Raw genomic sequence first — 49,041 nt, forward strand, 5'->3', positions numbered from 1 at the left:
ACGGCCGAGACCGCCTTCATCGTGCGCCACGCGGTCCAGGCCGTCGCGTCACGGGCACCGGCTTCTTCCAGTCCCTCCTCGATGGACGTGCGGTTCGGACTCCCGCTCCGCGATAGGGCACCGGTGCGCGAAGCCCCGGCCGAGTCGGCCGGGGCTTCGCCTCAGAACCGAACCGGGGCCGGTCGGCCCCGGTCACCGGGCCGTGCTCAGACGCCGGTCATCTCGTTGGCGGGCGCGGGCAGGTCCCCTTCGGCGAGGACGTCGCCCGAAGCGAGGTCCACCGCGAGGATCTTCGAGGCCGCCGGGTCGTTCACGTAGGCGGTCCCGCCGCGCACGAAGACGGAGGGGCGGGGCTCCTGCCATTCGATCGGCTCCTCCCAGGCGGCGGTCACCGGGATCGTCTCGGTGATCTCGGCGCTCGCCATGTCGATGACGCGGAGCGCGCCGTCGGTGCCCAGCACGATGCCCTCGCCCTCGGGGCCGCGGGCCAGCGAGCGGAAGCTGTAGCTGGCGCCGATGTCGAGCAGGCGCATCTCGGCCGTCTCGGTGTCGATGATCGACACCCGCTCGGGGCGCTCGAGCTCGGCCTCGGGGTCGACCTTGTAGTCGCCGAGGATGAACGGCGAGTCGTCGTGCCCGCGGGTGTTGCCGATGCGGCCGTACTCGTCGGGGCTGGCGGCCTTGGTGATCGCGCCGTCGCGGTAGACCAGGACGCCGTCTTCGCAGCCGACGACGATCGTGTCGTCCGCGGCGGCCGACTCGCCGTGGACGCCGGGGCAGTCCTCGCTGCGGGCGACCTCGTCGCGGTCGGCGTCGAGGACCTGGATGCCGGAGCGGGTCTCCGCGTCGCCGAGGCTCACCACCAGTTCGCCGGTCTCCGTCCGCACGGCCACGCCGTGGTGCGGCTGCTCGGTGGTGAAGGTCTCGGCCTCCGGCAGTCCGTCGCCGAGGTCCTGCGGGTCGAAGAGGGTGACCTCGCCGCTGCCGTCGGCGAAGAGGACGGTGGTGCCGGCGTGGTTGACGACGTGGCCGGGTTCGGCGGCGGCGAACTCGTCCCCGGTCAGGTCGGCCGCCGCCGCGTCCAGGACCCGGAACCCGGTCGAAGTGGACACGAGGACGTGGCGGTCGTCCCCGGCGGGGTTGAGCCGGTTGAAGCCCTCCAGGGGCAGGTCCGCCGCGATCTCGAGCGTCGTGCCGTCGAGCACGTAGAGGCCGCCGTCGTAGGTGACGACGAGGGCGTCGTCGACCTCGACGGCGTCGTCTTCCGCGGTGTCCTCGGCGGGCCCGCCGCACGCGGCGAGCAGAAGACCGGTGGTGAGCAGCGAGGGCACCCATAGTGCGCGCGTTTTCATGTGCATCCTTTTCTCGGTGTCGGGGCCCGTCGGGCCCCTGATGGGCGGGGTGTCGGTTCAGTGCCGCCCCAGGCCGTCCGCGATGGCCTGGGCGTTGCTCGCGGCCATGTCGAGGTAGGTCCCGGCGCCTTGCCCGGGCTCGGTGAGCGATTCGGTGAACAGGGGGACGATCGCGATGTCCAGGCCGGTCTCCTCTGCCATGGCCTCGATCAGCCGCTCCGGCTGCGAGGAGTCCGCGAACACCACGGGGACGCCGGATTCGGCGACGGCGTCGGCCAGGTCCTTCAGGTCGGAGCCGCTGGGCGAGGCCAGCGTGGTGCCGCTGGGGATGACCGCGCCGACGACCTCGAAGCCGTACCGCTCGGCCAGGTAGCCGAAGACGTGGTGGTTGGTGACGAGTCTGCGGCGCTCCTCGGGGATCGCGTCGAACAGCTCGGTGGTGCGCTCGTGCAGCTCGTCGACCTGCGCGCGGTACGCCTCGGCGTTGGCGCGGACCTGCTCGGCGTCGATCCCCGAGACGTGCTCGACCACCTGCTCGGCGATGATCCCCACCGCTTCGCCGACGCGGACCGGGTCGGTCCAGAAGTGCGGGTCGGGCTGCCCGGCGGTCTCGTCGGCGGTGTACTCGATGGGGTCGACGCGCTCACCGACGGCGAGGTCGGGCACGCCCGCGGCCGCGGCCGCCTCGACGTGGGCGAGCACGCCCTCCTCGAGGCCGAGTCCGTTGTGGATCAGGAGTTCCGCCCGCTCCAGCGAGGCCGCCTGCCTGGCGGAGACGCCGAAGGAGTGCGGGTCGGCGCCGGCCGCCATCAGCACCGTCACGTCGGCCTGGCCGCCGATGACGTTGCGGGCGAGGTCGCCCAGGATGTTCGTGGTGACGACGACGCCGGACCGGCCGGAGCCGCCGGTGCAGCCCGCCATCGCGGCGACGAGCGGCAGCGACACCAGCGCGCGTCGCGTGAGCGCGGCTACCATCCCGTCTCCACCATGGCGTCGGGGCGGAAGTCGAGTTCGAAGGTCCGGGCCGGGCGCAGGTCGTCGCGGTAGTCGATCTCGTGGACGGCCGCGCCGTCCGGGTCGTTGAGGTAGGCGCGGGCGGTGTCGACCTGGATCGTCGGGGCGGCGCCGTCGGCGATGGCCATGACCTCGACCTGCGCGAGTTCGGCGCCGGTGGCGGGGTCGTAGGAGCGCAGCACGCCGTCCCACCCGAGCACGAGGACGGGCGAGTCCTCGCCGGTCGCGCTGACCGCCACCGCTTCCGGGCCGTCGAGCGTGAGCCACCGGCGCGCCTTGACGTCCAGCACCAGCGCCTCGCCGGTCAGGCTGCGGGCGGCCAGGACCGCGGTGCCGGGGCGGTGGTGGAAACCGCCGTCGACGCCCTCGCCCTCGGGGTAGGGGATCTTCTCCGCCGCCAGTTCACCGCCGTCGCCGGAGACCAGCAGCGCCCCGTCCTCGCAGGCGAACACGGCGCCGCGGCGGGTGGCGGCGGCCGCCTGCGGCTGCGGGCAGGGCTCGGCGAGTTCGGCCTCCGGTCGCCCGCCGCGGTCCAGCACCTGGACGGTGCCGTCCTCGACGGCGAGCAGCCGCTGATCGTAGGGGAGCGCGGCCTGCGCGTCGAGCTCCGCGACCGGTCGGATCTCGCCCGCCTCCAGGGCCTCGCGGTCGAGCGGCACCGTGCCCTGCCCGGAGTTCAGGACCGTCACGGCCGGATCGCCGACCGCGGTGAACCCGGCCCCCTCGACCTCGCCGACGGTTCCCGGCTCGGTCCTGTAGTAGTGCACGTGGTCGCCGTGGTCGACGGTCCAGACCCCGCTGTCGACGACGTGGGTGCGCGAGCCGTCGGACAGGTAGACGAAGCGGCCGTCGGTCGTCGGCGACCCGGCGCCGTCGACGGTGGCGAGCCTGGTCGGCTCCTCCGTGACCGGGTCCAGCAGGTAGACGTCTCCGGAGTCGGCTTCGGTGACGACGAGGCGCCATTGGGCCTCGGCGGTCTCCTCGGCGCCCTCGACGAAGCCGTGCGGCGTGGGCAGGGCGTCGTCTTGCGGGGCGGCGGGTCCGCTGGAGCAGCTCGCGAGCAGTGCGCATCCCGCGAGCGCGGCGGCGGCTCGTGCTCGGATAGGCGGCGGCATTCAGTGTCCTTTCAGGGCGGGGAGGCGGTCGCGCAGCAGCGCGGCCAGTGCGGAGGCGAAGAAGCAGGCGACCGCGAGCCCGGCGATGGTGGCGCCCGCGGCCGTCCCGAGGTGCCAGGAGACGAGGAGCCCGCCCGCGGTCGCGGCCGCGCCGAGCGCGGCGGCGCCGACCATGATGACGGGGATCCGGTCGGCCCACAGCGACATCGCCGCGGGCGGGGCTATCAGCAGGCCGAAGACGAGCAGGGTGCCGACGACGTGGAACGAGGCCGCGATCGCCAGCGTCAGCAGACCGATCATGACTCCTTGGGCCAGGCCGGGGCGCATGCCGAGGGTGGCGGCCTTGCGCCGGTCGAACGCCAGCGCCACGAAGGGTCGGTGGAACGCGACCGCGAGCAGGAGCGCCGCCGCCAGCGCGCCGGCGAGCACCGCCAGGTCGACGTCCCTGACCGCCAGCACGTCGCCGAAGAGGAACCCGGTGAGGTCCACGGCGAACGACTGGGAGCGGGAGACGATGACGACGCCCGCCGCGAGCATGCCGACGAACAGCAGCCCGATGCCGGTGTCGTGGGAGAGGCGGCGGGAGCGCGACAGCGCCGTGACGCCGAGGGCCATCGCGGCCGCGCTGATCGCGGCCCCGAGCAGGAGGTTCCCGCCCAGGAGCGCGGCGACCGCGACGCCCGGCAGCATGCCGTGCGACATCGCGTCGCTCATGAACGCCATGCCGCGCAGGACGACCCAGGTGCCCGCGAGGCCGCAGAGCGCCGAGACGAGCAGGCCGCCCCACAGCGCCCGGGCCACGAATCCGACCTCGAAGGGTTCGGTCAACCATTCCACCGGCAGAACTATAATGATAATCGTTTTCAATTCCAAGGATGAAAGGTTGTGATCCGACCCATGCCGAACGCGATCGAACTGGAGCGGGCGAGCGCGCGCCACGGACCGGCCACGGTACTGCGCGAGGTGACCGTCTCGGTTCCGGCGCATCAGGTCACGGCGGTGACCGGGCCCAACGGGTCGGGGAAGTCGACGCTGCTCGGCCTCCTCTCGGGCACGCACCCGCTGGCGTCCGGATCGCTGCGGCGGTTCCACGAGTCGCGGGCGGCGCTGGTCGTCCAACGCAGCGAGGTGCCTGACGCGCTGCCCGTCACCGTCGCGCAGGCCGTGGCCATGGGCCGGTGGGCGCACCGCGGGGCGTGGCGGCGGCTCACCCGCGACGACCGCTCCGTCGTCGAGCGGTGCATGGACCGCCTCGGCGTCGCCGACCTCGCCTCCCGCCGGCTCGGCTCCCTCTCAGGCGGTCAGCGCCAACGCGTCCTGCTGGCCCAGGGGCTCGCGCAGCAGTCGGATCTGCTCCTGCTCGACGAGCCCGCCACCGGGCTCGACGCCGAGGCGAAACGGCGGATCGCCGCCGTCCTCGCCGAGGAGAGCGCACGCGGCGTGACGGTCGTCCACGCCACCCACGACCCCGAGGACGCGGCCGAGGCAGGGCACCGCATCGCGCTGTCCGGCGGCCGGCTCCTGGCTGACGCCCCGTGAACGCGGCGGCGGGGACGCCGGGGGTCCGCCCGGTCCCGACCGACGCGCTCACTGCGTCCCTGAGGCCCTCAGTCCCCTGCGCCGCTTGGGGAATCGACGGCGCCGCGGGAGTGCGGCAAGGGTGCGATGAGGGCGGCCGCGGCGACGAGGAGCGGGACGATGGTCGAGAGCCACAGCACGAGCCGGAACGACCCGGTCCAGTCGTGGAACAGCGAGTACAGCAGCGGCGCGAAGGCGACCGCGGCGATGGTCACGGACGAGACGACGCCGCGGATGGCGCCGATGTGGGCGGTCCCGAACAGGCGCGGGGTCATGGCGCTCTCGATGGAGCGCAGGGCGTTCCCGGCGGCGCCGATGGCGAGGCCGAAGCCGAGGGCGGACCAGCCGGGGGCGACGGCGGTGCCCCAGGCGACGGCGAGGGCGAAGCCGAGCATGGAGGCGGCCAGCAGCAGCCGGGGGCGGCCCTTGTCGACGAGGTAGCCCAGCAGGAGCGTGGCGAGGGTGCCGGCGACGGTCTGGGGCAGGAAGTTCGCGGCGGCCTCGGTGGCCGAGAGGCCCTGCTCGCCGAGGAGGGCGATCTGGTGGAAGCCGATGGCGGTGCCGAAGAACCCGGCGGTGCCCACGGTGGCGGTCAGGACCCAGAAGTAGGGGTGGCGCACGGCCTCGCGGCGGCTCATCCCCCATTCGGGACGGTGGTGCTCGCTGCCCGCGGGGTGGCCGTCGACGAACTGGCCGATGTCGGCGGGCCGGTTGCGCACCAGCAGGATCGAGACCGGGATGAGGACGAGGGCGACGACGGCCGCTTCGAGGTGCATGGCGGTGCGCCAGTCGGTGGCGGTGATGAGGCGCTCGAGCAGGACCGGGGACAGGGAGATGATCCCGCCGCCGATGGCGCCCTGGAGGCCCAGGACGGTGCCGCGGCGCCGGTCGTACCAGCGCGAGACGAGGGTGGCCGCGCACAGGCCCAGGGCGCCCTGGCCGAGCATCCGGATGCCGATGAACCCGGCGCCGAGGCCGATGACGTCCTGGGCGAAGGAGAGTCCGACGAGGGCGAGGCCGAAGGCGGCGGCCACGATCGTCATGGTGACGCGGGTGCCGTAGCGGTCGACGGCGCGGCCGATCCACGGCAGGGCGAGGGCCCCGGTGAGGGTGCCGACCATGTAGGCGGTGGAGACGGCGGTGCGCGAGACGCCGAGCTCGGCGATCATCGGGTCGAGGAACACCGAGATCGAGGCGGTCTGGCCGGGCGCGGTCAGGCCCAGGGCGAGGGTCGCGACGACGACCATGCGGGGGCCGGCGAAGCGGGCCGGGGCGGTGCGGGGCGCGGTGGTGGTCACGGCGTTGGAGCTCCAGGAGGTGCGGGCTGCTGTGGCTTACCGGTCGGCAGGCAGATGCTGCGCCCAGCCTAGAGCGCGGCAGGAGACGGGCGCCTCCCCGAATCCCGCAGACTGGTCCGCGCGACCGCACCGTGCGCGGAATGCGGTACCCGCATCGATCAACCCTTCCGCAGCGTCATTGTTAAACGCCACACCAACAGACACGATAACCACGGACACCCTCCAGTGGCGCAGTAGTATCGGTGCCGTCCTCCGGCACCGTCCCAACCCCGTCTCGGTGCGAGTCCGACGCCTCTCATGAACGGTGCCGTATGTCCTCTGCCGCCCTGCCCGTGCTCCGCCGCGCCCGCTTCACCCTGCCCCGACCGCTCGTGCCGTTCCTGCGGACCGAGCTGCTCGCGGGGCTGCTGGTCGCGCTCGCGCTGATCCCCGAGGCCATCGCGTTCTCGATCATCGCCGGCGTCGACCCCCGGGTCGGACTGTTCGCCTCGTTCGTCATGGCCTGCTCGATCGCGTTCCTGGGCGGGCGTCCGGCCATGATCTCGGCCGCGACCGGCGCGATGGCCCTGGTCGTCGCGCCCCTGGTCGCCTCCCACGGGGTCGGGTACCTGATCGCGGCCACCATCCTCGCGGGCCTGTTCCAGGTGGTGCTGGCGTTCACCGGCATCGCCAAGCTGATGCGGTTCATCCCCCGCAGCGTCCTCACCGGGTTCATCAACGCCCTCGCGATCCTCATCTTCATGGCGCAGATCCCGCACTTCTGGGGCGCCGACTGGACGGTGTGGGCCCTGATCGGCGCCGGACTCGCCGTCATCTGGGGCCTGCCCCTGGTGTTCAAGGCCGTCCCCTCGCCGCTGGTCGCCATCGTGACGCTCACCGCGGCGACCGTGTCCTTCGGCATCGCGGTGCCGAACGTGGGCGACATGGGCGAGCTGCCCTCGGGGCTGCCGTTCCTCGCGCTGCCGGACGTCCCGTTCGACCTCGACACGCTCGGGGTGATCGCCCCGTACGCGATCGGCCTCGCCGCGGTCGGGCTCCTGGAGTCGCTCATGACCGCCAAGGTCGTGGACGACGCCACCGACACCCGCTCCAACAAGACCCGCGAAGCCGCGGGCCAAGGCATCGGGAACGTCCTGGTCGGGTTCTTCGGCGGCATGGCCGGGTGCGCGATGATCGGCCAGACCATGATCAACGTCAAGTCCGGGGCCCGCTCGCGCCTCTCGACCTTCTCGGCCGGGTTCTTCCTGCTGATCCTCATCGTGGTCCTCGGCGACCTGGTCGCGCGGATCCCCATGGCGGCGCTGGTCGCGGTGATGGTCTTCGTGTCGGCGGTGACCTTCGACTGGCACTCGATCCGCCCCAGGACCCTGAAGAGGATGCCGGTCTCCGAGACCGTCGTCATGGTCGCCACCGTCGCCGCGACCGTGGCCACCCACAACCTCGCCATCGGCGTCGGCGCGGGCGTCATCGTCGCCATGGTCGCCTTCGCCCGCAAGGTCGCCCACGTCGTCGAGGTCACCGGCGTCACCGACCCGGACGGCTCGACCGCGGTCTACGCCGTCACGGGGCAGCTGTTCTTCGCCTCCTCGAACGACCTGGTCCACTGCTTCGACTACGAGAACGACCCGGCCGAGGTCGTCATCGACCTCTCCGACGCCCACGTGTGGGACGCCTCCACCGTCTCGTCGCTGGACGCGATCGAGGCGAAGTACGCCGCCCGGGGCAAGACCGTCGAGTTCGTCGGCCTCAACCGGTCCAGCGCGAAGCTCCACGGGGAGCTCTCGGGGAGCCTCACCTCGGCGCACTGACCGGCTCCGCTCATCTCACCGGCCTCGGGCGCTCCGATTCGGACGTCCGGGGCCGGTCGCTTCGCCGCCCCGTTCGCGGGCGGCCGGTCAGGACCCGTCCGCGGCGGGTTCGAGGGCGGCGATCCGGTCGGCCACATCGGCGGCGAACTCCTCCGCGCCGACCAGCTGCTCCCGCATCAGCGCGCACCGGGCCCGGGCGATCGCGTGGAACGCGGCCAGCGACGACCGCAACGCGGCGGCCTCGTCGGGGGCGATGTCGGCGGCACCGGAGCGGTCGAGGGCGGCGAGCAGGTCGCGGATCTGGTCGAGCGAGAGATCCAGCGGTTTGAGCTTGCGGATCAGCCACAGGCGGCGCACGTCGGCCTCGGAGTAGAGCCGGAACCGGCCCTGGCTGCGCCCCGAGGGCACCACCAGGCCGACCTCCTCGTAGTAGCGGATCGTCCGCAGGCTCAAGGAGGTCCGGTCGGCCACCTCGCCGATCTGCATGAACTCGCCCTCGCCCATCGCCGCCCCCTCCGCGTCCGGGACCGCAACCTTACCGGGGCGCGTTCCGGGCGCGCCCGGTCCTTCGGCGGGCGGCGGTCACAGGGACGACGGGGAGGGGGCGCCGGTGAGGTCGGCGGCGACCGACCAGAGCGACGCGGCGTAGTCGGGGCCGCGGCGGGCGCTGCGCGGGAGGTCGATCCGCTTGGTCGGGCCGGTGAGCATGCGCCGCGGGCCGTAGTAGGCGCCCTGGGCGGCGGCCGGGTCGGCGGCGGCGAACAGGATCGGCTCGGCGCCCTGCGCGACGTCCTGGGAGGGCAGGAGGGTCCGCTGGATCGGCGGTTTGGCGGCCTCGGGGCTGCGGGCGAGGTTCACGCCCGCCGTCTGGAGGTTGGTGCGGGTGTACCCGGGGTGCGCGAGGGTGCTCAGCAGGGGCCAGCCGCGCGCCCCGGCGATCTGGGCGAGCCGGATCGCCATCAGCATGTTCCCGAGCTTGGACTGGCCGTAGGCCGCGAACGGCCGGTAGGAGGCGCGCCATTGCAGGTCCGCGAAGCGGATCGCGGCGCCGTGGGCGACGCCGCTGGTCATGGTGGCGACCCGCCCGCCGCCCGACTCGACGAGGCGGCGCAGGAGCAGGTTGGTGAGCAGGAACGGGCCGAGGAAGTTGGTGCCGAACTGGAGCTCGAAGCCGTCGGCGGTCTCCAGTCGCTTGGGCGGGCGCATCACCCCGGCGTTGTTGACCAGGGTGTGGATCGGTTCGCCGTCGGCGAGCAGGTCTTCGGCGAAGAGCCGCACCGAGGCAAGGTCGGCGAGGTCGAGGCGGCGGACGTCGAGGCGCGCGTCCGGGACGGCCGCGGCGATCTCGGCCCGGGCGGCCTCGCCTCGCTCGGGCGAGCGCACGGCCATGACGACCTCGGCCCCGGCGGCGGCGAGCCGCTTGGCCGCCTCCTTGCCGGTGCCGCTGTTGGCGCCGGTGACGACGATCCGCCTGCCCGACTGGTCCGGTACCTGATACATGGGCCGCTCCCTGCGGTAGATTAAGAGACCAACGGTCTGCTATCCCGAAGATAACAGACCGCCGGTCTCTTAACAAGCGAACGCAGCGAGGAGCGCAGTGAACGGCGAATTCCGACGCGCCCGGACCGAAGGGCAGCGGGCCGAGCGACGCGAGGCCATCGTCGCGGCGGCGCTCGAACTGCTCGACGAGGTGCGCGTGACCGACCTGACGCTCACCGAACTGGCCCGGCGCTCGGGCCTGGCGAAGTCGAACGTGCTGCGCTACTTCGAGTCCCGCGAGGCGGTCCTCCTGGACGTCTACAACCGCGAGTTCCGCGACTGGCTCGACGAACTGGAACATGCACTGCCGCCGGCCGGGGCCGACATCGAGTCGGTCGCCGCGGCGCTGGCCGACACCGCCGCCGGGCGGCCGCGCCTGTGCGAGCTGGCCGCGACCTCGCAGGCGGTGCTCGAACGGAACCTCTCCGCCGGGGTCGCCGCGACCTACAAGCTCGCGTTCGCCGCCAACGCCCGCCGCTTCGCCGAGATCGTCGGCGACCGCCTCGGCGGTTTCAGCGAGAACGCGTCGATCACCTTGGCGGGCATGGTCATCCTCGGCATCGGGGGCATCTGGGCCGGGACCCGGCCCTCCCCCGGCATGGAGGCCGCCTACGAACTCCTCCCCGAACTCGCGGCCATGCGCCACGACCTGAGGACGTCGCTGCACGAGTACGTGGCGACCACCCTGACCGGCCTGGCCCACCGCGAACCGAACCCGATCGCCGCCGAAGCAAAGAAGACGACCTGACCGGGGAGTCCGGGCGCCGGACCTGATCCGGGCTCGGCGGCCGGCGCCTTCCCAGGCGTGCCGCCGAGTGCCGCCGTCACGGTTTCAGGCGGTGGTGAAGGAGAACCGCCGCACGAGGGGCAGCCAGCCGCGGTACGCGGTGAGGTCGGAGGGCACCTGCTCGGCGGTGCTGAGGTGCCGCAGCTCGGGAGTGCCGAGGTGCGGCAGGTCCTCGAGCAGGCTGCGCCACGTGGCGTGTCCGGAGGCGTGCTCGATGGCGTGGAACAAGGCCGAGGCGTCCGTCGGGCTCGCCATGAGGGCCAGGAGGGGGATCGCCGCCCGGTACCCGGGTTCGCGGCCCTCCAGGAAAGCGGCGAGCTGGTCGTCCTGTAGGCGGGCCCGGAGGAGGCGGTAGAGGTTGATCAGCCGCTTCGCGCTGCGAGGGGAGCGGACCAGGGGCGCGAGGCCGGCGATGTAGTCGAGTTCGTCCTGGGTGATCTCGAGCTGACGGGGCCGCAGGCGCGGTTCGGGCGGGGCGGCCCAGGGCGTCTCGGCGGCATCGGGGGCAGGGGCGGGTCCCGTACCGGCGAGAGGCCGGTTGGCGAGACCGGGCTCCGGAGGCGCGGCGGCCGGCATGTCGGGAGCGACCGCTGTCGGCTCGTTCCGGCCGAGGTCGGCGATGAGCGTCGCGAAGCCCGCCCCGGTCATGGGGGCGAGGGCGAGCGGTATCTGGAAGATCTTCTCCAGGTATCGCAGCGCGCTCTTGGGGTCGCCGGGAGCGGCGTCCTCGGCGAGCACGGGGCCGTAGTGCTGGGCGAGCGAGCGCATCAGCCAGTTGACGTCGGCGCCGACCACGATGGCGAAGACCGGCTGGGCCAGAAGCAAGTGGACCGCCTCGAGAACCTTGACCACCACGTCGGGCGGGCACCGATCGAGGTCGTCGATGTACAGCACGATCCGCTCGGGTCCGGCGGTCTCCCCTGCGCCGTGCCGGTCGCGGGCCAGCATCGCCGCGAACACCTCGAGGTCGCGGCGGAGGAGCGACACGACGCTGAGGTGTCGCCGGTAGTCCGGGCTGCGGTCGCGGGCGAAGGCGGCGAGGTCCTGCGCCGGAGCGAGGTCGGCGAGCGCCTGCTCGAGCCGGGTCTGCTCGGTGTCGAGCTCGGCCAGCCTGGCACGGGCGGGCTCCTCGGCGCGGGCGGTCAGCCGATCGGCGGTGCTGCGGATACGTCGCACGCTCGCCCGCACGGCACTCAGCGCGGGGGTCAACGAGACCGCCCCGGTGAGCACGAGGACCACCGACGGCCAGAGCACGGAGTTGGCGAGCAGGAAGACCAGCGCCGCGGTCGCGACCCCGAGGCCGACGACGATCCCGGTCGTGCGGGTGCCCGCCAGGCGGCGCCAGAGGTTGCGCAGACCGGAGGCCAGGCCGGTGGCCTCGTCCGCGAACGCCCGGACCTGGTCGAGGGTCTCCTGGGGCAGGCCGGCCGCGTCGGTGACCCAGTTCTCGTCGGCCATGACCTGTCCGAGCGCTCTGGCGACCTCGGACGGCGAAGGCGTCCTCCGGGCCTCGCGCTCCAACCGCGCGCTCATCAGCATCCGTTCCACCCGTATCGAACTGAGCTGGTCGAGCAGCGACTTCTGATGGCGGCGCCGCTCGGCCAGGTCGTTCGCGTGGCGCTCCAGGTCGTCCTCCGATCCGCTGGAGGCGAGATTGTCGAGCAGGTGGGTCGCCAGGCTCGCCCACAGGTTCGACTCCGCGTAATGCCATGCGTTGAAGGTGATCTGACGTATGGACGAGCAGTACCCCGAGACGGCCGGGCCGCTGCGCCGGGCGGCCTGCTCGGCGCGGGCGGTGGCGGCGGCGAGTTCGCGCACCCGCATCCGCATGCGGCGCATGAAGAAGCTCTTGCCCGAACCCCAGTCGCCGAACAACCCCACCGACAGCGGCGGCGTGATGTGCCGAGAGGCGACCAGGTCGGCGAGCATGTGCACGTCGGCGGTGATGCCGAGGCGGTCTTCACCGGTGTCGGTATCCGGATGGTATCCGGCGCTGTATTCGCCAGGCTCCTGGAAGAACAGGCCGTCGGGGAGGTCAACGCGGCCCGCTGGGCCGTCTCCCTCCGAGTCGCCCTGCGGAACGGCATTGCGCTCGACCGCGCCGTAGACCGCGGCCACCGTCTGGAGTGCGTCGTCCAGCCCGCGCTCGGCCAGCCCCGATCGCTCGTCCGAGGTGAGATTGGACCGGATGCGCACCGTGTGCGGTAGCGGGATCGGCAGTGACGTGTCGAGGCGGCCTTCATGCGAGACGCTGAGGTCGTCCACACTGGTGATGGCCATGACCCACCGCGCTACCGAGTCCTGCTGCCAGATCCGCAGCCGCTCGAATTCACGACGCAGGGCCTCCCGTTCGCGGTCGTGGTAGTCGACCCACAGAACCGCGGCATCAGTGTCCTCGAAGGTCCCCCCGTCGTGCGAGACGAGCAGGGCGTCCGGCAGATTCCGCAGCAGCGCCTCGTAGGCCGATCGCCGCGCACCGGCGAACGATTCGGCCTGGACCAGCACGAAGCCCGGTGAGGCCAGGGCCCGATCGAGTTCCTCGTCGACCTTTCTCGGCAGGTACGGCTGCAGTTGCGTCGTCAAGGGCGGCATCAGCAGCAGCGACCGGGGATCGACCTCCCCGACCGGTGTCGGTCGGGGCACGCGCAGGGCGGTCATGAGAGCAACCTCGATCCGTGGACGTCATTGTCGGGGCAGGTCATCGGCGGGCAAGGCGATCGGTGCCGATTCTAGCGCCCGGTCCCGCTTGTCAGGGTTCGCCGAGAGGACCAGGCTCCTGGACAAGATGACCAAGCGGCACACCGCTGGGGCTTACCCTCACAGGGAACCGACAAGGGCCCAACCCGCCTCGCCAGTAGCCCTGCACCGCAATGCGTTAAGGGCTTCAAGGGGCTTGCTTGCGGGTACTCACCGATGAGCGGTCCAGCGGCGCACGTGTCAAGTTCGCACGCCAGCGCGGGGTTTGCCTACCGGAGTGGTCCGCTCAGGTTCGAAACCGGTGGCTGCGACCGCTGCGGTGACTAGGCGGGTTCGAACGGTGGACGCGTACTCCTCTCGCGTGAGAGTCAGTCGCGAGTGCAATTGGCATCATCATGAGAATTGCCGCGCTGCAACACCATTCAGTGAATTATGCGGTGCGAGTGATGACCTTTGCCAGCGGCATGGGAGCCGTGAAGGGCACACGAGTTCACCCATGCGACCGTCCCCGCGGACACGTGGGGCGCGACCGCCAACGCCCGGCCACGTGCCCGTTGGAGCCTGTCGTGACCTCACGCCTATGACCGGTTCGCGTCACTGGGGACCGCCGCGACACCATCGACACCGACCAAGTCGCAGCGTTGCTGCTGCGGGAGGAGGCCGGTGCCGCGTTCTTCCGCCATGTGCTCCGAATGCCAGGCACCGCGCGAGTGACACGAGTACGCGCTGTCGCTGTGCTTGTTCCGCGGCCGGCCCGCGCCTGGTTCACGTGCAGAACGGCCCGCGGGCATCCTGCCCGAATGGTGGACGGAATGTTCCGCATCCACTCCGTATCGCATGGAGCACCGCTGGGGCGGCGCTGGGACACTTCCCAACTTCGATCACTCCCAGTGCATGCCCGCAGGCCTGCGAGCGATTTTCGGACTGCAGCCAGTGAAGCCCGAACCTGAGTGCGAGGTCGCGCCACCGCCGACGCCGCTGGCAGTCATCAAGCCGGGACCGATCGACGACGTCATGCAGCGCCTCGAGGAGGCTCGATCGGCGTACCCGAATGCCGAGCTCCACAAGGGCAAACGTGGAACCTGGGAACTGTGGCCATCCTGACGAGGTCATTCGTCTGACCGTCGCGGCTGAGCCCTGCATGTCGGTGAGCCCGGTCCCGGCGCAAAGCAGGTTCGACCCGAGGCCACTGCGGCGCTCGCCGACATGGCCCGCACCGATCGAGCGACACCAATATGCGCAGCGATGCACGATCGTTCATGACGGCATGACGCGGCGACTATGCGAACCCTGTAGCCATTGGGCGACCCCGCTCGGCGGGCCGGTACGGGTCGCGGCGGCCGATCCTACGCCATCAGAACCTGAAGCAGTGCAGTTTCCTCGCGTCGCTGTCGAGGAGGTTCCGAAGGAGTTCATCGGCTCGCTGCGGGACCGGTCCCCGGTTCGGTGTGCGTGACTGTCGGTCAGTTCGCGTGACCGAGCCTCAACGGAACGGGAGGCAACAGCAATGGCATCGCAGTGGACGACCGAGGACTACCCGGATCCGTTGTTCTACCTGAAGTACCTGGCGCTTTGCGCGGTGGTCACCGCCGCTTGCGGTTGGCTCCTGTACGGCATGGCGGCAGGTGGCGTGGAAGCGTACCGCGCCTCGCACGGCGAGATCGGAATCCCTGGCACGGTCACGATCGAACGGGAGTACGACGCGGGCATGGGCATGATGGCCTGCGAAGGCACCTTCACGCCCGACGACGGTGGAGCTGCAGTGGAGGCCGCGATCGAGACCGGCGGTCCCTGCGCGAAGGGACGGACCCTGGACGCGTGGCTTGTGGAGAACGAACCGATCGTCGGCCTGGAACGGCGACCTACGGCTTGGGGCGACGATTCTCGGGAGTGGATTGGATACGTCATTGCACTGGCGCTCATTGGACTCGTCGCGCTGCTGGTCGGCGTGAGCTTCGGTGTCGCCGCGGTCGCACTGCTCTATGCCTTCCTGCGGGACCTCGCCAGACTCGTCGTCGGCTTCCGCCGGCCGTGATCGGGTTGCTGACGCATGATGTGCATGCCGTCCGTGGTCTCCTCATTGCCGCTGCTCTGTTGCCTCAAGCATGCGTTCGAGTTCGAACGCGCACCAGATCGCGTCGGCGACGTCGCCGTACGCTGCGACCGGCAGTTCCCGGGCTCGCGCCCAATCGCGCGCGGCCGCTTGCGCTTCCCCGCGCGACGCGAACGTGACCGCTGGGAGGCAGATTTCGGGTTCGTCAAGATGGACCAGGCCGACGCGGCGGGCCTGCTCGCGGTACGACGCGAGCAGGTCGTACAAGTCGGCGGCGTGGTCGACGGAGAGCCGGATGCGGTAGAGGACGCCGTCGATGCCGAACGTGATTCCCAGATCGGCTTCACGGCCGTCGAGGTCGTCCTTGCATGCGTCCACGCGTTCGAGGGTACGACGCCCGCGAACCGCAGGCAGTAACACCTCAAGCGGTTCAAGGCATCGTCGTTGACGGCGGGCCCGAGAGCCGACGCTACGCGTGGGAAGCGAGGGCGTTCACAGGTGCGGACGCGGCGATGAGGTCCGCGGCGCCTTGCTCGAGCAAGCCAATGCCGAGGTCTTCGCCGAGCGTTGACGGACCCAGGGGCGACCCGATCCCGTGCGAGATGACGAACGCGCTGCCGTCTGCGGCGTACACGGCGGCCGTCATGACGAGCCTGCCGCAGTCGATGCGGGCATGAGCGGCGATCGGGGATCCCCAGTGGCCGCGCAGGGTTTGCAAGCACGCATGTTCGACGAGCGCTCCGGTGCGCGTGGCGGCGTGATCGAGACGGCGGAGCGCGTCCCATGTTGCCGTGTCACGCTCCCGGCAGGCCACAGGGATGGCACCGGCGCCCGCGGCACCCTCATCCCGATCGACAAGGCCCACATCGAGGGCCCCACGAAAGGCGTCGACCTGTGGTGGTCGGGCAAGCACCAGACCCACGGCGGGAGCCTCCAGGTCGTCTCCGCACCCGATGGGTACCCGATGTGGATCTCCGAGGTCCGCCCGGGCCGCGAGCACGACTCGACCGTCTCATCGCCGCAGGCCTGGACACCTGGTTCGCCGGCCTCAACTGTTCAACGGTCCGGCGAGCGACGGGTACATGTTCTACCTGCATGAAGGGCCCGCACCGGAAGTGGTTGCCGCGGCGGCCGCGGCGTTCGGGTTGGCCGAGGGCGAATGGGTGCTGGTGACCCCTGAAGGCGGCCATGGCATTGTCGCGTTGCGTGCTGAACCTGACAATGGCGTTGATGGCGAGCCAGGTTGGGATATCGCGTTTGCGTTCGACGCGATTCCTGGTGCACCTGAGTTGCAGGTCGTCGCGGAGCCGTCCCGATGGGATGAGGTCGAACAGGACTGGGCACCGGCTCCGCCCTCGTCCGTGAGGCCGGAACGGTCGTAACCGGTCAGTGGTCGGACGCCGCACCGACACCCAAGATCATTTGCTTGCGTGATCGTCACGTTACTCGTAGCGTGGGTGCGTCAACGGTCCACCCCGCGTATTGGGCCGATCACCTTCCCTGGCAAGGAGCACCGCCGTGGCCGCACCCACCGCCCGCTACCAGAACGTGTTCATGGACAACGCCCGCTGGGACCGCGTCGAACTTCGCGAAGGCGACATCGTCGTCTCCACCCCCGCCAAATGCGGCACCACCTGGACTCAGATCATCTGCGGCCTCCTGGTGTTCGGGCAGCCCGAGCTGCCGCGACCGCTCGACGACCTCTCCATCTGGGTGGACGCGTCCTTCCGATCCGAAGAGGACACGCTCGCGCTCCTGGCGGCGCAAGGCCACCGCCGATTCATGAAGTCCCACACGCCTCTGGACGGCCTCCCCCGCGACGAGCGCGTCACCTACATCAGCATCGGACGCGACCCCCGCGACGTGGGCATCTCGGCGGACCACCACTTCGCCAACATGGACATGGAGAAGCTCATGCGGCTGCGCGCGAACGCCCTCGGCCCAGACACGGTCGACCTTGAGGTGACGATGACGCCGCCGGCGCCGACCCGGTACGAACGGTTCTGGAACTGGGTCGAGACCGACGACAATCTCATCGGCCTGGACGCGATGCTGCGCCATGTGGAGGGCTTCTGGGAGCGGCGCGACGACCCCAACGTCGTGCTGCTGCACTTCGACGACCTCAAGACCGACCTCGACGGCCAGATGCGCGCGCTCGCCGCGACGCTGGGTATCACGGTCAACGAAGCGGTCTGGCCGGAGCTGGTCCGCGCCGCCACCTTCGACGAAGTGCGCGGCAGGGCCGCGACGCTCGCGCCCGAGAACACGATCTGGAAGGACCGGGCCGCCTTCTTCAACAAGGGAACGACCGGACAGTGGAAGGACCTCCTTGACGACGCCGACTTGGAGCGGTACCGGGCCCGCATCGCCGAGCTCACGACCCCCGAGATCGCCGCCTGGTTGCACCGGGACGGCGTCTAAGCGTTGTCCCGCAAGCTTGTTGAAGTTGAGGGTGACGGCGGGGTTCGGAGGGATTCAGCCTGCGAGTTCGCGGTTGTAGAGATGAGCGATGCCGGCCACGGCTTCGGCGGAGGCGGCAATCGCGAAGCACTTTCCAGGCTTTCAGTTTCGCGAAGGCGGGGCCGATGCGGGCGCGGACGTGGCGGTAGGAGGCATTGTGGGCTTCCTTCCACTCCACCAGTGACTCGTCCTTCCTCCGGCGCCGGTGCGGGATGACCGCTCGGGCGCGAAGCGCTGCCGTGGACGAAGCGCGAGTTTGGGGCGAGGTCGTTGATGACCCCGGTCCGCGGCCGACTTCGGAGTGCCGAATAGCGCCGCGATCTGGCGCACGGTCAGGTTCGTGCACCAGTAGGCGGTGACCGGCAGGACCCGGTCCTCGAATGCGAGGCCCCAGGGGCGGCCCTTGAGCGTGGGATCGGCGCCCTCGGCGCGCAGTTGCCGAACGAGCTTGGCGAACTGCCGCGCAGTCAGGCCGCTGAACATCTCGATCATCGTCTTGTCCGCTGCATTGACCACGCCTGTCACGCAGGCGTGATTACATGCGCCCCGACATTATCCGGGGACGTCGCTCAGGGCGCTTCCAGGACGAGGAACAGGAAGCACAGAAACGCCGAGTCGGGGGTCTTGACCTCGTCGGGGAACCGCTCATGCGCACCGGGCGCCGGGGGCGGCTCGCTGACGACCGTGATCCGGAATCCGGCTTCGATGAATGCCGAGGTGATCGCGTGCAGTGGCCGGTGCCATTGCGAGAGCAGGACGTTCTGACCGTTGAAATTGCACTCCAAGCCGTATTCATGGGTCGCGAAGTAGTCGCGTTCGGGGTTGAAGAACTTGTAGTTGAAGGGGTGGTTGACGGCCACGATGAGGCGACCGCCCGGTGCCAGGACACGCCGCAGCTCGGCGAGTGGTGCCGACCAGTCTTCCAGGTAGTGCAGGACCAGGCACGCGACGGCATCGTCGAACGCGTTGTCGGGGAACGGCAGGGGATCGTTGAGGTCTGCCTGCTGGAGTGCGGCGTCCTCGCCGAGCCGCCGCCGGGCCAGCTCGAGCATCTTGATGCTGGGGTCGACGCCGGTTACGATGGCGCCCCGGTCACGGAGCTCCTCAAAAATGGGTCCGGCGCCGCAACCGACGTCGAGGATCCGTCGCCCGGCCACGTCCCCGGCCAGATCGAGGATCGCGGGCCGCGCATAGTAGGCGTTGAGGAGACTGGATTCGTTCTCGGCGGCGTACGCCTCGGCGAAGGCGTCGTAGTCGCCGGTCGGCGTCTGGTCGGCGAACCCGGAGGAGGTTTGGTGATCAGCAGACATGCGGCTCATCCTGGCATGGCGCGCCCAACTTGCGCATGGGGCTTGCGCGACGCAACGCCGGAACGGGCCACCATGCAACGAGAGGACATCGCACCCTCGATACGCCCACCTGGCATGAGGACACCCGCTGATACCGCCGGCTCATGCTGCCATCATCCGCATGTTACTGAGGCAGCCACTGCACGAAGTCGGTGAGCGGGATCTGTTTCGTGTACGCCAGCCACGTCAGCGACCCGACGATGAGCAGCAGCGTCATCAAACGAGTGGTCTTGTCCGTGAGGTCGACGACGCCGGGGAACCGCTCGCTCCACGGCCGCCGCGCCGGTGCTTGCACGACATCACCGGCCGAGTCCGACAGACGGGCTTCGCATTCGCGGAGGAACCCGAGCCGATCGGAATGAATACCGCAGCGCGTAAGCGGCCCGCAGCAACCATAGTGCTCGCCGCCGTAGTCCTCGCGGCCTTGTCGACTGTCATCGCCGCGACCGCCGCACCCGCACCGTCCGGCACCGCCGACGTCGGCACGTTCGCCAACGACAACCCGATCGATTGGACTCAAGTCGACTGGTTCATCAACTACCAGGGCGACTATTTCCCGCTGCGCGTCGACCAGCACGAGGACGGCGCGAGCGACGGCTTCGGCCAGCGGCACATCATTGACGGGCACGGCGTCGTCCCCGACAGAGACGGCATCAAGAAGCCGTCGCTGACCCCAGCGCCTGCTGGTACACGATCCTTGACGAACGCTGGCGCTGCTTCAGTGGTGAATCGCTCGTGTTCGTCGTGTACAGCACGCAAATCGACGACCGTTCCGGCGACAGTGAACCGTTCGGCATCATCACCGCCTGCCACAAGCTGCCGCCGGGAACCTGCGGCCCGATGGCAGCGGCCGACGTCCAGGCCCAATGCGGCACGGAACCGCTGGAAACCAGCACGGACTACCGCGGGCCCGACCGAGTCGTGAACGGCGACGACCTGGAAGTGTCAGCGCAACTGGGCGACGACCTCGGCATCCCGAAAACGGCGCAACCGCTCACGTTCCGTCTGGGTACGGGAGCCGCCCTGCAAACGTGCGAAGCCGAGGCCACAAGCACTGGTGTCGCCACGTGCACGATCAACGAGGTAACCCAACCGGTGGCCGCCAGCGTCCCCTTGACCGTCGACTACGCCGGCAACACGGTGCTGCAACGCTCCAGCATCACCGTTGACCTCGCGTTGCAAACACCGACGACCATCTCGTTCGCCGGCCCGGCGTTCATCGCCAACGGCGAGCCCACCACGTTGACAGCAGTCCTCACCGACTTCCGCGACCACCCGGTGCAAGGCGCGCCGGTCACGTTGACCATGGGCGCGGGCGCCAACGCTCAGACATGCACGGGCACGACGGACACGACAGGAACCGCAGCCTGCACGGTCGCGGTCGCGAGCCAGCCCTTGAACACCGCAGCGGTGTTCGTTGGCGACAGCGCCTATGCGAGCTCAGATGATGCCGCGACCGTGAACTTGGAGTACTGCACCGGTCGCTCCTTTGGCCTGGAAGCCACGATCGACCTCGTGGGGCTTCCCGTGGACCTTTCGGCGCAACCTGACACGGGGAGCGCACGGACCGCAGCAGCAACCGCCACCAGTTAGTTCCCTGCACCGCCGCGATCACCGCGGTCGTCATGAACATGGAAGCCGTCTGCGCGAATGTGAGCACCACGCTTGCCCCGGGCACCGTCACTGCCGTCGCCACCGTCGAGCACGCCTCGATCGGCCTGCCGGGTCTCCCGGTGGTCGACGTTGCCGGACTGGCCACGGCTGCTGCCGCCACGTGCGATGCGCTCACCGGTTCGACACCGTTGACGTTGACGATCGGCGGCGTGGCCACACCGGTGCCGACAGCGCCGAACACGGTCATTGACCTCGCGGCGGGAGTGCAGCTGACGCTGAACGAGCAGGTTCACGGCGATGACGGCATCACGGTCACCGGGGTGCGATCGCGTATCGACGGCACTGACACCGAGGTGGTGCTGGGATACAGCACTGCGGCGGTCCACAACTGCGCCCCTTAGCATTGACGCTCGTGAACCAGCAGACTGCGAACGAGCCCGAACAGGACGAGAGGGTCCGATATGTCGCGGCGTTCCTGTCGGCGGCGTGGGGCGGCGTCAACGCGATGTTCACGCAGCCGCGATGCCGCATCAAGTCGTTCGGCGTGGACGGCGAGGCCGCCGTCCACGCCACGACCGTCGGACGGCATCGGGGGCGACAGTGGCGATTCCGGCGCCAGATCTGGCCTCCGGCACATCCGGCGATGCTGGCCGCGCAGCTGTACACGACGTCCCTCGAGGAACGGCTGAACACGGGACGCCTCGGCGCAGGCGATGGCGACGTCGTCGACCTGTGAAGCACGGCGCCGGCCGCACCCGCCGCCAAACCCGCCCAGCGCCGCGAATCGGAGGTCTGCCACGCTTGGGTCGAGACCTACGGTTCGTGCCCCTTGCGGCGAACTGAAGTCACCTCTGGGCAGGCTCCACGTTCAAACTCCGGGCCAGGAAACTGCAGTAATGCCAGCCGTTGTAGGTACTGGCAGAGGAACGCGGCCTCGACCGCCGTGAGGTCGTGTGGCAGCGCCAGCCTGACTGCCACATCCGGACGCAACTGCAAGATGTGCTCGACAAGCGGTGCGGAGGCGGATTCGGCACCGCCGGTCGTGGCCGCAAACCAGTATCCGGCTGCCTTGCGGATGCTCGCAGCGTACTGCGCCAGCGTGTCTCTGGAAAGATCGCTGTCGACACGTCGCAACGCTTCTGCGGCACGGTCGGCTTCGGTCACCGTGACCTGTGTATCGGTGAGTTCAGGGAAGTACTCGAGCAGGCGACGGCACGCGGTCGCGTAGACCTTGGCAGGAGAGGGCTGCAACCGGTCCGCTGCCGCTTCCTGCTTCACGAACTCGGGCAGGCGACGGAACGTCATCGTTTCCCAGTGCGGCGCGGTTGCCACGTTCGCTTCCAACATGCTGCTTCCCATCGTTGTAAGCATTGCGCGGCAAGCGTACCGAGCGCGAGGACCGATTGGCGCAGTTGCCGCGCTCGGTGCAGTGCCCGAAAGGCGCTGCGGTGATCGATGTTCGCAACTTCAGGTGCAGCTCAACAACGGTGGCGCTGCGGCTGGAAGCGAGCACGTATGCTGACTTCATGATGTTCAACGAAACGAGCACTACAGGTTCATGACGAGTTCCGGTGGGCGCAGTGCGCTCAACCCCGATCTCGTTCCTCTTCACCAGCGTCTTCGCGCACTGCAACGCCGTTACCCTGACGGGCCCTTTCCCGGCGGTGAACTCAAAGCCCTTCAAGACGATGCCGCACGGCCCCGGCCCGGCAGCCGACAGCTCATACCGGACCGTCCCGGACGTTTCCGCGACAACCGTGAAGCCCGTCGCAACGATCGCCGTGCGGCGCGCGGCACTCTCAAAGAGATCCTCCAAGCCGCCGCTTCCGGTTCCCCGGGAGCACTCGCTCGGCTCTGCGAGCAGATGCGCGGCATTCAAAACCACCGGGGCCTGCGGCTCAAATACGATGATGACGGTCTCGGGCTGCAATCCGAGGCGATCCGAACCGTCGCCCTCCATCTGCTCCGCCACGGCGCCACCCAGCTCGAGGTCATGACCGGCCTCGACCTGCTGGGACCCGTCGCCATCGACGAGGACACCGACCTGCTCCGTAGCATCGCGCTACTGCAAGGCGACTACGGATATGCCGCGGCCATGATGCTCAGCACCTGCTCGCATCCAGGTCGGTCGCTGCACTGGCTGGCCGTGCGATCGTCACCGACAGACCAGACCACCTACACGGACGCGCTCGGGAAGCTCGCGACCAAGGACGCCGAAGCGCTCCTGGAGGAACTGGGCACCGCGGCGTCGATGGAGCTGCTGCGGATGATGAGCTTTCGGAGCCGCACTCCGACGTGGATGAAGGGCAATCGGCGGCTCGCCGTCGCTCTGGCCCTGGCCGCGAAGCAGCCGGACCTGTTCGGGCAGGACCTGCCCCGCCTCGTGGCGATCACACAGGTCCGCGACGACCTCCTGTACGGGCACAGCGCCTTCCTCGACCTCACGCCGAAACTGCGCGCCGCCATCGCGCGCGATCTCCTCGCCGCACTGAAGACCTCGCGGGCCGGCGCGCTCATAGCGGCGGCACTGGCCCGCGATCCGCACGACGGCGAGGCGATCTGGTTGCACCGCTACATCGAGCGAGCCGACGACGAGGACGGCGACTTCCCGCCCGGCCTGGCGATCCGCATCGCGGTGCCGGCGCCCAGCACCGGCGAGGAACCTCGGACGCATCTGCTCGCAGACGGCGTCCCGGTCGTCACCGACCTGTTCGGCAACGGCGTGCCGGACAGGCCGGAGAGGCTGCTGCACCAGAAGCAGGGCCTGCGAACCCGGACCGAACCGTACGAGGTCCGGCTCGCCGAAGCGGATTGCGCCGAAGGATGCTGCGGCGCCCTGGTCGCACACGTCAGCACTGACGAGGCAGGCAGGCGCGTGCTCTGGGAGGTCAAGGCCACGCACGGGGGCACTGACAGCACGCGGTTCGCATTCGACGCCGACGCCTACGACGCCGAGGTCGAACGAGCCGTGGCCGACCGTTCATGGGAATGGTCCGCCCATCGGGCCGCCCGACTGCTCGACCAGCGCCTCCGGGACGACCCCGAGCTCCTGGCCCGCTGGGACTGCCGCCTCGCCGGTGCGGTCTCATGGAGTTCGGACCGGACCCTGCTGAAGCTGCTGCTGTGGCATCCCGAGCCGCCGAACCGCGACCGGCCCTGGCTGCAATTCCAACACCAGGTCCGGATGCCCGACACCGTCGTCATTGACGACGATGCTGTGGCCGCTGCGGTGGAGGCGCTGCTCGAACGGCTCCGCACCACCGATCCGACATCATTCGCAGCGGTCTGCGGAGGTTCACGAGAACACGCTGAAACCCTGGGGCACCCATGGCCGCCGTCGCGTTAGCGGGTGCCGCGTCGTCCGGTCGTCATTACGGCGGCCGGACGGCTTACAGCGCGAATCGACTGGCGCTGCAACGCTCAGGATTGCGCATGTCCGCTGTCGTCGGGACTGCCACGGCAGGTCTTTGAGCCAACAATGGGTGCGTTCCCCGAATCGCCGAGCCGCCGACGGCGCCGCGCGCCGGGAGAGCTGCCCCCGCCGCAGCTCTGTACACCGGTGCGGGCGCCATGCGCGGCAGCCCACATGGCCGCATACACACCTCAACCCGGTCAAAGGCCAGATCTGCTCGTGCGGGGGTGAGCACGCCGAGGGCCTACTGCCGCACGTGGAAGTCTGACAGTGGATCCGCATGGGCGCCGGCACCAAGGCCCCGAAGAGCAGGCAAACCGTCGCACTCCCCGAATTCGTGATCGAGATCCTCACCGAGCACCAAGAGCAGCAACAGAAAACGCGGGCCGACCGCGGCTGGAAGTGCGAGGGGATCGTCTACGTCTTCGGTACCCGCTACAACACGGCCCAGCAGGCGCAGGTCATCCGCGACCAGTTCCGCGCCGCTATCCGCAAGGCCGGGATCCCCGGCAGTTGGACACCGCGGGAACTGCGGCACTCGTTCGTTTCGCTCATGTCCGACTCGGGTGCCTCGGAGGAGTTGATCCCCGACCTCGTCGGCCATGCCAATACGACGACGCGCGCGATCTACCGGCACCAGCCCAGGTCGGTCATTACCAAAGGGGCGGAGATCCTCGACGGGGCGGTTCCTCGTCGACGAATGACCGCGCCGAATGGCTCGTTTCGGCCCTCGGCGGTATGACCGCGGGGGCCGAAACCGTCGCCAGAGAACACGAAAAAGGCCCTGTCACCAGGGCCTTTGTTCTGTGCGCGAGGGGGGACTTGAACCCCCACGTCCATAATAGGACACTAGCACCTCAAGCTAGCGCGTCTGCCATTCCGCCACTCGCGCGTGCACACAGAAGTGTATATGTAGTTTGTTTTGCCTGCCAGGCGGTTGTTTTCGGCTGCCGTGGCACGAGACGAAACTTTACACGACGGTTCGGGGCTCGGCGCAAGGGGGGTTCGCGCTCGGGTGCGGGGGCGGGCGGCGGCTACGCTTGGGGGCATGACCGTGACCGCGCCTCGACTCCCTGACGCGGCGCTGGCACATTGGGATCTGGGGCAGATCTACCAGATGCAGCGGGTCCAGACCGGGTTGATGAACCGGTCCTGGCGCGTCGACTCCGCATCCGGGTCGTACCTGCTGAAACTGTTCCGAGATGTGACGGGGCCCGAGCTTCAGTTCCAGTTCCATGTGCTCCAGACGCTCGGCGCGTCGGGGGTGCCGGTGGTCCTGCCGGTGCTGAGCCGGGACGGGCGCACCACGATCTTCCTGGAGGGCGAGGAGTTCGGGGTCTTCCCCTGGGTCGGCGGACGGCACCGCTCCGGGTTGTCCATGTCACGTGACGCGTGCCGGGACCTGGGGTCCGTCATCGGGCGCCTGCACCGGACGCTGCATGCCTCCATTCCGGCGGACCGGCCACCCAAGCCTGAGAACCCGCCCACGACGGAGGCGGCGCTGCAGAAGGTCGACCGGCTGCTGGAGCTGGTCGCGGCGGGGCGCGGGGACAAGACCGGGTTCGAGGCCACCGCGGAGCAGACGCTCCGGTTGAAGCGGGGCCTGCTGGTCCGGCTGGGAGACCGCCGGCCTCCGGACCTGGCGCCGCAGTACACGGGGTACACCCACGGCGACCTGCACCCGCATAACGTGCTGCACGGCCCCGACGACCGGGTGTCCGCGATCCTGGACTGGGACCGGCTCGTCGTCTCCTCGTACGCGCGGGAGATGGCCCGCTCTGCCGTGTTCTATTTCACCTACGGCGACGAGCGGGGGCTGGACTGCGACCGGATCCGGGCGTTCGCGGGCGGCTACCGGTCCGTCTTCGACGTGGGAGAGGCCGAGATCGGGCTCGCCACGCACCAGCTGTGGTGGGACCGGCTCACGGACAACTGGGTCATCGAGTGGCATTACGTGCGCCACAACTCGGCCTGCGACCACCTGCTGCCCGGGCAGACGGGGCTGGTGAAGTGGTGGACCATCCACTACTCGCAGGTGGAGCAGTCCCTCATGGGGCGCTGAGAAAGCGGCTGGCCTTCCCGTATCGCGTTTGTCACAATGACCTCATGACGCTTCCCCTTCTCCACTTGCAGGGCAGCCCTTACCGACAGGGCGTGCAGCACGGCGAGCAGCTGCGCGACGCGATCGCGAGCAACGTCGCCGTCTACCGGTCCCGGATGCTCGCCTCGGGCCTGAGCGAGGCCGACCTCGCCGAGCGCTCGCAGCGGTACCTCGGGCTCTTCACACGGGAGGACGCCTCGTACCGGGCGACCATGGACGGCATCGCCGAGGGTTCCGGCCAGCACCTGCTGGACATCACGCTCCTGAACGCCCGGTACGAGCTGCTGTACAGCGCCTGGAGCGAGTTCGGGCGCCCCACGGCCGAGGGCGTCCGGTCGGAGTGCACCTCCTTCGGCGGCTCGGGCGGCGTGTTCGCCTCGGGCGGCACGCAGATCGGCCAGAACTGGGACTGGTTCACCGGCGTCGAGGGCGCGCTCCTCCAGTGGCGGCACGGCGAGACCACGGTCCTCGGGTTCACCGAGGCGGGCGTCGCGGGCGCCAAGATCGGGATCAACAGCGCCGGGATCGGCCTGTGCGTCAACGGGCTCGGTGCGAGCGTCGACGACTGGAAGATCGACTCGGCCCCCTTCCACCTGCGGACCCGCCGGATCCTCGAGTCGGGGTCCATGGCCGAGGCCGTCGGGCACGCCGCGGCGCCGCGGCCCGCCTGCTCCGCGAACTTCTTCGTGGGCAGCGCCGCCGAGGGGGTCGCCACCGTCGAGACGTCGCCGCTCGGGTCCCGCGTGATCTACCAGACCGGTGACGCTCCCCTGGTGCACGCCAACCACTTCCGCGCCCCCGAGGCGCTCGGGGTGTACGAGAGCTGGCTCGAGACCGGCCGCGTCTCCACCTACCACCGCTGCGAGCGGATGGAGGCGCTCCTGGACGAGGAGGCGCCGCTGTCGGCCGAGCGGTTGCACGCGGCGATGCGGGACCACGAGGGCGGCCCGATCGCCGTGTGCCGGCACCCCGTGGAGACCGACCCGGTGGACCTGCGGACCCACACGGCCCTGGCCGCGCACCTGGAGCTGGACGCCAAGCGGTTCTCCTACACGTGGGGGCCGCCCTGCGAGTCGGAGTTCACGACCGTGGCGCTCTAGGCTCCGGCTGCGAGAGCTCCCAGCACGCGACGGCGGTCGCCGCGGCGACGTTGAGCGAGTCGACGCCCGCGTGCATGGGGATCACCACGGTGCGGTCGCAGGCGTCGAGGGCGGCCGCGGTCAGGCCCGGGCCCTCGGCGCCGAACATGAGCGCCGGGCGCTCCCGCTCGGCCGCGGGGACCTCGCCGATGTCGATCGCGCCGCGCGAGGGGCTCAGTCCGTGGAGGGTGAACCCCGCCTCGCGGATCCGGCGCAGGCCGTCCGGCCACGGGTCGAGGTAGGCGTACGGCACCGCGAACACCTCCCCCATCGAGACGCGCACGCTGCGCCGGTACAGCGGGTCGGCGCAGTCGGGGGCGAGCAGGACGCCGTCGAAGCCGAGTCCGGCGGCGACCCTGAAGATCGCGCCGATGTTGGTGTGGTTGTTGATGCCTTCGAGGACCACGAGCCGCTCGACGCCGGCCAGGAGGTCGGCGGGCGCGGGGAGCTCCTTGCGGTGGAAGGAGGCCAGCGCGCCGCGGTGGACGTGGAAGCCGGTGACCGCCTCGAGGACGTCCGGCCCGGCGGTGTAGCAGGGCGCGTCCTCGGCGAGGTGGGCGAGCTGGTCGGCGCGCTTCTCGTCGATGAGCAGCGACCGCATCCGGTATCCGGCGCGGAGGGCGCGGCCGACGACCTGGTGGCCCTCGGCGATGAACAGGCCGTGCGGCTGCTCGAAGCGGGTGCGCAGGGCGAGGTCGGTGAGGGCGCGGTAGTCCTCCAGGCGTTCGTCGTCGGGATCGTCGATGCGGGTCACGTCGGGCACCCGCCGATTGTGCCGCAGGGACGCCGAACGCCCTGGGGCGGCCGCTCGGGCCGCCCCAGGGCGTCACTGCCGTCCTAGGCGGGGGCGGGCGGGAGCTGGTTCTTCGACTGGGACCCGTCGATGTCCTGGACCTCGCGGGCGGCCTGCTGGGCGGCCTCGAGGGCCCTCTTGGCCTCGTCGTCGAGCTCGAGGGCGCTCGTGTCGACCTCGATCTCCTCCTCCTCGGCGGGGGACGAGGAGTCGGGGGCGCCGCCGAAGGCGTTGCCGATGCCGCCGAGGGCCTTGGTGAGCTCGGCGGGGACGACCCAGACCTTGTTGGCGCTGCCCTGGGCGATCTCGGGCAGCTTCTGGAGGTACTGGTAGGTCAGGAGGCGATCGGTGGGCTTGGCGTTGTGGATCGACGCGAAGACCGTCTGGATGGCCTTGGCCTCGCCGTCGGCGCGGAGGACCGCGGCGTCGCGCTCGCCCTTGGCGCGCAGGACGGCGGACTGCTGCTCGCCCTCGGCCATGAGGATCGCCGAGCGCTTGGTGCCCTCGGCGTTGAGGATGGCGGCGCGGCGGTCGCGCTCGGCGCGCATCTGCTTCTCCATGGCGTCGCGGATGCTCAGCGGCGGCTCGATCGAGCGGAGCTCGACGCGGGTGACCTTGAGGCCCCACTTGTCGGTGGCCTTGTCGAGCTCGGCGGCGAGGCGGGCGTTGATCTCCTCGCGGCTGGTCAGGGTCTTCTCCAGGTCCATGGAGCCGACCACGTTGCGGAGCGTGGTGGTGGTGAGCTGCTCGACGCCCGCGAGGTAGTCGTCGATGTTGTACACGGCCGCGGTGGGCTGCGTGATGATGTAGTACAGCACGGTGTCGATCTGGACGCCGAGGTTGTCGGCGGTGATCACGGGCTGGGGCGGGAAGTTGACGACGCGCTCACGGAGGTCCACTTTGGCGCGGACCGAGTCGACGAAGGGCACCAGGAGCCGCGGGCCGGGCTCGAGGGTGCGCCGGTAGCGTCCGAGGCGCTCGATGATGTAGTTCCACTGCTGCGGCACGATCTTGATCGAGCGGAAGAGCACGATGATCAAGAAGAATGCGACGATCAGCAGGAGTATGCCGAGGGCGTCCATGGTGTTCAGCCTCCAGTTGGTCTGGCGGGTCGGCGGGCGTTGGGTCTGTCTGCTTCCAGACGATGCGGCAAGGCTATACGGGCGGTTCCAGTCAGCTCTGCTTCCAGACGATGACGGTGGCCCCTTTGATTTCTACCACCGTCGCGCTGTCGCCGGGTTCGAGCACCTGGTCGGGTTCGAGGGGGTAGGCGGTCCAGTTGTCCCCCGCGATCTCCACGAGGCCGCCGGAGAGGTCGACGGTCTCGATGACGCGGGCCTCGGCGCCCTCGATGGCGCGGGTGCCGAAGGAGCGGGGGCCCTCGCTGCCGCGGTCGGACTCGAGGGCCTGCTTGAGGAAGGGGCGCAGGCCCCAGATCGAGGCGACGGAGCCGACCCCGAACAGGACGGCCTGGAGCCAGAAGGGTGCGCCGAGGGCGGCGGCGATCCCGGCGAGGGCGGCGCCGGCCGCGACCATCGCAAGGACCAGGGTGCCGGTGAAGAGCTCGGCCAGGCCGAGGAGCACCGCGGCGATGATCCAGATGAAAACAGAGTCCACACCACAAGCATGTCATGGGGTTGCGACCTGCGGGGACTGCGGTGCCGGGCCCGCACTCGCGGTGCGGGCCCGGCGGGGCCGGCCTTACCGGGTCCGGTGCTTCTCGGGGGCCGGGGGGCGGCGGGCGGGGCAGCAGCCCTCCACCGTGGGGTCCCAGACCGGGAGTTTGCCGAGGCGGCGGATCGGCGCGCCCTTGACGCGCTCGGCGACCAGGTCGCGGAACATGCCGACCAGGTCGGCGCCGACCCTGGGCGTGCCCGCCCGCAGGTAGCGCAGGCCGAGGTCGGCCGCGGTGTCCTTGGCCTCGTTGTCGAGGTCCCACAGCACCTCGATGTGGTCGGAGAGGAATCCGACCGGGCTGACCACGACGGTGTCGACGCCCTCGGAGGCGAGGACCTTGAGGTGGTCGTTGACGTCGGGCTCGAGCCACGGCATCGAGGGCGGGCCCGAGCGGGACTGCCAGACCACGTCGAAGGGGCCGGTCCACCCGGCGCGCTCGGCCACGAGCGCGGCGGCCTCGGCGACCTGGTCGGAGTAGCGGGCGCCCTCGGGGCCCGAGCACTCCTCCATGGCGTCGGGGATCGAGTGCGCCGTGAAGACCACGCGGGTCTTCGACTGGTCCTCGATCTGGTCGAGGCTCGACCGCAGCTGCGCGGCGAACCCGCCGACGAAGCCGGGGTGGTCGAAGAAGTGCCGGATCTTGTCGATGACCGGGGCGGTCTCGCCGACGGCGGCCCGCGCGGCGTTGATGTCCTCGACGTACTGGCGGCACGAGGAGTACGAGCCGTAGGCGCTGGTGCACAGCGCCAGGGCGCGCTTGACGCCGTCGCCGGTCATCTGGGTGACCGCGTCGACGAGCATCGGCGGCCAGTTGCGGTTGCCCCAGTAGATGGGCAGGTCGATGCCGGAGGCGCGGAACTCCTGGCGGAGGGCTTCGATGACCTCCCGGCACCACTGGTTGATCGGCGAGATCCCGCCGAAGTGGTAGTAGTGCTCGGCGACCTCGGCGAGGCGCTCGTCGGGGATCCCGCGGCCGCGGGTGACGTTGCGCAGGAACGGCAGGACGTCGCCCGGGCCCTCGGGGCCGCCGAAGGAGACGAGCAGGACCGCGTCGTACCCGTTCCCGGCGGCGCCGTGTATTGCTGAGCCGTTCAGAGACATGGCAGCTCCGCTACTTCTCGGTGCGCTCGACTCCGACGGCGTGGAAGCCGCCGTCGACGTGCAGGATCTCGCCGCTGGTGGCGGGGAACAGGTCGGACAGGAGCGCCGCGACGGCCTTGGCGACCGGCTCGGAGTCGGTCAGCGACCAGCCGAGGGGGGCGCGCTTGGTCCAGGCCTCCTCGAAGGCCTCGAAGCCGGGGATGGACTTCGCGGCCATGGTGCGCTGCGGTCCCGCCGAGACGAGGTTGACGCGGATGCCCTTGGGGCCGAAGTCGCGGGCGAGGTAGCGGTTGGCGGACTCCAGGGCGGCCTTGGCGACGCCCATCCAGTCGTAGACCGGCCAGGCCTGGCTCGCGTCGAAGGTCAGGCCGACGATGGAGCCTCCGTTCCCCATCAGCGGCAGGGCGGCCGTGGCCAGCGACTTGTAGGAGAAGGCCGACACCTGGACGGCGGTGGCGACGTCCTCCCACGGGGTGTTCAGGAAGTTCCCGCCGAGGGCCGAGGGCGGGGCGTAGGCGATGGAGTGCAGCACGCCGTCGATGCCGTCCACGTGCTTGCGGACCTCGTCCGCGAGGCGGTCGAGGTGCTCGGCGTCGGTCACGTCCAGTTCGATGACCGGGGCGGGCGTCGGCAGCTTCTTGGCGATGCGCTCGACCAGGGACAGGCGTCCGAAGCCGGTGAGGACCACTTCGGCACCCTGCTCCTGCGCGTACTTGGCCACGCCGAACCCGAGTGACTGCTCGGTGATCACCCCGGTGATGAGCAGTCGCTTGCCGTCCAAGATTCCAGACATGTGTTCCTCCGTCGTTGTCAATGCTTGAAGAGTATTGCTGCTAGTGGCCCATGCCCAGGCCGCCGTCGACGGGGATGACCGCGCCGTTGACGTAGGCGGCGTGCTCGCCGGCGAGCCAGGTGACGGCCCCGGCGATCTCCTCGGGGGCGGCGAAGCGCCTGGCGGGGATCGAGTCGAGGTAGGCCTTGCGCTGCGCCTCGGGGAGCGCGTCGGTCATGTCGGTGTTCACGAAGCCGGGGGCCACCACGTTCGCGGTGATGTTCCGCGAGCCGAGTTCGCGGGTGATGGAGCGGGCGAGGCCGACCAGGCCGGCCTTGGAGGCGGCGTAGTTGGTCTGGCCGGCGTTGCCGTAGAGGCCGACGACCGAGGAGATGAAGATCATGCGGCCGGACTTGGCGCGGAGCATCTTCGAGGAGGCGCGCTTGGCGACGCGCCAGGCGCCTTTGAGGTTGGTGTCGACGACGCGCTCGAACTGCTCCTCGCTCATGCGCAGCAGCAGGGTGTCGTCGGTGACGCCGGCGTTGGCGACGAGGATCTCGACGGGGCCGAACTTCTCCTCGACCTCGGTGAACGCGGCGTCGACCGAGGCGGTGTCGGTGATGTCGCACTGGACGCCGTAGAGGCCGTCGGGGGCGCCGGTGCCGCGGTGGGTGACGGCGACGTTGTCGCCCTGGGCCGCGAAGGCCTTGGCGATAGCGAGACCGATCCCGCGATTGCCTCCGGTGACGAGGACCGTGCGCGCCATGGTTGGAACTCCCTCATGTTCTTGGCCGGTGGGCGTCCATGGCCGGTGCGAACGCGCTCGCGTCCGCTCCATGGAGCCACGAAGATCGTAGCGACGGGGCCGCCAGGGGGCGAAGGGGCCTTCACGGACCGTGTGCTGCCCGCCTCACCGGATCACGTGAGGCGGGAGGTCCAGGCGAGGCTGAGCCCGGCGGCGGCGAACAGCAGGACCATGGCGGCGCCGATGAACCACTGGGAGACGTCCCGGGCGATGGTGCGGTAGCCGAGGGACGAGCCCATGTCCTGGTAGACGGCGCGCAGCTCCTCGACGGTGGCGGCCTCGTAGTAGTCGCCGCCGGTGCCCTCGGCGAGCCCGGCGAGGGCGTCGCGGTCGACGGGGACGGAGACGAGCTCCTGGTCGAGTTCGATGACGCCCTCGTCGGTGCCGAAGGCGACGGTGGAGACGGGGATCTCGGCCGCGGCGGCGGCCTCGGCGGCCTCGTCCACGGTGCGCCCGGCGGTGCGGTAGCCGTCGGAGAGCAGGAGGATGCGGGCCGGGGCGAGCTGGCCGGTGGCATCGGGCATGACCTGCTGGACGGCCTGGAGGGAGGCGAAGACGGCGTCGCCGGTGGCGGTGGCCTCGGCGAGGGTGAGGCCGTTGATGGCGCTGGTGACCTCGGCGCGGTTCTTGGTGGGGGGCACGGCGACGGAGGCGTACCCGGCGAAGGAGACGAGGCCGACGTTGTACTGCTCGGGCAGTTCGGCGACGAAGTCGGCCGCGGCGGTCTTGGCGGCGTCGATGCGGGTGGGGTCCACGTCGGTGGCCATCATGGACAGCGAGACGTCGATGGCGAGGATGATCGTGGCCCGCTCCTGGGGCTCCTCGACGTCGACCGCGGGCTTGGTCATGCCGCCGACGAGGACGGCCAGGGCGACGACGAGCAGCCCGGCGGGGAGGTGGCGGCGCCAGCCGGGGAGCTTCGGCACGAGCTTGGCCAGGAGCGAGGCGTTGGCGAACCTGACGGCGATCCGCTTGCGGGCGAACTGGGCCCAGACGTAGACCGCGGCGAGCGCGGCGACGGGGACGAGCGCCAGGAGCCACATCGGGTCGAGCAGGCGGATCAAGGGTTCTCCTTCGTACGTGGTGCTCGGTGGTCAGCGGTAGGCGGCGAGGTGGCGGCGCTGGGCGACGAACGCGGCGATGTCGCGCAGCCAGTCCGACCCGGTGGACAGGCGCAGGTGGGCGGCGCCGCCGGCGCGGATGCCGGCGGCGATGCGGGCCCGCTGCTCGGCGGCGGCCTCGGCGTAGCGGGCGCGGAAGCGGGCGTTGCCGGTCTGGACCTCGACCTCGGCGCCGGTCTCGGGGTCGATCAGGTCGAGGACGCCGACGTCGGGGAGCGCGAGTTCGGCCGGGTCGAGGACCTCGACGCAGAGGACCTGCTGGCGCACGGCGAGGCGGCGCAGTTCACGGGACCAGTCCGAGGCGTGCTCATCGTCCTCGAGGAAGTCCGAGACGACGATGGCGAGGCCGCGGCGGCGGGCGTGGCGGCGGGTCTTGTCGATGAGCTCGGCGAGGTCGCCGGGGCCTTCGCCGCGGGGGAAGGCGTTGACGGCGCGCAGGAGGGAGCGGGCGCCGCCGCGGCCGGGCCGGGGCGGGATGGCCTTGGCGGGGCCGCCCTCGGTGACGACGGCGCCGATGCGGTTGCCGCCGCGGCCGGCGAGGTAGGCGAAGGCGGCGACGGCGCCTTCGGCGAGTTCGCGCTTGAGCATGCCGACGGTGCCGAAGTCGAGGCTCGGGGACAGGTCGACGGCGAGCCAGGTCTCCAGTTCGCGGTCGGCGATGGTGGTGCGCACGTGCGGGGTGGTGGTGCGGGCGGTGACGGGCCAGTCCATGCGGCGCACGTCGTCCCCGGCCCGGTACTCGCGGGCCTCGCCGGGCTCCGAGCCGGCGCCGGGCAGCAGGCCCAGGTAGTCGCCGTGGAGGAGCCCGTCGAGGCGGCGGGAGACCTGGAGCTGGAGGCGGTCGAGGGCGCGCAGGTCGGCGGCGTTCACGCGGCCTACCAGGCGCCGGGCTGCTGGGGCTGCGTCGGCCGGTAGGCCTCGGCGGTGCGGGGCGCGGCGTCCTGGCGCGGCGTGACGGTGGGGGCCGGGACGGCGGCGAGGAGCTGGCCGACGAGGCGGTCGGCGCTGACGCCGTCGGCCATGGCGTCGTAGGAGAGCACGAGGCGGTGGCGCAGCACGTCGGGCGCGATGTCGTCGAGGTCCTGCGGGAGGGCGTAGTCGCGGCCGCGCAGGAGGGCGATGGCGCGGGTGGCGCGGATGAGGCCGAGGGAGGCGCGCGGGCTGGCGCCGTACTGGATGTGGCGGGCGATGCCGCCGAGTCCGGCGCCGGCGGGGTTGCGGGTGGCCATGACGATGCGCACCGCGTAGTCGACCAGGGCGTTGTGGATGAACACGCCGTCGGCGGCCTGCTGGAGGCGCAGGAGGTCGCCGGTGTCGAGGACCCGGTCGGGGACGGGGGTGTCGACGCCGACGCGGAAGACGATCTCGCGCTCCTCGGCGTCGGTGGGGTAGCCGACGTTGACCTTGAACAGGAAGCGGTCGCGCTGGGCCTCGGGGAGGGGGTAGACGCCCTCCTGCTCGATGGGGTTCTGGGTGGCCATGACCAGGAACGGCTTGGGGAGGGCGTGGCTCTGGCCGCCGATGGAGATGCGCTGCTCGGCCATGACCTCGAGCATCGCGGACTGGACCTTGGCGGGGGCGCGGTTGATCTCGTCGGCGAGGACGAAGTTGGTGTAGACCGGGCCGAGCTCGACGTCGAAGGTCTCGGTGGACTGGCGGTAGATGCGGGTGCCGACGATGTCGGCGGGCACCAGGTCGGGGGTGAACTGGATGCGGTTGAAGTCGGCGCCGACGACCTTCGCCATGGTCTCGACCGCGAGGGTCTTGGCGACGCCGGGCACGCCCTCGATGAGGCAGTGCCCGCGGGCGAGCAGCGCGGCGAACATCCGCTCCACCAGGGCGTCCTGTCCGACGATGACCTTCTTGATCTCGAACAGGGCCTTCTCCAGCAGCGCGGCGTTCTCGGCCGGCGTGGGGAGCCCCGTCTGTCGGTCGCTCGGACGGTCGGCCTCGGGTGATCCCATGTCGCTCCTTCAGGCGCTTCGGTCTGGTGCTGTCGATACTAATTCGCCCGTTCGCGACCCGCAGGGGGCCGCTGGGACGCGCGGAGCGCTCCCGCACCGCGTTTTGTCGGGAACCCGACAGTTTTTGCCGAACCCCTTGCGGCGCAGCAGGTCTACACTGCCGTATCCGGATTCCGGCGGATCCGCAGGGGGCTTTTGCCCCGCCGCGTGACACGCCGCGCGGATTCAATCCGTTGCTGCGAAATGTCGGAGCGCTATGCTTTCCCCAAGCCGCACGACTTCCCCCGTGGTCGTGCGGCTCTCCCGTCCCTCCAGCCTCCAGGGCCCCTCCTCCGGGCCCGGCGGAACTAGGATTCCCCTCATGTCCCGTCGCCGCCAAGCGCTCCTGCTCCCCGGACGCAACTACAGCGTCCAGGGGCCGCTGCTCATGTACACCCACGTGGCCTTGCAGTCGCGCGGCGCCCACACCTACCCGATCGCCTGGAAGGACGTCGACCGGATCGCCGCCGACGAGCACGGGATGGTCGAAGGGGTGTGCGAGCAGACCGAGGCGGTGCTCGACCGGGTCCACAACGACGACCCGCCGCTGCTGGTCGGCAAGTCCCTCGGCTCGGCCGCCGCCATCCTCGCGGCCCACCACGGGCTCCCGGCGATCTGGTTCACGCCGCTGCTCCAGCACTACCCGATCGTGCAGGCCCTGCGCCGCGCGACCGCGCCGTTCCTGCTCATCGGCGGCTCGGCCGACCCGGCATGGAACCAGACGCTCGCGAAGGACCTGCCCGGCGAGTTCCGCGAGATCCGCGGGGCCGACCACGGCATGTTCATCCGCGGGCGCCCGCTGATCGACTCGGCCCACGCCCTCGCCGACGTCATCGAGGCGGTCGAAGCGTTCATCGACACAGCCGTGTGGCCCCGCCAGGGCTGAGGCGGCGGTGCGAGCACAATCGCAGGGTGACCTCAGATGCCGAGACGCCCACCTGCTCCGCCCGCGGCTGCCGCCGCGAGGCCGCCTGGATGCTGCTGTGGCGCAACCCCCGCCTGCACGGCCCCGAGCGCGTGAAGCGCTGGGCCGCCTGCGAGGAGCACCTCGCCACGCTGCGGGAGTTCCTCACCTCGCGCGGGTTCCCTTGCGAGACCGAGGCAGTGCCGCCCTCCGGGGCAATGGGATGATCGAGGCATGAGCGCGAAGGTGTGGGACCTGTGGCCGGGCGAGGTCCAATGGCAGCCGATGTCACGGCAGCTGCGGACGGTGTGGGTCCTGCGGAGCCTGCTGAACGTGCTGATCCTCGCCGTCCTGGCGGCGGTCCCGCTGACGATCTGGCTGGGCTGGGACGGGCTGCTGTGGGCCCTCGGCGGTTACGTCGTCCTCGCGGGGCTGCGGTCCCTCGCCGTGGCGCGCACCGTCGCGACCTGGGGATACGCCGAGCGCGAGGAGGACCTCCTGGTCCGCCACGGCCTCCTGACGCGCCGGTTGAGCATCGTCCCCTACGGGCGCATCCAGCTCATCGACCTCTCGGCCGGACCCATCGAGCGGATGTTCGGCCTCACCACGGTGCAGGTGCGCACCGCGGCCCTCGGCTCGACGACCGAGGTGCCCGGCCTCGACCCGCCGGTGGCGGCGGCGCTGCGCGACCGGCTCGCCGTCCGGGCCGCCGAGGTCCGGGAGGGGCTATGACCGGCCAGGTGCCCGAGCGGCCGGACGCGGCGGTGCGGGAGGAGCCCGCTCCCCCGCTGGCGGACCTCCCCTACGGTCCCGAGCCCGCGCCCGCCGGACCGAGCGCGCCGCCCGCCGGGGCCGCGCGCCAGCGGCTGCACCCGCTCACGCCGCTGCTGGAGAGCTTCCGGTTCTTCGCCGCCGCGGCGGCCGCGGTCGGCATCCAGGTCTTCACCTCGCAGAACTTCCTGTTCGCGGTGTACGTCGCGGTGGCGGCGGCCGTGGTCGGGGGCATCGCGAGCCTCATCGCGCTCCAGTACCGCGGCTTCGTCATCTGGGGCCCGGAGCTGCACATCTACAGCGGCGTCCTCACGCGCAGCCACCGCACGGTCCCGCTGGACCGGCTCCAGTCGGTGGACCTGGTGCGGCCGCTGCGCGCCCGGCCTTTCGGGTTGGCGCAGTTGAACATCGAAGTGGCCGGAGGCGACGGGACGGACGCGCGCCTGGCGTACCTGAAGGTGGACCGGGCCCTGGCGCTGCGCGCGGAGCTCCTGGCGATCGCGGGGCGGCCCATCGCGGCGGCCCCCGAACCGGAGGCGGACGCGGCGCCCGCGGAGGCGGCGGCGCCCGCCGAGGCCGGGCCGGGCGCGCTGATCCCGCCGGTGCCGGTTAGGAGGCTCGCGGTCGCCTCACTGCTGGAGGCCCTGCCGGTGCAGGTGACGGCGCTGGCGGTGTTCGGGACCGCGTTCGCGGTGACGGGCTACTTCTTCGGGTTCAGCACCGTGGCGACGACCGTGTGGTTCGGGTTCCTCGCGCCGGCGCTGCTGGGGTACGTCCAGAGCACCGTCGCCACGGTGAACCGGTTCCTGCGCAACTGCCGGTTCCGGCTCAGCCGCGACGGCGGGAGCCTGCTGGTGGAGCGGGGCCTGACGGACACGAGCCACGAGACGGTGCCGGTGGACCGCGTGACCGCGGTGAACTTCGACGAGCCGGTGCTGTGGCGCTCGCGGCAGTGGCGGCGGGTGGAGGTGTGGACGGCGGCCGTGGCCCAGCAGGGCGGCGGCGCGGTCAAGTCGACCATGATGCTGCCGGTCGGCGACCCCGGGCAGGTGGCGCTGGTCGCGGCCGAGTCGGTGCCGGAGCTGCCGTCGGTGTTCGCGGTGGAGCGACCGCCTCGGCGGGCGCGGTGGCGGATGCCGGTCGCCTGGAAGCGGACCGGGGCCGCGCTCGACGAGCGCGTGTTCGTGGTCCGGCACGGGGTCCTGGTGAACACGTACGTGGCCGTGCCGTACGCGCGGATCCAGTCGGTGCGGGTCGTGCAGGGGCCGTTCCAGCGGCTCCAGGGGCTGGCGACGGTGCGGGCGATGACGGCCGGGGGCCTGGGGCACGACGCCGTGGCGCGCCACCGCGACGTGCGCGAGGCCGTCGCGATGGCCGCCGAGCTGCGCGAGAGGGCGGACGCGGCCGCGGCCCTGGAGAGGCCGCGGCTGTCCTGAGCGCCTCAGAGGCGGCAGGCGTCGATGTTGGAGGCCAGGATGCCGCGGGCGCCGAGCTCGTAGAGCGCGTCCATGACGCGGTGCAGGTCGGCGCGCTCGGTCATCGACTGCACGGCGACCCACCCTTCCCGATGCAGCGGGGAGACCGTCGGCGACTCGATGCCGGGGGTCAGTTCGACCGCGGACTCGAGCAGTTCGGCGCGCACGTCGTAGGCGAGCATCACGTAGGAGCGGGCCACGAGGACGCCGCGCAGGCGCCGCAGGAGCTGCTCGACCGCGCCCCCTTGCCCGTTGCCCGTCTTGCGGACCAGGACCGCCTCGGAGTGCATGATCGGGTCGCCGAAGACGGCGAGCCCGGCCTGCTTGAGGGTCGTGCCGGTCTCGACCACGTCGGCGATGGCGTCGGCGACGCCCAGGGCGATGGCGTTCTCGACCGCGCCCGCGAGTTCGACGATGGCGGTCTTGACGCCCTGCTGGTCGAGGTCGCGCTGGACCACGCCGGGGTAGGAGGTCGCGATGCGCTTGCCGTCGAGCCCGGCGATCGAGTCGACGGTGCCCGGGCGGGCGGCGTAGCGGAACGTCGAGCGGCCGAAGCCGAGCGCGAGGACCTCCTCGACCTCGGCGCCGGAGTTGACGGCGAGGTCGCGGCCGGTGATGCCCAGGTCGAGGTCGCCGCTGGCGACGTAGGTGGCGATGTCGCCGGGGCGCAGGTAGAAGAACTCGACGCCGTTGTCGGCGTCGACGGACTGGAGGTCGCGGCTGGAGCGGCGCTGGCGGTAGCCGGCCTCGGTGAGCATGTCGGTGGCGCCCTGGGAGAGCGCGCCCTTGTTGGGCACGGCGATGCGGAGCATGCGGATGGGCCTTTCTAGAGGTACCGGTAGACGTCGTCGACGCTGATGCCGCGGGCGACCATCATCACCTGGAGGTGGTACAGGAGCTGGGAGATCTCCTCCGCCGCGGCCTCGTCCGACTCGTACTCGGCGGCCATCCAGACCTCGGCCGCCTCTTCGACGATCTTCTTGCCGATGGCATGGACGCCGGCGTCGAGGGCGGCGACGGTGCCCGACCCCTCGGGTCGGGTGACTGCTTTCTCGGCGAGTTCGGCGTAGAGCTGCTCGAAGGTCTTCACGGCGGTGATTCTACGTGTCCCGGCAGGTGGACGGCGACAGCGATACGCGCTGGGGCCCTGACGAAACACGCGATGAGATCTGCGTCGCACCCGAATCCGAGGTTTGTTCGGATGTGTGGTGTAATTCGATTGTCAGCATTCGACCCGATTTGCGGGTCTTTGACAGTCGAGCAGCAGTGAAAGGCAGGCAGGATGCGACGCAGAACGCTCTTCACCACCGCCGGGGCCGCCGTCGCGGCGGGCGCCGCCGCGGCCAGCGCGCTCCCGGCATGGGCGCAGACCGGGGACGGCCCCTCCGCGAGCCAGACCTGGTCCTCTTCGGACCAGTGGGGGAACTGGACCTCCGGCGACTACACGTTCTACAACAACATCTGGGGCTCCGGCGCCGGGTCGCAGACCATCTGGGCGAACGGGCCCGGCGACTGGGGCGTCTCGGCCGACCACCCGGACACGGGCGGCATCAAGTCCTATCCGAACGTCTCGTACACGCTGGGGCGCAACGTGTCCGAGATGGGACAGGTGACCAGCACCAACACCGTGTCGGTGCCGACCGGCTCGGGCCTGGCGTACAACACCGCCTACGACGTGTGGGGCGACGGCCACGCGCACGAGATCATGATCTGGACCCAGTGGCACGGGCCCGTGGGCCCGATCGGCGGCCAGAGCGACGAGGTCGAGATCGGCGGCACGACCTGGGCGTACCACCAGGGCAGCAACGGCGCCAACGCCGTCTACAGCTTCCTGTCGACCTCGCCCGGGTCGAGCGCCTCGATCGACATCACCGGCCACGCGCAGTGGCTGGTGGCCCAGGGCCACATGCCGGAGGTGCGGATCGACCAGATCCAGTTCGGCTGGGAGATCACCTCGGCGGCGGGCGGCCACGACTTCGCCGTGGAGGAGTACACGCTGAGCGTCTGACGAACGCACCGCAGGGGCCGGGGGCGATCCCGGCCCCTGCGGCGTGCCCGGCGTCCGGGTCTGGATTTTAGTTGTGTCGCATGTTCTAATTAATTAATCGACATTGCTCGATATCAACTGCCGGGCGACCCGTGCCCGGCGCAGCACGGAAGGGCAAGTCCGCATGCGTCGCAGATCGCTCCTCACCGCCGCCGTGGCGGCTCCGATCGCCACCGCCGCCGCCGTCGGCGGCCTCCAGTCCGCGGCCCAGGCCGCCGCCTGGTCCTCCTCGGACCAGTGGGGCAACTGGACCACCGGGCCCTACACGATCTACAACAACATCTGGGGCTCCGGCGCGGGCTACCAGTCCATCTGGGCCAACTCGGCCTCCAACTGGGGCGTGTGGGCCGACCACCCGAACACGGGCGGCATCAAGTCCTACCCGAACGTCTCGTACACGCTGGGGCGCAACGTCTCCAACATGGGGAACGTCTCCAGCTCCCACAACATCACCGTGCCGACCGGCTCGGGCCTGGCGTACAACAGCGCCTACGACGTGTGGGGCGACGGCCACGCGCACGAGATCATGATCTGGACCCAGTGGCACGGCCCGGTCGGGCCGCTCGGGGGCTTCCAGACCAACGTGAACCTCGGCGGCCGCAACTGGCAGTACTTCCAGGGGAGCAACGGGGCCAACCCGGTGTACAGCTTCCTCGCGCACACCCACACCACCTCGTCCACGGTGAACATCACCGCGATGTGCCAGTGGCTGGTGAACACCGGGCGGATGCCGAACGTGCGCATCGACCAGATCCAGTTCGGCTGGGAGATCACCTCGTCCGCGGGCGGGCGCGACTTCCGGGTCAACAGCTACTCGCTGTCGACGTGAGGGGCGGCCGCCGGGCCCGGGACGCGGGCCCGGCGGCGCCTCACCGGCGGAACCGCTCGCGCACGGCCCGGTAGGCCTGCTTGGGGCGGCGGTACTCGTCCACGAGGCCCTTGTCGTTGACGCCGCGGGGCCGCTTGAGCGCCATCTCGCGGTGCTGGGTGGTGGCGAAGTCGCCCAGGACCCAGATGCCCAGGCCCGAGATGCGGTCCTGGCCTTCCAGGAGGTGGTCGATCACGGTGGTGAGCAGCGCGGTCTGGTAGTCCTCGGTCCACAGCGAGCCGGTCTGGTCGTTCCAGCCCGGCACGGCGCCGGCGCCGATCTCGGAGATGACGAGCGGCTTGTCGGCGTGCCCGAGCGCGTCGACGTGGGCGGCGATGCGGTCGAGTTCGGCGGGGATGTCGGCGATGCCGCCGAAGTACCAGCCGGGGTAGGTGTTCACCGAGACGACGTCGACCAGGTCGAAGCAGCGGTCGTCGAAGGCGTTCAGGCTCGCGTACGTGACCGGGCGGGTCGGGTCGAGCTCGCGCAGGCGCCCCAGCAGCCGCTCGTAGACCGGGCGGCCCTGGTCGGACCAGCTGGGGCACTCGTTGAGGACGCCCCACAGAACGACCGAGGGGTGGTTGCGGGCGGCGGCGACCATCTCGTCGATGTGCGAGAGCTGCGCCTCGACGAACGCGGGGTCGGTGAGGTGCTCGACCGGGTACTGCCAGCCGATCGACTCGCTCCACACGAGGATGCCGGACTCGTCGCACAGGTCGAGGAACAGCGGGTCCATGGGGTAGTGGCTGCCGCGCACGAAGTTGCAGCCGAGGTCGCGCAACTGCTGGACGTCGGCGACCAGGAGGGCCTCGGGCTGGGCGTGGCCGAACTGCGGGTGGAGCTCGTGCCGGTTGACGCCCAGGAGGGTGACGGCCTCGCCGTTGACGGTGATCCGGCCGTGTTCGGTGCGGACCTCGCGCAGGCCGAAGCGCTCGCGCCGGTCGTCGCCGCCGAGGCGCACGGCGAGGGTGGAGAGGCGGGGCTCCTGCGGCGACCACGGCGCGACCCAAGGAAGTTCGAACTCGTATGCGAGGGTGCCGGCGGCGTCGAGGTCGACCTGCTCGGTGTGGACGGTGCGGCCGTCGCACTCGACGGCGAGCGGCAGCGAGGCCGGCGCGGCGGCGGCGTAGTCGATCCGCACGCTGATGCGCCGGTCGGCGACCGAGGCGGTGTCGACGCGGACGGCGTCGATCCAGGCGGCGCCGAGGCGGTGGAGTTCGACGCCTCGGGAGATGCCGCCGAAGTGGTACCAGTCGAAGTGCTCCATGTGGAGCGGGGAGCGGTCGCCGAAGCGGTTGTCGACCAGGACGGTGATCTCGGCGGTGCCCGCCTCGGCCTCGGTCTCGGCGTGGAAGCGGGTGAAGCCGCCGGCGTGGTCGCGGATCGCCTCGCCGTTCCACAGGACCCGGCACCAGTGCTGGACGCCGTCGAAGACGAGCCGGTGGCGGCCGGCCTCGACGGGGACGCGGGTGCGGTAGGCGGCCAGGCCGCGGCGGCCCGCGTAGGCGGGGGTGGCGTCGAAGCAGCCGGGGACGGCCATGCGGTCGTCGAAGGCGATCGCGGCGGGGTCGACCTCGTCGGGGTCGGTGTCGCCGAGGTAGGCGAAGTCCCAGACGCCGTCCAGCGCCTCGACGTGCCGGTGCTCGTGCTCGGTGAATCGTCGGGCCATGGCAGCTGCCTCCGTATGGTCGTCGCGGCTGGGCTGAACGGTGCTGTCGAACGAAGCCGCCGAGCGGTTCCAACGATCTTAGGCGAACGCTTGCCAAAACTTCCAGCACCCGCCGGGCGGGACCGGTTCAGACCGCTTTCCGCTTGTCCCGGAACGCCTTCTGGCGGCAGGCGGCCGAGCAGTACTTGGCGGGGCGGCCGGTGGCCGTGGCCGGGAGGGGCGAGCCGCAGACCGGGCAGTTCCGTTGCGTTTCGTTATGGCCCCGGCCCGGCTCCGCGGGTTCGTTACGAAACGCTTTGTTTCGTTCCGCTCGGAGGCCGTCCCAGAGGAAGCGGGACAGGCGGCGGGCCCGCTCGGGCGTCCCCGCCGCGGCCGCCATGCCGACGAAGCCCGCGAGCAGGGCCCGGACGTCCTCGGCGTCGAGGTCGCGGCGCACGGCCCCGGCCTCCTGGGCCCGCGCGAGCAGGACGGCCAGCGGCATGTCGATCACGCAGCGGCCGTCGGCCTTCGCGGGCTCCTGCCAGTCGTTGCGCCAGGCCAGCGTCTCGCAGATGACCCGGTTGACCAGCGCCTGCTCGGCGATGTGGTGCAGGTAGGCGAAGAAGGCGGCCTCGGGGTCGGCGCCCTCGATCGCCGCCAGGCCGACCTCGTGGAGCTGGCGCATCCGGTGGTCGAGGACCGTCGCGAGCAGGGCGTCCTTGGTCGGGAAGTGCCGGTAGACGGTGCCCGCGCCGACGCCGGCGGCGGTCGCGATCTCCCCCAGGGAGACCGCGGTGCCGCGCTCGGCGAACAGGCGGTCGGCGGTCTCCAGCACCTTCTGCCGGTTGCGCTGGGCGTCGGCGCGTTCGGCGCGCCCCACTGCGGTCGCCAACGGGTGCCCCTCTCGCGGTCGCTGATAAACGGGTGTATCGTTCCGTTTCAGGAAACGGGTCGACGAGTCCGATGGTAGTCGGCGACCCCCGGAACGGAAAGGACCTCTTCATGTCCCGTAGCGAGAAGACCTTCCTCGTGACCGGCGCGACCGGGCGGCAGGGCGGCGCCGTCGCCGCCCGCCTGCTCGCCGAGGGCCGGCGGGTGCGGGCGCTGACCCGCGACGCCGCGAGCGCGAAGGCGAGGGCACTGGCCGAGGCGGGGGCGGAGGTCGTGGTCGGCGACCTCGACGACCGCGGCTCGCTCGACGAGGCGGCGGCCGGAGTGTGGGGCGTCTTCAGCGTCCACGCCGGGGCCTACGAGGGCGGCCCGTACGGGCACGACCTCGAGCACGAGGCGCGTGCGGCCGCGAAGCTCGGCGCCGCGGCGAAGGACGCCGGAGCGGCCCACATCGTGCACTCCTCGGCGTTCGGCGTCGACGGACCGCTCGAACCCCACATGGACATGCTCCAGCGCAAGGCCGCGGCCGAGCGGGCTATCCGGGACAGCGGCGTGGCGCACACGTTCCTGCGCCCGAGCTCGTTCATGGAGAACACGTTCGACTCCCCGCGCGAGCTCCAGGGCGGCGCGCTGGTCTCGATGCTGCGGGCGGACGTGTTCGAGCCGCTCATCGCCGCCGACGACATCGCGGCGTTCGCCGCGATCGCCTTCGCCGACCCCGGGGCGCACGCCGGGAAGGCGTACGAGCTGGCCGGGGACGACATGACGCAGGTCGACAAGGCCGCGCTCATCGGCCGCGTCGTCGGCCGCGAGGTGCCCTACGTGGACCTCGCGACGGTGGAGGGCGTCGAGGTCGACCCGACCACCGCGAAGACGCTGGCGATCCTCAACGAGCACCGCATCGAGGTCGACATCGAGGCGCTGCGGAGGCTCCACCCGGGGCTGCTCACGTTCGAGCAGTGGCTGACCGGGGTCGGCAGGCCGCTGGTGGACGCGTACTTCGCAAGGATCGACGCGGCGTAGCCTCCCGCGCCGCGGGCCGGGCGCGGCCCGCGGCGCCGGGCCGGACGCGCGGTTCACGCGGGGGCGGTCTCGGGCGCGAACGCGAAGGAGACCCGCTCCATGAGGGCCTTGCGCTTGGTGTTGTGGAAGGCGGCGATGCGCCACTCGCCGTCGGCCTCCCGCACGAGGGTGTAGGTCTGGACCTTCGTGAGCTTCGCGGGGCGCTCACCGCGCTTGGCCACCTCGCCGCGGCTGGTGACGACCGCCGCGTCGGGCCCGAGGAGGCGGATGTCGGCGATCTCGTCGACGAGCACGCTGCCCTTGAGGAACCGGTCGAACAGGATCTGGTGGGTGCGGCCGATCTCCTCGCGGCCGCGGTAGAGGGTGCCGATCCAGGTCACGTAGGTGGCGTCGGCGGTGAAGCCCGCGGCGTAGGCCTCGCCGTCGCCGGCGGCCCAGGCCGCGACGGTCGACTTGATGCGGGCGGTGATGCGGTCGGTGTCCATCTGGGTTCCCTCTGGTAGCTTGACGCCTATATTATTTGCGTCAAAACATTATCTGCTTCTATGCAGATATTAGCTTAAGGAAGAGGACTCGGCGTGTCAAGACCCGACCTGGAGCGGCTCGGCGCCGTCTACCCGCGCTACCTCAACGCCGTGGTCCTCCACGGCCTCGCCACCGCCCAGGCGGTCGGCATGGGCCCCACCGACCTCTACGCCACCGGCACGCTGGCCTTCCACGGGCGCATGACCTCCGGCGAACTCGCCGCCAAGACCGGCCTGACCACCGGGGCCACCACCCGGCTCATCGACCGGTTGGAGCAGCGCGGACTGGTGCGCCGCGTCCCCGACCCGGCCGACCGGCGCCGGGTCCTGGTCGAGGCGGTCGCGACCGACGCGATCGGCCTCGACGACGCCCTGGCCCCGGCCCGCGAGAAGCTCGGCGCGGTCTTCGTCTCGTGCTCCGCCGAGGAGATCGCGACCCTCACCGAGCACTTCGAGCGCGCGACCCCCGCGTTCCACGAGGCGATCGAGGCGGTCCGCGAGGCGGAGTAGCGGCCGGGACGGTCCGGGACGGCCGGTCGGGTTGCGCGGCACCCGATCGCCGCGGGATGATCGCGTCCATCCCGCCCCCGAGCCCGAAGGCACGCCGATGCGCACCCCTCCCCTCTTCAAGCTTCATCCCGCCGCGGCGAGCCTCGTGCTCGCCGCGGTCCTCGCCGCCACCAACGCCCGCTACGACTACCACCGCGACGAGCTGTACTTCCGGATGCTCGACCCCGCGTGGGGCTACGCCGACCAGCCGCCGCTGACGCCGCTGCTGGGCCGCGCCGCGGTCGCGGTCCTCGGGGACTCGGTGTGGGCCCTGCGGGTCCCGTCGGTGCTGTGCATGGTCGGCGTCCTGTGGCTGGCGGTGCTCATCGTCCGCGAACTTGGCGGCGGGAGGGCCGCGCAGGCGCTGTGCGCGTGGGGGCTGGCGTTCGCGGGAGTCGCGCTCGCCTTCGGGCACCTGCTGTCGACGGCCACGGTCGACCTCGCCGTGTGGACCGCGGTGCTGCTGTTCGCGGCGCGGGCGCTGCTGCGCGACCCGCGGTGGTGGCTCGCGGTCGGCGCGGTCACCGGGGTCGGGCTGTACAACAAGCACCTGGTCGTGCTGCTGCTCCTGAGCCTCGGGATCGCGCTCCTGGCCGTGGGCCCGCGCGGGGCGCTGGCCTCGAAGTGGCTGTGGACCGGCGCGGGACTGGCGCTCGCGATCGGCTCGCCGAACCTGGTCTACCAGGCGGTGAACGGCTGGCCGCAGCTGGAGATGGCCTCGGCCATCGCCGAGGGCGACGGCGCGGAGAACCGGGTCCTCCTGCTGCCCTTCCAGTTCGTGCTGCTGGGGACGTTCCTGGTGCCGGTCTGGATCGCCGGGGTCGCGGCACTGCTGCGCCGCCCCGAGTGGCGGCCGGTGCGGGCGCTGGCCGTGGCCTACCCCGTCCTACTGGTGGTCGTGCTGGTGGGCGGCGGGCAGTTCTACTACCCGATCGGGCTGCTCATCGCCCTGTTCGCGGCCGGGTGCGTCCCGGCGGCGGCGTGGGCGGCCTCGCGCGGGCGGCGCCTCCTGCTGGTCGCGGCCGTGGCGCTGAACGCGGCCGTCTCGGCGGTGGTCGCGCTGCCGCTGATCCCCGCCGCCGAGGTCGGGGACACGCCGGTCCCGGTCATGAACGACTCGGTGCCCGACCAGATCGGGTGGCAGGCGTACGTCGACCAGGTCGAGGAGGTCGTCGCGGCGCTGCCGGAGGGGGAGGCCGAAGCGGCGGCGGTCGTCACGGCGAACTACGGCGAGGCCGGGGCGCTGGAGCGGTACGGGGAGGACCTGCCGCCGGTCTTCAGCGGCCACAACGAGCTCCACCGGTACGGGCCGCCGCCCGCGTCGGCGACCGTGGTGGTGACCGTGGGGCTGCCGCTGGAGCGCGTGTCGGCCCACTTCGACGAGTGCGAGGCGGTCGCCGAGCTCGACCACGGCCTGAGCGTGGAGAACGAGGAGCAGGGGCGGCCCGTCGGCGTCTGCCGGGGGCCGGCCCTGCCGTGGGACGAGCTGTGGCCGGAGTTCCAGCACTACAGCTGACGGCGCCCCCGGTTCGCGCTACGCCCCCGGCTCATGGCCGGGGGCGTACTGCTCGGCGTACGCGCCTTCCGCGGGGACCGCGGTGATGACGTCGACCATGACGCCGTCGGGGGCCGCGACGATGAAGTGGCGCTGGCCGAAGTCCTCGGTGCGCAGCGGCAGCAGCTCCCGCAGGCCCGCCTCGCCGACGAGGCGGCGGTGCTCGGCGTCGACGTCCTCGACCTCGAAGTTGAGGAGCAGCCCGCCCTTGAGGGGCGCGCGGTGCCCTTCGGGGACGGTCGGATGGGCGCTGTCGAGGAGGGCGAGTTCGTACTGCGGCGCGTCGGGGCGGTGGAGGCTCACGTACCAGTCGGCGGTGAAGGTGGCCGCGAAGCCGAAGTGGCGCGCGTAGAAGTCGTGCGCGGCGGCGACGTCCTCGGTGGCGATGACCGGGTAGAAGCCGTTGAGTCGGGTCGCCATGGCGGTCTCCTCTGTGTCGAAGGATTTCACATACCTCGGGTATGTGAAAACGATGTTAGCATACCCCGGGTATGTGAAAGCGAGGGCGCATGGCGGGGACGAGGAGCGGGCAGCGGGCGGCGACGCGGCGGGCGCTGCTGGCGGAGGGACGGCGGCGGTTCGCCGCGGAGGGGTACCACGAGGTGGTGCTCGCCGAGGTCGCGCAGGCCGCCGGGGTCACCAAAGGGGCGGCCTACCACCACTTCGGCAGCAAGCAGGGGCTGTTCCGGGCGGTGGTCGCCGAGGTGCAGGAGGAGCTGGGCGGGCGCGTCGCCCGCGAGGCCGACCGGTTCGGGGCGCCGTGGGAGCGGCTGCGGGCCGGGTGCCGGGCGTTCCTGGCGGCCGGGGCCGACCCGGCCGTGCGCCGGATCCTGCTGGTGGACGCGCCCACGGTGCTCGGGTGGGACGAGTGGCGGGCGATGGACGAGGACGCCTCGGCGCGGCACCTCCACGACGCGCTCCGGTCCCTGGTGGAGGCGGGGGTCATCGCGGAGCAGCCGGTGGAGCCGCTGGCGCGGCTCCTGTCGGGGGCGATGAACGAGGCGGCCCTGTGGCTGGCGCGGTCGGAGGACCCGGAGGCGCTCGCGGCCACCGAGCGGGCCCTGGACCGGCTCCTCGGCGGGCTGCGCGACTGAGCCGGGTCGAGCGGGCGCGGCGCTGCGCCTCGGCCGCGGTGCCCCCTCAGCGGGCCGAGGGTACGGCGGCGAGAAACGGGCGCGGGCCCGGGCCGGGGGGCCCG

At 71.1% G+C, this 49,041-nt stretch carries 52 protein-coding genes, 1 tRNA gene and 3 pseudogenes; 26 read left to right on the plus strand and 30 right to left on the minus strand.

Translation table 11 applies throughout. The annotated features are described in order from the left end of the window. Positions 1-206 precede the first annotated feature (206 nt). From aztD to aztB, 4 genes are read right to left on the minus strand one after another with little or no spacing between them, the layout of a single operon-like run. On the minus strand, positions 207-1,352 hold the full coding sequence (gene aztD / locus LO763_RS25485) for a zinc metallochaperone AztD (protein ID WP_230790641.1): 1,146 nt from the start codon (positions 1,350-1,352) through the stop codon (positions 207-209). Between the two features lie 57 nt (positions 1,353-1,409). Next, positions 1,410-2,327: a zinc ABC transporter substrate-binding protein AztC gene (aztC, locus tag LO763_RS25490; protein WP_230790642.1), complete on the minus strand. Its 918-nt coding sequence runs from the start codon at positions 2,325-2,327 to the stop codon at positions 1,410-1,412. Continuing rightward, the gene (locus tag LO763_RS25495; RefSeq protein ID WP_230790643.1) at positions 2,321-3,481 is read right to left on the minus strand and encodes a hypothetical protein; all 1,161 of its coding nucleotides are present in this window, start codon (positions 3,479-3,481) and stop codon (positions 2,321-2,323) included. The genes aztC and LO763_RS25495 overlap by 7 nt, the downstream gene beginning before the upstream one ends. Next, the gene (aztB, locus tag LO763_RS25500; RefSeq protein WP_230790644.1) at positions 3,482-4,318 is read right to left on the minus strand and encodes a zinc ABC transporter permease AztB; all 837 of its coding nucleotides are present in this window, start codon (positions 4,316-4,318) and stop codon (positions 3,482-3,484) included. 48 nt (positions 4,319-4,366) lie between these two features. On the opposite strand from aztB, the gene aztA reads away from it, so the two are divergent. Then, a complete protein-coding gene (gene aztA / locus LO763_RS25505; RefSeq protein ID WP_230790645.1) occupies positions 4,367-5,020 on the plus strand; it encodes a zinc ABC transporter ATP-binding protein AztA in 654 nt (217 codons plus the stop codon). Positions 5,021-5,088: 68 nt separating this feature from the next. Here the strand turns inward: aztA and LO763_RS25510 are convergent, their stop codons facing one another. Then, positions 5,089-6,357, minus strand: coding sequence for an MFS transporter (locus tag LO763_RS25510; RefSeq protein WP_230790647.1), 1,269 nt, complete (start codon positions 6,355-6,357; stop codon positions 5,089-5,091). A 311-nt stretch (positions 6,358-6,668) separates the two neighbouring features. Between LO763_RS25510 and LO763_RS25515 the strand changes: the two genes are divergently transcribed. Beyond that, positions 6,669-8,165, plus strand: a complete 1,497-nt coding sequence (locus tag LO763_RS25515) for a SulP family inorganic anion transporter (protein ID WP_230790649.1) — start codon at positions 6,669-6,671, stop codon at positions 8,163-8,165. 87 nt (positions 8,166-8,252) lie between these two features. On the opposite strand, the gene LO763_RS25520 is transcribed toward LO763_RS25515, so the two are convergent. Then, positions 8,253-8,669: a MerR family transcriptional regulator gene (locus tag LO763_RS25520; RefSeq protein ID WP_230790651.1), complete on the minus strand. Its 417-nt coding sequence runs from the start codon at positions 8,667-8,669 to the stop codon at positions 8,253-8,255. A 78-nt stretch (positions 8,670-8,747) separates the two neighbouring features. Further along, positions 8,748-9,665: an SDR family oxidoreductase gene (locus LO763_RS25525; protein WP_230790653.1), complete on the minus strand. Its 918-nt coding sequence runs from the start codon at positions 9,663-9,665 to the stop codon at positions 8,748-8,750. A gap of 97 nt (positions 9,666-9,762) precedes the next feature. Between LO763_RS25525 and LO763_RS30155 the strand changes: the two genes are divergently transcribed. Next, a complete protein-coding gene (locus LO763_RS30155; RefSeq protein ID WP_230790655.1) occupies positions 9,763-10,452 on the plus strand; it encodes a TetR/AcrR family transcriptional regulator in 690 nt (229 codons plus the stop codon). An 84-nt stretch (positions 10,453-10,536) separates the two neighbouring features. On the opposite strand, the gene LO763_RS29480 is transcribed toward LO763_RS30155, so the two are convergent. Further along, the gene (locus LO763_RS29480) at positions 10,537-13,149 is read right to left on the minus strand and encodes a P-loop NTPase fold protein (RefSeq protein WP_304608881.1); all 2,613 of its coding nucleotides are present in this window, start codon (positions 13,147-13,149) and stop codon (positions 10,537-10,539) included. 876 nt (positions 13,150-14,025) lie between these two features. On the opposite strand from LO763_RS29480, the gene LO763_RS25540 reads away from it, so the two are divergent. Both LO763_RS25540 and LO763_RS25545 read left to right on the plus strand, forming a co-directional pair. After that, positions 14,026-14,292 (plus strand): hypothetical protein, encoded by a 267-nt coding sequence (locus LO763_RS25540; RefSeq protein WP_230790658.1) that lies wholly within the window; start codon positions 14,026-14,028, stop codon positions 14,290-14,292. 403 nt (positions 14,293-14,695) lie between these two features. Continuing rightward, on the plus strand, positions 14,696-15,223 hold the full coding sequence (locus LO763_RS25545) for a hypothetical protein (protein ID WP_230790660.1): 528 nt from the start codon (positions 14,696-14,698) through the stop codon (positions 15,221-15,223). 42 nt (positions 15,224-15,265) lie between these two features. Here the strand turns inward: LO763_RS25545 and LO763_RS25550 are convergent, their stop codons facing one another. Together LO763_RS25550 and LO763_RS25555 are read right to left on the minus strand one after the other, a co-directional pair. Beyond that, a complete protein-coding gene (locus tag LO763_RS25550) occupies positions 15,266-15,619 on the minus strand; it encodes an Lsr2 dimerization domain-containing protein (RefSeq protein WP_230790662.1) in 354 nt (117 codons plus the stop codon). 91 nt (positions 15,620-15,710) lie between these two features. Beyond that, on the minus strand, positions 15,711-16,163 hold the full coding sequence (locus tag LO763_RS25555) for a hypothetical protein (protein ID WP_230790734.1): 453 nt from the start codon (positions 16,161-16,163) through the stop codon (positions 15,711-15,713). Here LO763_RS25555 and LO763_RS25560 point away from each other — a divergent pair. The 3 genes and pseudogenes from LO763_RS25560 to LO763_RS25570 form a co-directional block, all read left to right on the plus strand. Further along, positions 16,077-16,250, plus strand: a pseudogene (locus tag LO763_RS25560) (transposase family protein); the annotation flags it as partial. The gene LO763_RS25555 and the pseudogene LO763_RS25560 overlap by 87 nt on opposite strands. Positions 16,251-16,323: 73 nt before the next feature. Next, positions 16,324-16,623 carry a hypothetical protein gene (locus LO763_RS25565; RefSeq protein ID WP_230790663.1) on the plus strand — a complete coding sequence of 100 codons (300 nt, stop codon included), beginning with the start codon at positions 16,324-16,326 and terminating at the stop codon, positions 16,621-16,623. A 136-nt stretch (positions 16,624-16,759) separates the two neighbouring features. Then, the gene (locus LO763_RS25570) at positions 16,760-17,662 is read left to right on the plus strand and encodes a sulfotransferase domain-containing protein (protein ID WP_230790666.1); all 903 of its coding nucleotides are present in this window, start codon (positions 16,760-16,762) and stop codon (positions 17,660-17,662) included. A gap of 54 nt (positions 17,663-17,716) precedes the next feature. Here the strand turns inward: LO763_RS25570 and LO763_RS25575 are convergent. The 3 genes and pseudogenes from LO763_RS25575 to LO763_RS25585 all read right to left on the minus strand — a co-directional run bounded on the left by LO763_RS25575 (position 17,717) and on the right by LO763_RS25585 (position 19,678). After that, positions 17,717-18,226, minus strand: a pseudogene (locus tag LO763_RS25575) (hypothetical protein). A gap of 44 nt (positions 18,227-18,270) precedes the next feature. After that, the gene (locus LO763_RS25580; RefSeq protein WP_230790668.1) at positions 18,271-19,011 is read right to left on the minus strand and encodes a class I SAM-dependent methyltransferase; all 741 of its coding nucleotides are present in this window, start codon (positions 19,009-19,011) and stop codon (positions 18,271-18,273) included. Positions 19,012-19,174: 163 nt separating this feature from the next. Then, a complete protein-coding gene (locus tag LO763_RS25585; protein ID WP_230790670.1) occupies positions 19,175-19,678 on the minus strand; it encodes a hypothetical protein in 504 nt (167 codons plus the stop codon). Positions 19,679-19,785: 107 nt separating this feature from the next. On the opposite strand from LO763_RS25585, the gene LO763_RS25590 reads away from it, so the two are divergent. From LO763_RS25590 to LO763_RS25600, 3 genes and pseudogenes are all read left to right on the plus strand, one after another. After that, a complete protein-coding gene (locus LO763_RS25590) occupies positions 19,786-20,643 on the plus strand; it encodes a hypothetical protein (RefSeq protein WP_230790672.1) in 858 nt (285 codons plus the stop codon). 14 nt (positions 20,644-20,657) lie between these two features. Further along, positions 20,658-21,065: pseudogene (locus LO763_RS25595) on the plus strand (choice-of-anchor P family protein); the annotation flags it as partial. An 11-nt stretch (positions 21,066-21,076) separates the two neighbouring features. Further along, a complete protein-coding gene (locus LO763_RS25600; protein WP_230790676.1) occupies positions 21,077-21,400 on the plus strand; it encodes a hypothetical protein in 324 nt (107 codons plus the stop codon). Positions 21,401-21,477: 77 nt separating this feature from the next. Here LO763_RS25600 and LO763_RS25605 read toward each other — a convergent pair whose 3' ends face one another. Next, positions 21,478-22,023, minus strand: a complete 546-nt coding sequence (locus tag LO763_RS25605; RefSeq protein ID WP_230790678.1) for a hypothetical protein — start codon at positions 22,021-22,023, stop codon at positions 21,478-21,480. An 11-nt stretch (positions 22,024-22,034) separates the two neighbouring features. Here LO763_RS25605 and LO763_RS25610 point away from each other — a divergent pair, with 11 nt between their 5' ends. The 3 genes from LO763_RS25610 (at position 22,035) to LO763_RS25620 (ending at position 24,818) form a co-directional block, all read left to right on the plus strand. Beyond that, positions 22,035-22,226 carry a hypothetical protein gene (locus tag LO763_RS25610; RefSeq protein WP_230790680.1) on the plus strand — a complete coding sequence of 64 codons (192 nt, stop codon included), beginning with the start codon at positions 22,035-22,037 and terminating at the stop codon, positions 22,224-22,226. Beyond that, positions 22,223-24,010, plus strand: coding sequence for a hypothetical protein (locus LO763_RS25615; protein WP_230790682.1), 1,788 nt, complete (start codon positions 22,223-22,225; stop codon positions 24,008-24,010). The genes LO763_RS25610 and LO763_RS25615 overlap by 4 nt, the downstream gene beginning before the upstream one ends. A 346-nt stretch (positions 24,011-24,356) precedes the next feature. Continuing rightward, the gene (locus LO763_RS25620; RefSeq protein ID WP_230790684.1) at positions 24,357-24,818 is read left to right on the plus strand and encodes a tyrosine-type recombinase/integrase; all 462 of its coding nucleotides are present in this window, start codon (positions 24,357-24,359) and stop codon (positions 24,816-24,818) included. A 65-nt stretch (positions 24,819-24,883) separates the two neighbouring features. On the opposite strand, the gene LO763_RS25625 is transcribed toward LO763_RS25620, so the two are convergent. Beyond that, a tRNA-Leu gene (locus tag LO763_RS25625) sits at positions 24,884-24,968 on the minus strand. A 156-nt stretch (positions 24,969-25,124) separates the two neighbouring features. Here LO763_RS25625 and LO763_RS25630 point away from each other — a divergent pair. Together LO763_RS25630 and LO763_RS25635 are read left to right on the plus strand one after the other, a co-directional pair. Then, positions 25,125-26,138, plus strand: coding sequence for a phosphotransferase enzyme family protein (locus LO763_RS25630; RefSeq protein WP_230790685.1), 1,014 nt, complete (start codon positions 25,125-25,127; stop codon positions 26,136-26,138). A 44-nt stretch (positions 26,139-26,182) separates the two neighbouring features. Next, the gene (locus LO763_RS25635; protein WP_230790686.1) at positions 26,183-27,277 is read left to right on the plus strand and encodes a C45 family autoproteolytic acyltransferase/hydrolase; all 1,095 of its coding nucleotides are present in this window, start codon (positions 26,183-26,185) and stop codon (positions 27,275-27,277) included. Here LO763_RS25635 and LO763_RS25640 read toward each other — a convergent pair. From LO763_RS25640 to LO763_RS25680, 9 genes are all read right to left on the minus strand, one after another. Continuing rightward, positions 27,258-28,097 (minus strand): TrmH family RNA methyltransferase, encoded by an 840-nt coding sequence (locus LO763_RS25640; protein ID WP_369432088.1) that lies wholly within the window; start codon positions 28,095-28,097, stop codon positions 27,258-27,260. The genes LO763_RS25635 and LO763_RS25640 overlap by 20 nt on opposite strands. Before the next feature lie 56 nt (positions 28,098-28,153). After that, positions 28,154-29,191, minus strand: coding sequence for an SPFH domain-containing protein (locus LO763_RS25645; RefSeq protein ID WP_230790688.1), 1,038 nt, complete (start codon positions 29,189-29,191; stop codon positions 28,154-28,156). 91 nt (positions 29,192-29,282) lie between these two features. After that, on the minus strand, positions 29,283-29,726 hold the full coding sequence (locus LO763_RS25650; RefSeq protein ID WP_230790689.1) for an NfeD family protein: 444 nt from the start codon (positions 29,724-29,726) through the stop codon (positions 29,283-29,285). A gap of 84 nt (positions 29,727-29,810) precedes the next feature. Beyond that, positions 29,811-30,887, minus strand: a complete 1,077-nt coding sequence (locus LO763_RS25655) for a ferrochelatase (protein ID WP_230790690.1) — start codon at positions 30,885-30,887, stop codon at positions 29,811-29,813. Positions 30,888-30,897: 10 nt separating this feature from the next. Beyond that, positions 30,898-31,680 (minus strand): enoyl-ACP reductase FabI, encoded by a 783-nt coding sequence (gene fabI / locus LO763_RS25660; protein WP_230790692.1) that lies wholly within the window; start codon positions 31,678-31,680, stop codon positions 30,898-30,900. A 40-nt stretch (positions 31,681-31,720) separates the two neighbouring features. Next, entirely contained in the window at positions 31,721-32,425 is a 705-nt protein-coding gene (locus tag LO763_RS25665; protein WP_230790694.1) for a beta-ketoacyl-ACP reductase, read from the minus strand. 152 nt (positions 32,426-32,577) lie between these two features. After that, entirely contained in the window at positions 32,578-33,528 is a 951-nt protein-coding gene (locus LO763_RS25670) for a VWA domain-containing protein (RefSeq protein WP_230790698.1), read from the minus strand. Positions 33,529-33,558: 30 nt separating this feature from the next. Continuing rightward, positions 33,559-34,455, minus strand: a complete 897-nt coding sequence (locus LO763_RS25675) for a DUF58 domain-containing protein (RefSeq protein WP_230790700.1) — start codon at positions 34,453-34,455, stop codon at positions 33,559-33,561. 5 nt (positions 34,456-34,460) lie between these two features. After that, a complete protein-coding gene (locus tag LO763_RS25680) occupies positions 34,461-35,549 on the minus strand; it encodes an AAA family ATPase (RefSeq protein WP_230790701.1) in 1,089 nt (362 codons plus the stop codon). A gap of 361 nt (positions 35,550-35,910) precedes the next feature. On the opposite strand from LO763_RS25680, the gene LO763_RS25685 reads away from it, so the two are divergent. From LO763_RS25685 to LO763_RS25700, 4 genes are read left to right on the plus strand one after another with little or no spacing between them, the layout of a single operon-like run. Then, the gene (locus LO763_RS25685) at positions 35,911-36,474 is read left to right on the plus strand and encodes a dienelactone hydrolase family protein (RefSeq protein ID WP_230790702.1); all 564 of its coding nucleotides are present in this window, start codon (positions 35,911-35,913) and stop codon (positions 36,472-36,474) included. 26 nt (positions 36,475-36,500) lie between these two features. Then, on the plus strand, positions 36,501-36,719 hold the full coding sequence (locus tag LO763_RS25690; RefSeq protein ID WP_230790704.1) for a hypothetical protein: 219 nt from the start codon (positions 36,501-36,503) through the stop codon (positions 36,717-36,719). Between the two features lie 7 nt (positions 36,720-36,726). Further along, a complete protein-coding gene (locus LO763_RS25695; protein ID WP_230790706.1) occupies positions 36,727-37,224 on the plus strand; it encodes a PH domain-containing protein in 498 nt (165 codons plus the stop codon). Continuing rightward, positions 37,221-38,699 (plus strand): PH domain-containing protein, encoded by a 1,479-nt coding sequence (locus LO763_RS25700; protein WP_230790708.1) that lies wholly within the window; start codon positions 37,221-37,223, stop codon positions 38,697-38,699. Before LO763_RS25695 ends, LO763_RS25700 begins: the two co-directional genes overlap by 4 nt. Before the next feature lie 5 nt (positions 38,700-38,704). Here the strand turns inward: LO763_RS25700 and hisG are convergent, their stop codons facing one another. After that, entirely contained in the window at positions 38,705-39,550 is an 846-nt protein-coding gene (gene hisG, locus LO763_RS25705; protein ID WP_230790710.1) for an ATP phosphoribosyltransferase, read from the minus strand. A 14-nt stretch (positions 39,551-39,564) separates the two neighbouring features. Next, on the minus strand, positions 39,565-39,828 hold the full coding sequence (locus LO763_RS25710; protein ID WP_091034543.1) for a phosphoribosyl-ATP diphosphatase: 264 nt from the start codon (positions 39,826-39,828) through the stop codon (positions 39,565-39,567). Between the two features lie 192 nt (positions 39,829-40,020). On the opposite strand from LO763_RS25710, the gene LO763_RS25715 reads away from it, so the two are divergent. Next, positions 40,021-40,746 carry a GH12 family glycosyl hydrolase domain-containing protein gene (locus LO763_RS25715; protein ID WP_230790712.1) on the plus strand — a complete coding sequence of 242 codons (726 nt, stop codon included), beginning with the start codon at positions 40,021-40,023 and terminating at the stop codon, positions 40,744-40,746. Positions 40,747-40,909: 163 nt separating this feature from the next. After that, entirely contained in the window at positions 40,910-41,614 is a 705-nt protein-coding gene (locus LO763_RS25720) for a GH12 family glycosyl hydrolase domain-containing protein (protein ID WP_230790714.1), read from the plus strand. Between the two features lie 40 nt (positions 41,615-41,654). Here LO763_RS25720 and LO763_RS25725 read toward each other — a convergent pair whose 3' ends face one another. Both LO763_RS25725 and LO763_RS25730 read right to left on the minus strand, forming a co-directional pair. Further along, positions 41,655-43,322, minus strand: a complete 1,668-nt coding sequence (locus tag LO763_RS25725) for a glycoside hydrolase family 2 protein (protein WP_230790716.1) — start codon at positions 43,320-43,322, stop codon at positions 41,655-41,657. Between the two features lie 127 nt (positions 43,323-43,449). Beyond that, positions 43,450-44,193, minus strand: coding sequence for a TetR/AcrR family transcriptional regulator (locus tag LO763_RS25730; RefSeq protein WP_230790718.1), 744 nt, complete (start codon positions 44,191-44,193; stop codon positions 43,450-43,452). Between the two features lie 110 nt (positions 44,194-44,303). Here LO763_RS25730 and LO763_RS25735 point away from each other — a divergent pair, with 110 nt between their 5' ends. Further along, positions 44,304-45,215, plus strand: coding sequence for an NmrA family NAD(P)-binding protein (locus LO763_RS25735; RefSeq protein ID WP_230790722.1), 912 nt, complete (start codon positions 44,304-44,306; stop codon positions 45,213-45,215). A gap of 53 nt (positions 45,216-45,268) precedes the next feature. Here LO763_RS25735 and LO763_RS25740 read toward each other — a convergent pair whose 3' ends face one another. Then, positions 45,269-45,700 (minus strand): SgcJ/EcaC family oxidoreductase, encoded by a 432-nt coding sequence (locus tag LO763_RS25740; RefSeq protein WP_230790724.1) that lies wholly within the window; start codon positions 45,698-45,700, stop codon positions 45,269-45,271. 93 nt (positions 45,701-45,793) lie between these two features. On the opposite strand from LO763_RS25740, the gene LO763_RS25745 reads away from it, so the two are divergent. After that, entirely contained in the window at positions 45,794-46,249 is a 456-nt protein-coding gene (locus LO763_RS25745) for a MarR family winged helix-turn-helix transcriptional regulator (RefSeq protein ID WP_230790727.1), read from the plus strand. Between the two features lie 97 nt (positions 46,250-46,346). Beyond that, the gene (locus LO763_RS25750) at positions 46,347-47,804 is read left to right on the plus strand and encodes a glycosyltransferase family 39 protein (protein ID WP_230790729.1); all 1,458 of its coding nucleotides are present in this window, start codon (positions 46,347-46,349) and stop codon (positions 47,802-47,804) included. An 18-nt stretch (positions 47,805-47,822) separates the two neighbouring features. On the opposite strand, the gene LO763_RS25755 is transcribed toward LO763_RS25750, so the two are convergent. Beyond that, a complete protein-coding gene (locus tag LO763_RS25755) occupies positions 47,823-48,263 on the minus strand; it encodes a VOC family protein (RefSeq protein WP_230790731.1) in 441 nt (146 codons plus the stop codon). Between the two features lie 89 nt (positions 48,264-48,352). On the opposite strand from LO763_RS25755, the gene LO763_RS25760 reads away from it, so the two are divergent. Next, positions 48,353-48,937 carry a TetR/AcrR family transcriptional regulator gene (locus LO763_RS25760; RefSeq protein ID WP_230790732.1) on the plus strand — a complete coding sequence of 195 codons (585 nt, stop codon included), beginning with the start codon at positions 48,353-48,355 and terminating at the stop codon, positions 48,935-48,937. Positions 48,938-49,041: the final 104 nt, after the last annotated feature.

This window comes from Glycomyces amatae, from assembly GCF_020991375.1.
GTDB lineage: Bacteria > Actinomycetota > Actinomycetes > Mycobacteriales > Micromonosporaceae > Glycomyces > Glycomyces amatae.

Bases quoted from the DNA above. Each gene is read 5' to 3' on its own strand.
- aztD (WP_230790641.1), bottom strand. From the start codon at position 1,352: ATGAAAACGCGCGCACTATGGGTGCCCTCGCTGCTCACCACCGGTCTT.
- aztC (WP_230790642.1), bottom strand. From the start codon at position 2,327: ATGGTAGCCGCGCTCACGCGACGCGCGCTGGTGTCGCTGCCGCTCGTC.
- LO763_RS25495 (WP_230790643.1), bottom strand. From the start codon at position 3,481: ATGCCGCCGCCTATCCGAGCACGAGCCGCCGCCGCGCTCGCGGGATGC.
- LO763_RS25515 (WP_230790649.1), top strand. From the start codon at position 6,669: ATGTCCTCTGCCGCCCTGCCCGTGCTCCGCCGCGCCCGCTTCACCCTG.
- LO763_RS25520 (WP_230790651.1), bottom strand. From the start codon at position 8,669: ATGGGCGAGGGCGAGTTCATGCAGATCGGCGAGGTGGCCGACCGGACC.
- LO763_RS25525 (WP_230790653.1), bottom strand. From the start codon at position 9,665: ATGTATCAGGTACCGGACCAGTCGGGCAGGCGGATCGTCGTCACCGGC.
- LO763_RS29480 (WP_304608881.1), bottom strand. From the start codon at position 13,149: ATGACCGCCCTGCGCGTGCCCCGACCGACACCGGTCGGGGAGGTCGAT.
- LO763_RS25540 (WP_230790658.1), top strand. From the start codon at position 14,026: ATGGAGCACCGCTGGGGCGGCGCTGGGACACTTCCCAACTTCGATCAC.
- LO763_RS25545 (WP_230790660.1), top strand. From the start codon at position 14,696: ATGGCATCGCAGTGGACGACCGAGGACTACCCGGATCCGTTGTTCTAC.
- LO763_RS25565 (WP_230790663.1), top strand. From the start codon at position 16,324: ATGTTCTACCTGCATGAAGGGCCCGCACCGGAAGTGGTTGCCGCGGCG.
- LO763_RS25580 (WP_230790668.1), bottom strand. From the start codon at position 19,011: ATGTCTGCTGATCACCAAACCTCCTCCGGGTTCGCCGACCAGACGCCG.
- LO763_RS25605 (WP_230790678.1), bottom strand. From the start codon at position 22,023: ATGGGAAGCAGCATGTTGGAAGCGAACGTGGCAACCGCGCCGCACTGG.
- LO763_RS25615 (WP_230790682.1), top strand. From the start codon at position 22,223: ATGACGAGTTCCGGTGGGCGCAGTGCGCTCAACCCCGATCTCGTTCCT.
- LO763_RS25620 (WP_230790684.1), top strand. From the start codon at position 24,357: ATGGGCGCCGGCACCAAGGCCCCGAAGAGCAGGCAAACCGTCGCACTC.
- LO763_RS25630 (WP_230790685.1), top strand. From the start codon at position 25,125: ATGACCGTGACCGCGCCTCGACTCCCTGACGCGGCGCTGGCACATTGG.
- LO763_RS25635 (WP_230790686.1), top strand. From the start codon at position 26,183: ATGACGCTTCCCCTTCTCCACTTGCAGGGCAGCCCTTACCGACAGGGC.
- LO763_RS25645 (WP_230790688.1), bottom strand. From the start codon at position 29,191: ATGGACGCCCTCGGCATACTCCTGCTGATCGTCGCATTCTTCTTGATC.
- LO763_RS25655 (WP_230790690.1), bottom strand. From the start codon at position 30,887: ATGTCTCTGAACGGCTCAGCAATACACGGCGCCGCCGGGAACGGGTAC.
- fabI (WP_230790692.1), bottom strand. From the start codon at position 31,680: ATGTCTGGAATCTTGGACGGCAAGCGACTGCTCATCACCGGGGTGATC.
- LO763_RS25665 (WP_230790694.1), bottom strand. From the start codon at position 32,425: ATGGCGCGCACGGTCCTCGTCACCGGAGGCAATCGCGGGATCGGTCTC.
- LO763_RS25680 (WP_230790701.1), bottom strand. From the start codon at position 35,549: ATGGGATCACCCGAGGCCGACCGTCCGAGCGACCGACAGACGGGGCTC.
- LO763_RS25685 (WP_230790702.1), top strand. From the start codon at position 35,911: ATGTCCCGTCGCCGCCAAGCGCTCCTGCTCCCCGGACGCAACTACAGC.
- LO763_RS25695 (WP_230790706.1), top strand. From the start codon at position 36,727: ATGAGCGCGAAGGTGTGGGACCTGTGGCCGGGCGAGGTCCAATGGCAG.
- LO763_RS25700 (WP_230790708.1), top strand. From the start codon at position 37,221: ATGACCGGCCAGGTGCCCGAGCGGCCGGACGCGGCGGTGCGGGAGGAG.
- hisG (WP_230790710.1), bottom strand. From the start codon at position 39,550: ATGCTCCGCATCGCCGTGCCCAACAAGGGCGCGCTCTCCCAGGGCGCC.
- LO763_RS25715 (WP_230790712.1), top strand. From the start codon at position 40,021: ATGCGACGCAGAACGCTCTTCACCACCGCCGGGGCCGCCGTCGCGGCG.
- LO763_RS25720 (WP_230790714.1), top strand. From the start codon at position 40,910: ATGCGTCGCAGATCGCTCCTCACCGCCGCCGTGGCGGCTCCGATCGCC.
- LO763_RS25725 (WP_230790716.1), bottom strand. From the start codon at position 43,322: ATGGCCCGACGATTCACCGAGCACGAGCACCGGCACGTCGAGGCGCTG.
- LO763_RS25735 (WP_230790722.1), top strand. From the start codon at position 44,304: ATGTCCCGTAGCGAGAAGACCTTCCTCGTGACCGGCGCGACCGGGCGG.
- LO763_RS25740 (WP_230790724.1), bottom strand. From the start codon at position 45,700: ATGGACACCGACCGCATCACCGCCCGCATCAAGTCGACCGTCGCGGCC.
- LO763_RS25750 (WP_230790729.1), top strand. From the start codon at position 46,347: ATGCGCACCCCTCCCCTCTTCAAGCTTCATCCCGCCGCGGCGAGCCTC.
- LO763_RS25755 (WP_230790731.1), bottom strand. From the start codon at position 48,263: ATGGCGACCCGACTCAACGGCTTCTACCCGGTCATCGCCACCGAGGAC.
- LO763_RS25760 (WP_230790732.1), top strand. From the start codon at position 48,353: ATGGCGGGGACGAGGAGCGGGCAGCGGGCGGCGACGCGGCGGGCGCTG.